We start from the raw sequence: 55,844 nt of genomic DNA, 5'->3' as shown, positions 1-55,844 counted from the left end.
TTTCGATGGAGAGGGACGCCCCCATTTCGATCAGCGTTGTGAACAGCCCTGTCCGCAGCGGGTTGAGACCCACACCCTCGATCCAGATATCAGACCCCGGCACCAGCAGGGCGGCGACGATCGGGAAAGCCGCCGAAGACGGATCTCCCGGAACCGTCACATCCCGCGCGGTCATGACGACCGGCCCCGTCAGGGCGATTCGGCGTCCACCCGCATCAAGACGCGAGACATCCACTTCAACCCCGAAATGCCGGAGCATGTTTTCCGTATGATCGCGCGTGGCGACAGGCTCTTCCACGACCGTGGTGCCATGCGCATTCAGACCTGCCAGAAGAATGGCAGACTTGACCTGCGCGGACGCAACCGGAAGGCGGTATTCGATCGGTTTCGCCTCTCCCGTCCCGCGAACGGCCATCGGCAGACGACCGCCCTCACGCGTCAGGAACTCGGCGCCATTGGCCGCCAGAGGCACAGTCACGCGGCGCATGGGACGAGACCGCAGCGAGGCATCGCCGGTCATGACGCTGTTGAACGCATGGGAAGACAGAATACCCGACAGCAGGCGGGCCGCCGTGCCGGAATTGCCCATATCCAGCACGTCCGCAGGCTCGGTCAGAGCGCCCACGCCACGGCCTTCAATGGTCCATTCCGTACCCTCCCGCGTGATGGTCGCGCCAAGTGCGCGCATGGCGTCAGCCGTCCGCAGCACGTCCTCGCCTTCGAGCAGGCCGGTGACATAGGTGCGGCCGGAGGCGAGGGCAGCGAGCATCAGCGAACGGTGGCTGATGGATTTGTCACCCGGAACACGAGTGCGGCCGGAAAGTCCCTTAAGGGACGCGGAGACGGTTAGGGGGCGCGAGACTTGCATGAAGATGTTTTTGCTGGGGTGCCCCATACCTGTCAATCGCATCTTGAAGGTGCAGTCATGCGCCCAAAAACTGGCAGGAATCATGCGATGGGATTTGACAGGACGCGCACAAGCTGGCATGGCCGCGTTCCTTATTCGAGGCATCAGCAGGTTCCCGCACAATGGCAAAACCCGAACTCGGTCTGAAACGGACATGCGTTGAATGCAACGCCCGCTTCTATGACCTGAACCGCGTCCCGGCGGTGTGCCCGAAATGCGGCACGACCCAGCCGGACGATTCCCGTCTCAAGCGCAGCGAAGTTCCGCTACCGGAAGAAAAAGATCCGAAGCCTCAGGCCAACGAGCATGAGGACGACGTGGATCTGGAAGTCGCCGATGACGAGGACGATGACGATGTGATCGCCCCGGACGACGATCTGGACGATGACGACGATCTCAGCAACGACATCGAAGTTCCGAACGACAAGGACGACCGCGACGACAACTAAAGTTGTTGAAAAGCTCCTTTGTGCCGCTCTTCTGGCGGCACTGATGAACGGCTGCTCTGATCCGGAAGGCGTTTTCGCCCCGGACAGCGCAGCCGTTCGCGCATTCAGGGCCCGGCTCGACAGCCGCCCCAGCGCAACGGCGGTTCTTCAGTCCCGCTGCCCGTCTCCGATCCGCGTCCTGCGCCTGAGCGTGGACCGCCCCGTAACTGAAGACATCCTGAGCCTATTGCAGGTGACGGAAACGCATCAGGTCAACACGCGGCATGTCCGGCTGCTCTGCGGCGAGACTGTGCTCTCGGATGCCTGGAACTGGTATGTACCGGAACGGCTGTCCCCGGCCATGAACACACTGCTGGAACAGACCGACACACCGTTCGGACGCGTCGTGCAGCAGACTGCTTTCAGACGGGAAAGACTGGAAACACGTTTTCCGGGGGAAGCCTCCGGAATCGTTCTGGAGAACAGGGCGCTTCTGCGCCGGGGCACGGATGACGCGCCAATTTCCCTCGTGGTGGAAGATTATCTTCCCGCAGCCCTGCGCCCCTGAGCTTCAGGAGGCCGGAGACCAGTTCAGATGCTGCCCGCCATCCAGCGCCAGCATCTGCCCTGTCACTGAAGGCAGTGCAAACAGCGCCAGTGCGGCCTGAGCGATCTCTTCGGGGGATGAGCCATGCTGCAGCGGTGTGCGGGCGCACATGCTGTCAAAATGCTCCTGCGTCTGTCGTACGGCGGGAAGAACCGGACCGGGCCCGATGGCGTTCACCCGGACCCGGGGGGCAAGTGCCAGCGCCATGGTCTGCGTCAGAGTCCAGAGCCCCGTACGAGACAAAGTATAGCTGACGAAATGCGGCGTCAGGTTCCACACACGCTGATCCAGCATGTTCAGGATCAGGCCCTCGGCTCCTTCAGGAAGGACCTGCGCCATAGCCTGCGAGAGGACGAACGGCGCGCGAAGATTGGTTTCGAGATGCAGATCCCAGCTTTCGCGGGTAACGCTGCCCATCTCGTCACGAATAAAAGCGGACGCGTTGTTGATGAGGACGCCAACGGGACCCAAAACGGCTTCTACACTGGGCAGAAGTGCCTCGACTTCCTCTTCACGGTACAGATCGGCCTTTAGAACACAGCCTTTGCCGCCGATCCGCTCCAGTAGTTCTTCGGCCTCACGGGTACTGTCGCGACAGTGGATAGCGACCGCAAACCCCTGCCCGGCCAGCATTTCCACCAGCGCCGCTCCAATGCGCCGGGCGCTGCCCGTCACAAGAGCCACACGGGGAACACGTGGAGAAATCTGAAACGACGCCATACTCACAAAGACCGCCGGGCCGTCAGCGCCGCAGCGAGCGTGCCGTCATCCAGCACGTCCAGCGCGCCGCCCATAGGCACACCGTGGCCCACACGCGTCACACTCATGCCTGTGGGGAGCAGACGCTCCTGAAGCCAGTGTGCGGTGGTCGCCCCCTCAACGGTGGCGCTCAGGGCGAGAATGACTTCCCTCACCCCGCCTTCCTCGATCCGCTCGAACAGCGGGCGAACGTTCAGATCATCCGGCCCCAGCCCGGCCAGTGCAGACAGGGTACCGCCCAGAACCTGATAGACCCCGCGATGAACGCCCGCACGTTCCAGCGCCCAGAGATCGCCCACCGTCTCGACCACGCAGATCAGCCCCTGATCCCGCGCGGTGTCCGTACAGATATGGCACGGATCGACCGTATCCAGATTGCCGCATTGCTTGCAGGTCTTCACGCTTGTGGCCGCGCGCTCCATCAGATGGGCGAGCGGTAGCATCCGGCTTTCCGGCTGACGCAGAAGCGCCAGCGCGGCCCGACGGGCCGAGCGTGGCCCCAGCCCCGGCAGACGCGCGAGCATCGTAATCAGTTGGTCTATATCGCCGTGGCCTAACATGGGCGTAAAATCCCCGCCAGCCGGATCAGAACGGCAGTTTCAGGCCTGCCGGAAGATCAAGACCACCCGTCACGTCGCGCATGGCTTCGGAGCTTGCAGCCTCGGCCTTGGCTTTCGCGTCCGTATAGGCCGCCACGATCAGGTCCTGAAGCGTTTCAATATCCGTCGGATCGGCCAGTTGCGGATCAATTTTCAGGTCGCGCATTTCGCCCTTCCCTGTCAGCTTGACCGTTACCAGTCCGGCGCCAGCGGAACCATCGACCACGAGAGACGCCAGATTGCTCTGGGCGGCTTCCATCTTGGCCTGCATCTGGCTGGCCTGCTTCATCAGTCCGGCAAGGTTTTTCATGGGTATGTCCTTCAGTTCAGGTTCAGATCGTCTTCATCAAGGAAATCGGCATCCAACGGCGCGAATTCCAGATCGGGTGGAGCATCATCGGTCAGCGGCACCGTGATTTCCGGCGGCAGGCCGTATTCATCAAGGGAGTGGTCTTGAACTTCCCCGATTTTCGCACCGGGAAAAGCTTTCAGGATGGCCTGCACCAGCGGATGTTCCTCCACCGAGGCCTGATTGATGGCCACAACCTCTGCGCCCTGCTCGTCGAGTGTCGGCTCACCCGAAGCGGTCGAGGCGCTGATCCGCCACTGACCGGGATAGACACGGTCGAGCAGTTTCTGAAGCTGGCGTTCGATACGGGCTTGCGGCTCTTCGGCGCGGATCTGAACGTCAGGCGGCGAAAAGCGCACGAGGTGGACGGCGTTGCGGAGCAGTCCGTGCAGAACGGGCTCGCGTTCCCGCGCCACCATCGCCACCATCTCGCGCCATGTCCGGGGCGGCGGCGGAAGTTCGGGTTCAGGCTCCGGAGCCGCTTCGGCATAACCGATGCCGGGCTCGAGAATCGTTCCACCATTCGCAACCAGCCGGACATGCGCCCGAGGTGCGGGACCACCTGAGCCTTCGCTGAAATTGGTCGAAGCGATACCGCTCACCGCACCCGATTGCGGAGCCGAAGGCGCCCCACCCGTTGGCGTATGAGGCGATACCGGAAGGGACAGGTCCTGCCCCCCTTCCGTCAACTGACGAATCAGCCGGTCCGGCGTCGGCAGAAGGCTGGCATGGCACAGACGGATCAGCACCATCTCAGCCGCCTGACGACGATCCGGGGCCGTCTCGATTTCCTGCACACCTTTAAGCAGGATCTGCCATGCGCGCCCCAGAACGGCGTTAGACAGACGATCTGCCAGAGCCCCGCCACGTGTGCGCTCGGCCTCCGGCAGATCCCGGCCTTCCCTCAGGGACGGAATGGCCTTGAGACGTGAAATCAGATGCAGCAGATCCAGCAGATCCGCCAGCAGCACACCCAGATCAGCACCGCGGGCATAGGCCTGATCGGTCAGGTCCAGCGCATCAGCAGGCTTGCCCGCCATGAGCGCGTCCAGCAGATCGAAAATCAGACCACGATCCGCCAGACCCAGCATGTCGGCCACGGCATCCGCATCACTGGCCCCCTGCGCGATGGCCTGATCGAGCAGCGAAAGCCCGTCACGCACGGAGCCATCCGCCGCACGGGCGATCAGGGCAAGCGCGTCTTCCGAAAGGGTCGCCCCTTCCTTCAGCGCGATATTGTGGAAATGTCCGGCCAGCAGAGATTGCGGAACACGGCGCAGATCGAAACGCTGACAACGGGACAGAACCGTGACCGGAACCTTGCGCAGTTCGGTCGTGGCGAAAATAAACGTGACCTGCGGCGGCGGCTCTTCAAGCGTTTTGAGCAACGCATTGAAGGCATTGCGAGACAGCATGTGGACTTCATCGATGATGAAGACCTTCATGCGCGCCTGCATCGGGCGAAAACGCGTGGCTTCAATGATTTCGCGCACATCATCCACGCCCGTGCGGGAGGCGGCATCCATTTCCAGCACGTCGGGATGACGATCCGCCAGAATAGCAGTGCAGTTGGCACAGACACCGCAGGGATCGGCGGTCGGGCCACCGTTGCCGTCCGGGCCAATGCAGTTCAGAGCGCGGGCAATGATGCGGGCAGTCGTCGTCTTGCCCACACCGCGCACACCCGTCAGCATGAAGGCATGGGCCACACGCTTGAGCTCGAACGCGCGGCGCAGGATGCGGACGAGCGAGTCCTGCCCGATCAGATCATCAAAAGTCTGCGGCCGGTATTTGCGGGCCAGAACGCGATAAGGCGCGGCCTCGGCAGCCGGGGGCGCAGGAATGTCCTGTGCTGGTGCGTCTCCGAAAAAACCGCCACCAGTGTCGGGCGGCAGGGGGAGATCGTCGTTTTCGTCTGTCATGGAAATGTCGAACCCTCAGCACGGAGGATGGGACCGTCAGGAAACGGTCGGGACGCTGCATAAAAAAGAGCGTCCGGTAACTGTGTGAGGTAGGAGGCCGGACATTCAACCCGGATAAAACTCACTGCGGCTGCTTCCTTCCGGACCTGACCGGGTTGGCAAGGTATCCGTCCAAAGCCGACCTCCCGGCGCTCTCCTAACACGGAGAGAGGGGTGTCTGACAACCCCCAATCATCAGAGTACGCCCTCATTCCCGCGTCTTATTCGCCGACAGCCGCACCGCCCATGTGCCGCGGGTCGGCCGCACCATAGATCAGACCGGTCTTCGGGGCCTTCAGGCTGGGGCGATCGGCAAGGATGCCTTCAGCCACACCCCACGGACGATGTGGCGACAAGGCGTACCCTTCGGCCTGGAGAGTCTGCATGGCTGCGTCAGACAGCGCGCCCTGCTCAAGCTCAACAGCCGAAGGCTCCCACTGTTCATGGATTCGCGGCAGGTCGATGGCCTGACGGATATCCAGCCCGTAATCGATCACCCCGAGAATGGCGGAGAGCGTAATCGTCGGAATGCGCGAACCGCCGGGGCTACCGATCACCATAACGACCTTGCCATCACGCGAGACGATGGACGGCGACATCGAAGACAGCGGCGTCTTGCCCGGCGCAATCGCATTGGCTTCCGAACCGACAATGCCGAACATGTTGGGCGCACCCGGCTTGGACGAGAAATCATCCATCTCGTCGTTCATCCAGATGCCAGTATGGCCACCCATCACGCCCGCGCCGAACCAGCCATTGAGCGTATAGGTTGCCGAAACAGCCGTTCCCTCATGATCGAGCACGGAAAACTGTGTCGTCTCATGCTTTTCCTGCGTGTCCGGGGCCGCCTGCGCGACAGGTGCGGGAAGCGCTTCCCCTGCCCTGAGGGTGCTGGACGCGAGAGCATGATCGGTCGGAATGCCCTGGCGGATCTGATAGGCGTAAGCGGGGTCGATCAGGTGTTCGACAGGATTATGGACGAAATCCGGATCGCCCAGATCGCGCCGGTCGGAATAGGCATGACGCATGGCCTCGACCTCGCGCTGTACGGCTGGCGCCGTGTGCAGGCCGAGCGCATGCATGTCATAGCCGGAGAGAATGTTCAGGATTTCGCAGAGCGCAACGCCACCACCGCTCGGCGGGGGAGCCGTGTCAATCGTATAGCCCCGATACGTGCAGCGGATCGGGTCAAGGTGGCGGATATGATAGTTCTGGAAATCGGAAAGCTGAAGAATCCCGCCGCCTTCGGTGCTGGCGCGCACGATCTCTTTCGCGATCGGACCGTCATAGAACGCCTTCGGACCCTCTTTCGCGATCAGTTCCAGCGAGTCCGCCAGATCCTTCTGGACCAGACGGTCGCCCACCTGAAGCGGCGTGCCATCGGGGCGCAGATAGAAGGCGCGGGCATAGGGGTCATGCTGGAAATAGCGCGTCGAGGTGTGCAGAAGGTCCGCATCGCCTTGGTTCAGAACGAAGCCGTCCCGGGCCAGTGCAATCGCCGGTGCCATCACCTTGGCGCGCGGCAGATGTCCCCATTTCTGCAGAATAGAATCCAGTCCGGCGACCGTTCCCGGAACCGCAACGGCTTTCCAGCCTTCAGTGGACAGACCCGGAATGACTTTACCCGAAGCATCCTGATACATCGTAGCTGTGGCAGCGGCAGGCGCATGTTCACGGAAATCGATGAAGATCGTCTGGCCGGTTTTCAGACGCAGGGTCATGAACCCGCCGCCCCCGATATTCCCGGCTGCGGGATAAACCACGGCCAGAGCATAACCGACGGCCACGGCCGCATCGACCGCATTGCCGCCCTGCGCAAGGATTTTCGCACCGGCATCGGACGCGAGATGCTGCGCCGAGACCACCATGCCATGACGGCCTGACGTCAGCACACCGGCGCTAACATTATCCGGGCCGAAAGCCAGCGGATCATGCGCCGAACTCAGCGCCTGCGGAGCCGCATTGGCAAGCGTCGTGCCACTGATCAGGGCCGTGGCGAGAAGAAGCGAAAACGCTCTCATGCGGTCTCTCCATAAGGGGGCTTGGTGTAGCCTTTGGGGGACAGGGTGAAAATTTCGCAACCATCAGCCGTCACGCCGACCTGATGCTCGAACTGGGCAGACAGGGTGCGGTCACGGGTTACAGCTGTCCAGCCATCATCAAGAATTTTCACGTCCGGACGGCCGATATTCAGCATGGGCTCGATCGTGAACACCATACCCTCCACGAGCTTCACGCCCTCACCCGGACGGCCATAGTGCAGGACATTCGGTTCGGCATGGAAATCCCGGCCAATGCCATGGCCACAAAAATCCCGCACGATGGAAAAACGGTTGGCTTCCGCATATTCCTGAATGGCATGTCCGATATCGCCAAGCGTCTTGCCGGGGCGCACCTGCGCAATCCCGCGCATCAGGGCCTCATACGTCACGTCGACCAGTTTTTCTGCCTTCTTCGGCGCCTTGCCCACGACATACATGCGCGAGCTGTCACCGTACCAGCCATCCAGAATGGAAGTGACGTCAATATTCACGATGTCACCGTTGGACAACTTCTTCGGGCCGGGAATCCCGTGACACACGACATGGTTGATCGAAATACAGCAGGATTTCGGATAGCCGCGATAGTTCAGCGGAGCAGGCGTGGCACCATGGGCGATCGTGAAGTCGTGGATCAGCTGGTTCAGCTCTTCCGTGGTCACGCCGGGCTGCACATGGGGCGTGATCATGTCCAGCGCCTCTGCCGTCAGACGGCCAACACGATGCAGATGTTTGAAATCGTCCTGATCGTAGAGAACGATACCCCGTGCATGATCCATACCTGCTGCCCGATCCTTCAATCTTCAAAAAGCCCGGACAAAATGCGTCTGTCCGGACTGGATCGCAAGGCGGCAGGTCAGATTTTCAGGATCAACTGTGCCGGGAGTGCTTTTTGTGAGCGACGACATGGCGCACGCTGACCATGCGTACCGCTGCCCCATGGTGCGAAATCCGGCCATAACGGCGCGGCGCCGTTGGCGCATCGGCGACTTCCATAGGACGTGAAGACGCCAGCAGGAAGCCACGATGGAAACGGCCGCGACGACGGGCAGACGCCATCAGGATACCGGATGGTGCAGCCGGATGAAGCAGCGGTTGAGGCGCGACACCTTCATCCGCAAACCCCTTATCGAGCAGAGCCACCATTTCCATGGAACGACGTGCATTGCTGGAAGACCCCATGACCACGCCGATCAGGCGCACATTGCCGCGCTGGGCAGAGGTAATGAGGTTGTGGCCAGCCAGATCGGTATAGCCCGTCTTGAGACCATCAGCGCCCGCATAGATTTTCAGCATCGGATCATGGTTCGGAACCATACGGCGATGGAAATAAAAGGAGGGGACGTTGAAATAGTGATAATATTGCGGGAAATCCGCAATCAGATGCTGCGACAGCAGGGCCAGATCATGTGCTGTCGTAACTTGATCCGGATCGGGCAGACCGGACGCATTGCGAAAGGTCGTATTGACCATCCCCAGAGCCCGGGCCTGCTGCGTCATGAGCTGGGCGAAACGCACTTCGTCCCCGCCACCGAGAAACTCACCAAGAGCGCAGGCAGCGTCATTGGCAGATTTCGTGACGAGTCCCAGAATGCCCTGCTCTACCGTCAGCTTCGTTCCCGGCACAAGACCCAGTTTGGAGGGAGCCTGAATGGAAGCGTGGATGGACACCGGAACCTGCTCGTCCAGCGTAATCTGATGCGCCTCAAGGGCGCGGAACGTGAGATAGAGCGTCATGAGCTTCGTCAGAGACGCAGGATAGCGTTGCAGTTCAGCGTCCGTCGCCGAGAGGACAGCGCCTGTCTTGGCATCCATCACATAGCTTGAAACATGTCCGGCATATTGCGCCTTCGCCGATCCCAGCCCCATGGCCGTCATGGCGCACAACAGAAAAGCTTTCTGGAACGGGAAACGCATTTACTGACAGCCTCTGAACGGAACGTCGTCTCGGGAAGGATTTCTGGCTCTGGAGCCACCTGTATCACAGGCAGTCTAGGCGCATTGAAAACTTCCCGTCCACCAGCTTTGAAGGACTTTCCTTAATTTTTCGTAAGCAGGGCGGAAAGGAGGCAGCATCGTGGCACCCGACGCATAAAAACCTTATTTCAGGGGCTTGCAGCCCTTCTCAAGACCGAAATTCGCACCATATCATACCCGTCATGTCTTCTTACGATCTTCTCCCCTGTCCAAACGGCCTTTCCGGTGTCGCGTCTTTACGGAGTCCAGCCCGTATGGGGCCGGAGTCTCCCGACTCCATTCCGCCTCATGGGCCGGACAGGAGAGACGGGGATCAGGACCTTGAAGTCAGCGTGGTGGTGCGCCCCAGAACCCGGACGCGCAAACCTTCCATGTACAAGGTTCTGATGCTCAACGACGACTACACGCCCATGGAGTTCGTGGTGCATGTGTTGGAGCGCTTCTTTGCCAAGACCCGGGACGAGGCAACGTCCGTGATGCTTCAGGTTCACCAGCGCGGCGTCGGAGTCTGCGGGGTGTTCACCTATGAAGTGGCTGAAAGCAAGGTGACACAGGTGATGGATCTGGCCCGCCAGAACCAGCACCCCCTTCAGTGCACGATCGAAAAAGACTGATCCGTCTGACAGGCAGAAAAGCTCGGGCGCAGGATAATTTCTTGTTTCCATCTGCGTTTCTGACTGGCGTTACACGTTACTCCGCGACAAGATACCTTTCCCACGAGAGGTCGAGAGGAGCGCCATCACATGCTGTCCCGTACGCTCGAACAGACACTCCACCGCGCCCTGACATTCGCAGGTGACCGGCGTCATGAATATGCAACCCTCGAACATCTTCTGCTCGCGCTGACAGAAGACGACGATGCTCTGACGGTCTTCCGGGCCTGCGGCATCGATCTCGACAAGCTGCGCTCCGATCTGACGGATTTCCTGGACAAGGATCTGGCCGGACTAGCGGCGGAACGTCCGACGGAACCCAAACCGACCGCTGCTTTCCAGCGCGTGATCCAGCGCGCGGCCATCCATGTGCAGAGCACGGGGCGCGACGAGGTTACGGGCGCAAACGTGCTTGTGGCTCTGTTTGCCGAACGTGAAAGTCACGCCGTCTATTTCCTGCAGCTGCAGGACATGACACGACTCGATGCAGTCAATTTCATCTCGCACGGTATCGCCAAGGCTCCGGATCGGGGTGCAGGACGGCGCGCGGCTGCGGCCTCCAAGGACACATCCGAGCGCGAGGAGCGCAAGGAAACACCCAAGGAAGGCGCACTCGCGACCTATTGCGTCGATCTGAACGAACGTGCGCGTGAAGGACGGATCGATCCGCTCATCGGGCGCGATCAGGAAATCGAACGCACCATCCAGATCCTGTGCCGCCGCACGAAGAACAATCCGCTTTATGTTGGCGATCCCGGCGTCGGCAAGACGGCGATTGCCGAAGGTCTGGCCAAACGGATCGTGGAAGGCGACGTGCCGGAAGTTCTGCTGAATAGCACGATCTACTCGCTCGACATGGGCTCGCTTCTGGCCGGCACGCGCTATCGTGGCGATTTCGAAGAGCGGCTGAAGGCCGTGGTGACGGAAATGGACCAGACCCCTGGCGCCATCCTGTTCATCGACGAAATCCACACCGTCATTGGCGCAGGTGCGACTTCGGGTGGGGCAATGGATGCGTCCAACCTGCTCAAGCCTGCCCTGGCTGCGGGGACGCTGCGTTGCATCGGCTCGACAACCTATAAAGAGTTCCGTCAGCATTTCGAGAAGGACCGGGCGCTTGTCCGCCGCTTCCAGAAAATCGATGTGCCGGAGCCCTCGGTTGAAGACGCAATCAAAATTCTCCGCGGCTTGAAGGGCACATACGAAAAGCATCACAAGGTCCGCTACACGGAAGAAGCGCTCCGTGGTGCAGTCGAACTTGCGGCCAAGTATGTCCATGACCGCAAGCTGCCAGACAAGGCGATCGACGTGATCGACGAAGTTGGTGCAGCACGGATGCTTATCCCCGAGAACAAGCGCCGCAAGACCGTGACGCTGAAGGACGTGGAAGAGGCTATCGCCAAGATCGCCCGCATCCCGCCCAAAAGCGTCTCGGCCGATGACCGCGAGACCCTGCGCCATCTGGAGCGGGACCTGCGGAACATGGTCTTCGGGCAGGACAAGGCGATCGACGCGCTGGCTGCGGCGATCAAGCTGTCCCGCGCCGGACTGCGCGATGCGGAAAAGCCGATCGGCAACTATCTGTTCTCCGGCCCCACAGGCGTCGGCAAGACGGAAGTCGCCAAGCAGCTTTCCAACTCGCTCGGGATTGAGCTGATCCGCTTCGACATGTCCGAATACATGGAGCGTCATTCGATCTCGCGTCTGATCGGTGCGCCTCCGGGCTATGTCGGATTCGATCAAGGCGGCCTGCTGACGGATGCGATCGACCAACATCCGCACGCAGTCCTGCTGCTGGACGAAATCGAAAAGGCCCATCCGGACCTGTTCAATGTCCTGCTTCAGGTTATGGATCATGGTCGTCTGACGGATCACAACGGCAAGGTCGTTGATTTCCGCAACGTGATCCTAATCATGACCACCAATGCGGGCGCAGCGGACCTGTCCAAGGAAGCAATCGGGTTTGGACGGACGGCGCGGAGTGGCGAGGACGAAGAGGCGGTCAAACGCCTGTTCACCCCGGAATTCCGCAATCGTCTGGACGCGATCATTCCCTTCGCCAACCTCACGCCTGAGACCGTGGGCCGCGTGGTCGAAAAGTTCGTGCTTCAGCTCGAAGCCCAGCTTGCCGACCGCCATGTGACGATCGAGATTTCCTCGAGCGCAAAGGAATGGCTTGCGGAGCGTGGATATGACCGGCTGTATGGCGCGCGCCCGCTGGGACGCGTCATTCAGGAATACATCAAAAAGCCTCTGGCCGAAGAATTGCTCTTCGGACGGCTGGCTCAGGGGGGTGCCGTTCGGATTGGCATGAAGAACGGTGCGCTCGACTTCGATATTCTCGAAGGCGAGGATAACGCCAAGGGCGAGGACGGCGCTTCGAAGAAAGACGAAGCGACAAGCTGAAGCTTTGCATCTCAGAAAAAGGCCCGTGAGACAGTGTCTCACGGGCCTTTTTTGTTACTGGTAGCGGTTACCGTTCACCACGACATAGCCAGGCCAGGGCCATTTGCGGCCTGTGCCATGATGCGTCCAGTCCACACCCTGACGACGCAGGCTGTCGTAATAGTAGCGGCCTTGGACCTCAACCTGATCGCCCTTGCTGACCCAGGGCCATTGCGGTGCATTCATCTGGTCCAGATCGGAAACGATCCGAATGGAGACCCCCTGCCCGACCAACAGATAGAAATAGCCGTGCCAGCCGCTGCGGGTGCGTTTTGCTCTGGGGGAGACCGCCAGAACCTGTCCACACAGATGCTCGGGCAGGTCGATGCCGGTCGGGCCGCTCTGTTCCAACCCCTGCTGATCGGCGAGGAAACGCGCATTGTCACACTGTGCTGGCATGTCATGCGTGCTGTGGGGTACAGTATTCTGACCGAAAAAGCCCTGAGCGGATGCGGCTAATGGCGCGCATAGCAGTGCCACAGCCAACGTGGAGAGCAGACGGGATGTCATGAAGGGGATTTCTCCTGTCGGGGCGGCCCTGTCTGTTGCTCTGCCGCCGGAAGGTCCGGACCGGACACAAAAAAGCCCGCCCCGGTGAGGGAACGGGCCTTTCTGCTGGTCCGCGATAACGAATCAGGGGGCTTCGCTGGCGCCTTCACCGGCGGCAGGCTCAGCCTTGGCAGCTTCGCTCACAGCCGGACGTGCCGGTGCGCCATCCGTGATCATTTCGAGCTGGCCCGTGATCTGACCACCATCTTCAACCTGAAGGCGGCGGCACTTCACCTTGCCAATAAGGCGACCGGTCGCACGGATCGTGAGGCTGCCATTGACGGTCAGGGTGCCGTCGATCGTGCCAGCCAGTTCCGCGTCTTCAACCTCAACGCCCCCCCGGAATACGCCGCCATGCGTGACCTGAAGCTCGGCAGCATGGATCATGCTGGACTCGACCGTGCCTTCAACAACGAGGCGCTCGGCGTCCTGCACAGAGCCCTGAACGCTGATGCCACGGCCGACAACAAGCGTACGACGCTCCGGGCCGGTCTGGCGCGGTGCGCCCGGAACGGCGGCCACACCGGGGCGCGGTGCCCCTGCCGGCGTTACGCCCGTCGGAGAATTGGAAGACGGCGGTGCCGGGAAAGGGGTACGACCCATGGGCGCGGGGTCCTTCTGCTGGTTGGGCTGCTGGGCAGGTGTGGGACTGGAGGGCGATCCGGATCCTGACGCGGGAGCCGTCTGGCTGGGAGCGTCCGGCCGGTTGGGGAAAATGGGCTGACCTGCAAGTTTGCCGTTCTCGACAGGCTTGGAGTCATCTTCCGGTTTGCGTCTTCTGAACAAGGAAACCCCGCTGCGGATCTGGAAAAGAACACTCTATTCTGTCTCGGACGTCTCCCGAACGATCCGTTGCGAGAACTGGACGCTCGCAGACAGACCATTCGGGAGCCGGTCTTTCGACAAGGCTACACGCTCACGACCCGGCGGGACAAGACGCGCATTTCCATAAATGTGACGAAATCTCACGGATGAAAACGGCGTCGGGGTAACCGGGAGTTGGCGTGAACCCAGAGGGCACCTATGATCGTGTTGATTTAATGGCGCAGCCTGCCCGTTAAATGTTTTTTTCTGAAGTTTTCAGCGACCTGACCGGAGTTCCAATGTCTGCACCCCAGCATGACCTTCTGTGTATCGGCAATGCCATCGTCGACGTTCTCGCCCCTGTGGGCCAGGACCTGATCGACGGGCTTGGCGCTGCTGCCGGGAGCATGACCCTGATCGACGCTGCCACGGCGCACGCCATCGAAAGCCGCGTGGATATCGAAAACGTGACAGGCGGCGGCTCTGGCGCCAACACGGCCGTCGTGGCGGCCCGTATGGGTGCAAAAGTGGCCTATCTCGGCAAGGTCACAGCTGATGAAGCCGGCGACCATTTCACGCGCGACATCCGCGAACAGGGCATCACCTTCCCGTCCGAGCCGCTTCCGGCTGCCGATGGCACGCCAACCGCGCGCTGCATCGTTCTGGTGACGCCCGAAGGCCAGCGCACGATGTTCACCTATCTCGGCGCCTGCACGGAGTTCACGCCCGAGGACGTGCATGAGTCCGTCGTGGCGGATGCGGCCATCACCTACCTGGAAGGCTATCTCTACGACAAGCCGCAGGCTCAGGAAGCATTCGAACACGCAGCCCGTCTGGCCCGCAAGGCTGGCCGCCAGGTCGCCCTGACGCTATCCGACACGTTCTGTGTGGAACGCCACCGCGCGGCCTTCCACGAGCTTGTGGCGGGCCATGTGGACATCCTGTTCGCCAACGAGGCCGAACTTCTGGCCCTGTACGAAGTTACGGATTTCGAAGAAGCCGTCACGCAGGTTGCCGCTGAAACCAAGCTGGCCGTCATCACGCGCAGCGAAAAAGGTGCGGTCGTGATCGGTGAAGGCGAGCGCCATGACGTTCCGACGACCGAAGTGAAGGTCGTGGACACCACGGGCGCTGGCGATGCGTTCGCAGCAGGCTTCCTCGCCGGGCTGAGCAAGAAGCACGACCTCATCACCTGCGCGAAGCTGGGCAATCAGGCGGCCGGTGAGATCATCACCCGTTACGGTGCCCGCCCGACCGAAACGTTCACGCTTAAAGCTTGAGGCGTGTCGCTGGGCCGGTCTTACAGATCGGCCCAGCCAATGCGGGTGACCCCAGACCGGTCGAATGCCTCCCGCACCGCCGGGTCCAGAAGCGCGGCCAGTTCGCCCTCCTGCTCATAACCCGGCATGAAGCGCTTCATCATGACGTCCTGAGACGTGGCGGGGTGAAAATAGATTTCGCTCGTGCCCACTGGCAGACGTGGAATGAGGCCGCGGATATGGTCCGGCGTCATATGGCCTGACCAGCGCAGCCCGAAACACCAGTCATTGGTTTTTAGCCCCGCTTTGCGGATCTGGTGACGCAGTACGCCGATCCAGTGACGCAGGGCGCGGTCTCCCAACGTGTCGTTGGCTTCGACAGGCTCCGGCGGCTCAAATGGCGAGCGCACCGCCCGCACTCCATACGCCAGACCGGACTCGATCAGAAAGCGCCCGACCGTCGGATGCAGATGCATGTGTTTGTGGGCATTGGCATGATCGAGCGTCAGTCCGCTCGCGGCAAAGGCGCGAAACTGGGCCGCGATTTCCCGACGCAGGGCGCTCCGGACCTGCGGACTGAAGAAATACTCCACACCCAGACGAAGCTGGTTCTGCCCGAACCATCCCTGTTCGTCCGTAATGGCAGGCAGATCGAGCACGGACTTGCCCTCAATCGCCACGACATGCAGCCCGACTTTCAGATCCGGCATCGTCTTCGCTCGCCGGATGGCATCCTCGGCGGCATCTCCGGCAACCATCAGACTGGCTGTAGACAGGATGCCGCTGCGATGAGCCTGTTCGATAGCCTCGTTGACTTCGAGGCTCATGCCGAAATCATCGGCAGAGACGATGGCGCGGCGCAGGGAACTGGATGTCATGGCGGACCTCACAAAAAAGGGGCCATGACATGCGCCATGACCCCTGAAAAATAATACGTCAGGCGCGCCGCTCAGGCGGCGTGACGGTCCTTGAGGAACTGGAAGAACTCCACACCTTCGCGCAGACGACGCTTCATCATCTGCGGGCTGCGGATCATCTCGTTGACGATGGAGGCGATCTTGGAGCCGCGGAAGTAGAACTTGCGGTAGAACTCCTCGACGCTCTCGAAGATTTCCGTATGCGACAGATGCGGATAATGCAGCGGTGCAATCTGCACGCCACTCTCATCAATCAGTTCGGCTTCCGCCTCGTTCAGCCAGCCATTTTCCGTCGCCTGCTTGTGCAGGAACGTGCCGGGATATGGCGCGGCCAGGGACACCTGCAGCGTATGCGGGTTAATCTCTTTAGCGAACTGGATCGTCTCCTGAATGGTCTCCTTCGTCTCGCCCGGCAGGCCGACGATGAAGGTTCCGTGGATCTTGATGCCCAGCTTGTGGCAGTTGCGCGTGAATTCCTTGGCCGTTTCGACCAGCATGCCCTTCTTGATGTTGTGAAGGATCTGCTGGTTGCCGCTCTCATACCCGACGAGCAGCAGACGCAGGCCGTTTTCCTTGAGAATCTTCAGGGTGTCGTAAGGAACATTCGCCTTGGCGTTGCAGGACCATGTGACACCGAGCTTACCCATTTCGCGGGCAATGGCTTCGGCGCGCGGCAGATCGTCCGTGAAGGTGTCATCATCGAACATGAATTCCTGCACTTCGGGGAAGTACTGCTTGGCCAGCCGCACTTCGGCAGCCACATGCTCGGGGCTGCGGGTCCGGTAACGATGGCCGCCCACCGTCTGCGGCCACAGGCAGAACGTGCAGCGCGACTTGCAGCCACGGCCCGTATAGATCGAGATGTAGGGGTGCTTCAGATAGCCGATGAAGTAGTCGTTGATGTTGAGGTCACGCTTGTAAACCTCGGTCACGAACGGCAGGCTGTCCATGTCTTCGATCATCGCGCGATCCTTGTTCGCGACGATCTCACCCTTCTCGTTGCGCCAGGTGATGCCATCCACTTCCGCAAGTGGCTTGCCTTCGGCGATTTCCTTGATGGTGAAATCGAACTCGTTGCGCGCCACGAAGTCGATCGGGCTGCCTTTCTCCATGCTCTCGGTCGGCTGGACGGCCACCTTCGCGCCGACCATGCCGATCATGATCTTCGGATTGGCATCCTTGATCATCTGCGCCACGCGGACGTCAGAAGCGAAGGACGGCGTGGACGTATGGATGACGACGAGGTCGCGGTTCTTTACGTCTTCGAGGATGGGGTCCATGCCCATCTTGGCGGGAGGAGCATCAATCAGACGCGATCCGGGAACAAGAGCGGCGGGCTGGGCCAGCCATGTCGGAAACCAGAAGGACTTGATTTCGCGCTTTGCCTGGTAGCGGGAGCCCGCGCCACCGTCAAAGCCGTCGAAGGAAGGAGGCTGGAGAAAAAGGGTTCTCATCATGATCGGACACTCCTTTGGGTGGCGCCGGCCTGGAGCGAGGGGGCGCAGGACACGGAATTACGTTTTCTTCGGGCGATATGGACCGTTCTGCCCCGCCATGCAACGCGCGATCCGCGCGCACTGCCCACCATGATGGCAGCAGACAGCCAGTCACGGATGACCAGAAGCGGGATGACGCTGGGGAGCGGACAGTCCGTGGCACGGTCCATGATGCGGCTTCCGATGGCACGGAGCAGCCATGTCAGAAGCAGCAGGAGCCATGTCCACCAGGCATTCGGACGGAACAGCACGGCCGTCACAGCCCAGAATAAGGGAAGCTGAATGGATGACAGACCATAGCCGACCGGCGCGACATTTTTGACGGTCCGCCCCCAGCGCAGCTCATGCGCCAGCAGCTCGCCGAGCGAATGTTCGCCCACAGTCGTGTGGGTCAGGGTCGGGGCGATGGCGATATTGTCGCCCCGACCCCGGATGAGTTGACCCAACTCGGCATCATCCGCCACATGATCAACCAGCGCCTCAAGACCACCGATCTCTTCAAGGGTCTGACGCCGCAGGGCCATGGTCGCGCCCAGACAGTCCTGACGCCCCAGAAAACGGGACATCATGACGCCGGGCAGGAAATTATGATTAATCTGACACGCACCGAGTTGCTGTACGAGCGTCCCGGCAGCAGGACGGCCAGAATACAGGGTCGTCACCAGACCGGTTCCCTGCTCTTCCAGACTCGTCACAACATGACGTAGATAATTGGGACTGGCGTGAATATCCGAGTCGGAGATCACGATAATGTCATGGCGGGCCTCCCCGTACATGTTCATCAGATTCCCGACCTTGCGGTTCGGACCATATTCGCGCGGATCAATCACTACACTGACCGGAACCTGCGGATAGCGTAATCGAAGGCGTTCAATAACGGCCAGAGCAGTGTCCTGCGCGTCCTGTACGCCAAAGACGATCTGAAAGTCGGAATAGTCCTGTGTGAAGACGCTTTCCAGCGCATCCTCCAGCAGCGGCTCGTTGCCGTGCAGAGGCTTCATGACCGTGACGGCGGGCCATGTCCGCTCGAACAGGCGCAGCGCGTCATCCGCGCGGCGCTCCGTGCGACGGAACCGGGCGAGCAGGAGGGCGCCCGTCAGCGCCTGTAGGTTTCCAGCGGCAGAAACAAGGGCACAGACGCTGGCTGCAATGGTAAGAGGTAAGGGCACGACGGTGTTCTAGCCTTCCCAAACGCTTTTGGGAAAGACTGCCATCGCGAAACCGGGCTCAGTCATGCAGGAAATGGGCTGTCTTGTCGTCCAGATGATCGGCCAGACCATTGGCACCGCCCTGGCTCAGGGCACCCCCGAAATCGGAACGCTGCGCGGCGACCTGACTGATATGCGCGTTCAGAAGAACGTCCGTAATCCGCCAGCCCGACGCTCCATTCGTCATGATGTAGTCGATGGGCACGGCTTCTGCGCCATCTGTCCCGCCGATCGTCGTATCAACAATCACACCTCCGGTCGGATTGGGGCGCGTCTGTGGAGAGACGGTAAATGCGGCCTGCGCCTGAGGCTTAAACGATGCGGCATAGTGCGCGATCGTGAACTGACGGAACGATCCCAGAAGGCGCGTGCGATCCGAAGGGCTCAGACTGTTATAACGTACACCGACTGAGCGACGAAGAATCGCTTCAAGATCAAACGCATGATCCACGGCAGGAGCAATCATCGTTGCGCGCTGCTGGGCGGTTTTTCCGGTTTTCTGGGCAACCTTCAGCGCGTCATAGAGAGCTGTGACAGGCGCCACGGCAGCAGCGGAATCCGCCGGCATAACCACCTCTGCCGCATCGGCCAGCGCTGCCGGAGAGAGCGACGTCAACGCAACAGGCCCTGTCAGAAGGCAGGCAGACAGAAGAGACAGAGTCACTTTCGGGGAAAAACGGCAAATCATGGTCGTACTTTCGTCCTGGTAGACAATTCCGGGCATAGAGATCAGGTTCATGACACAATGTATCAAGTTCCCTGTATCAAGTTCTGGCATCCATAAAGCCATCTGTGCTCGATTAGCCACAGGGGCGGTACGAAATATGCCGTCTGACATTGAGGCGAACACGACAATGGGTCTATAGGCAGTCAATCTAACGCCCGATGGTCCTTCACGTTTTCCGGTTTTCAAAACCGGGGCAGAAAAGGGGGCCACGGGCCATCCACGATGTGCAAGGCCCCGGGCGCCCTGATGGACGCACCTTCCGGAGGCTAGAACCAGAGGATTATAATGGCCGTTCCTTTGATGCAGGCTGTCCGAGTCGGACGGTACGTTGTCAAGCAGCACCTCACGGGCCGCAAGCGATATCCGCTGGTCCTGATGCTCGAACCGCTGTTCCGTTGCAATCTGGCCTGCGCCGGTTGCGGCAAGATCGACTATCCGGCGCAGATCCTGAACCAGCGTCTCAGCCTTCAGGAATGTCTGGATGCCGACACGGAAGCCGGTGCTCCTGTCATTGCAATCGCCGGTGGTGAACCCCTCCTGCACAAGGAAATGCCCCAGATCGTCAAAGGTTTGATCGGGCGCAAAAAATACGTCTACCTGTGCACGAACGGGCTGCTGCTTGAAAAGAAGCTCGACGATTACGAACCCTCCCCGTTCTTCTCCTGGGACGTGCATCTTGACGGCGATCAGGTGATGCATGACGCCTCGGTGTGTCAGGACGGCGTGTATGACCGTGCCGTAGCGGCCATCCGCCTTGCAAAATCCCGTGGCTTCCGCGTCTCGATCAACTGCACCGTCTTCGATGGAGTCGTCCCCGAACGTCTCGCAGCCTTCTTCGATGAAGTCATGGCCCTGGGCGTTGACGGCATCATGACGGCTCCGGGCTATGCCTACGAGCGCGCACCGGATCAGGAGCACTTCCTGAACCGCCAGAAGACAAAGCAGCTTTTCCGCGACGTATTCCGCCTTGGAAAAGGCAAGAAATGGCGCTTCACGCAGTCCCCGCTGTTCCTGAACTTCCTGGCAGGCAATGAAAACTATCACTGCACGCCTTGGGGCAAGCCGCTGCGTACGGTCTTTGGTTGGCAGCGTCCGTGCTATCTGCTCGGCGAAGGTTATGCCAAGACCTTCAAGGAGCTGATGGAAGATACGGCCTGGGAGCAGTACGGCACAGGCGCATATGAGAAATGCGCCGACTGCATGGTGCATTCCGGTTACGAATCCACAGCCGTCATGGACGCTGTCGCACGCCCCTGGCACATCGCGAAGGTCGCCCTGTTCGGCCCCGAGACCGAAAAGCCGATGGTTCCGGAAATCTCGCTCGCCAACCAGCGTCCTGCCGAATACGGCTATGAAGCGCAGGTCCAGCAGCAGATGGAACGCATTTCCACAGGCGCCAAGCCCGCTCGTGGCCCGCGTGTCCGTGTCAACGGCCGCCCGGCTGCCAATACAGTTTCAGAAGCTGCCGACGCAGCAGACTGAAAACGGATTTGTTTAATCCGCACGAAAAAACCGGCTCCCTGTGAGCCGGTTTTTTTATGGACAAGCCTGGCGTCTACACTCACCAAATGAATGGCATGGCATCCGTCAGTCGTCCTGTTATGATTGGCCATTCATTATTCCGGCCGGACCATGCTGACCCCTATTCTTGTTATCTGCCTGCTCATTTTCCTCAATGCCGTGTTTGCCATGGGAGAAATGGCTCTCATTTCGGCGAAACGGCCACGGCTTGAGGTTCTGGCCAAGCAGGGAGTCCGGGGCGCAACAACTGCAATCCGTCTGGCGGAAGATCCGCACAGTTTCCTGCCGACCGTTCAGGTCGGCATGACGCTGGTGTCCATTCTTGAAGGTACGTTTGGCGGCAGCCAGATGGAGAGTACCGTCACGCCCTGGATTGCGGATATTCCCTCACTGCGCCCGATTGCCAGCGAAATCTCGATGGTTCTCGTTGTCGCAATCATCACCTTTGCCATGCTGGTTTTCGGTGAACTGATTCCCAAACAGATTGCCCTGCAACAACCGGAAGCCATTGCTTCACGTCTGGCCTGGCTTCTGGTTGGCGTCGCGCGGATAGCACAACCGATCGTCTGGCTGCTGAGCGGCACATCCTCTTTGGTGCTCCGGGCGCTCCGGATCGGACCTCTGACGCGCGCTGCCGTGACGGAAGAGGAACTGAAGGCTGTCCTCGCCGAAGGTGCACGGGCGGGCGTACTAGAAACCGACGAACAGGCCATGATCGAGCGCCTTCTGCGTCTGGCAGACCGACCGGTGAGAGCCATCATGACGCCGCGCAATGAACTCTTCTGGATTGACAGACATGCGGATCAGGAAACACTGGTTCGCAAACTACGCCAGACTTCCTACGCCCGGATTGTGGTCTGTGAAGGCGATGTCGATCATCCGGTCGGCGTCATTCTTGCCAAGGACATCATGGACCGGCTGCTGCTGAAACTTCCGGTTTCCATTGATGCGGTCCTGCGTGAGCCTCCCGTTATTCCGGATAGCCTCAGCGCCCAGGACATGATCGAGCGTATGCGCGGGGTCAATCTCGGAATTACGTTCGTTCTGGACGAATACGGTTCGTTCGAAGGCATCGTCACACCGTCGGACGTTCTGGAGGCAATCGTTGGCGAAGAAAAAACGGAGTCCTCTTCGTCTGAACTGCAGGCCGCCGAAGGCGAAGACGATTATATTTTTGAAGGTTTTATGCCTGCGGATGAACTACGCTCGCGGCTCAACCTGCCGGAACTCCCCGGCGCCGGAGGGTACCATACCCTTGGCGGTGTCATGCTGGCGCTTCTCAGGCGTGTTCCTGCACGTGGAGACAAGGTCGCGTTTGGCGGATGGCTATTCGAGGTTCTGGAAATGGACCGCCGGCGCGTCGGAAAGGTCAAGGTCAGTAGACAGATTCTTGCCGAGGACTGACCAGACGGTTTCAGGCCCTGCTTGTGAAAAAGGCCTGCCTTTCACTGATCGGGGCGTAAGCTCCCTGATTGCCGTAGTTCTGGGGCAAACTTGTCGCTGGAGTTGAGGTCAAAAGTTCAATCACACGCTTCTGTGCCGTAATTGCCCTTTGCAGAAGTTCACCATTGCGATTGCCCAGTTCTGTCATCTGTTCCAGTAAATCTCGATAAGGCAACGCCGACGACTCCAGTCGCTCTTCACTGTCTTCATCATCCGGACAGCAGGGACAAAAATCCTTTTTTCGATCATTGGCTACCGCGACTTCTTGCTCTAGCGTTCTGGCGGCATTCTGCTTGTCGGGCAGGAGCGCCAACGCATCCGGGATACGCGCTTCTTCCAAGGCAGAATTTTCCTCTTCCAGAATGGCGATCAGCCGCTGCATGGCGGGAATAATGGAGGCGCTCATTTCTGCTCCTGCATGGCCAGCATCTGGCGATCAATCGCATCCGTCATGCCGATACCACCATTGTTTTCCATCTGTTTGGCAATCTGCTCCACCAGCATGGGCCGGAACTGCTTTTCTCCGGCTCCGCCGCTGAACATATTGTCACTGTCGTCTTCCGTAGCGAACATGGGCTGAAGCATTTGGTTAATAGCCATGGATTCGAAATCCTGGGCAGACTTGAGGGTTTTAGCCGGGTCTGCCTTCTGCCCATGTAACGGAAATCCGGATGATATTGTGCTGCTGGTCGAGGATATGGTCATCAACGCATCTCCAGTTCTGCCTGCAGGGCACCATCTGCCTTGATGGCCTGCAAAATGCTGATCATGTCTCTTGGCCCCACACCCAGGGCATTCAGGCCCGCAACAAGCTCCCTGAGCGTTGTTCCGCCAGGCACAACAGCCAGATGTTGGTTCTTGCCCGTATCCACCTTGACGTTTGTGCGAGGTACAATGGCTGTCTGGCCATTGGAAAAGGGGCCGGGTTGAGAGACCTGAGGAGTTTCGGTCACTTGTACGGTCAGATTTCCCTGTGCCACGGCAACCGTGCTGATCCGGACATCCGCTCCCATTATGATGGTTCCGCTGGCTTCATCGACCACCACCTTGGCAGGCGTATCGGGCGTCACCAGCAGATCACCGATTCGCGAAAGCGTAGGAACAGGATCATGGCTGCTCAGATCCAGCAGGACCGTACGCGGATCCTGAACATTCGCAATTGGCCCAAAGGTCCGGTTAATGATCGCCACGATCCGACTCGCGGTCGTGAAATCAGGATTGCGCAGGCTCAGATGCAGATTGGCGCGATGACTGAGGTCGAAAGGAACCTCCCGTTCGACAATACCGCCATTCGCAATATGTCCGCTCGTTGGCACATTACGGGTGATGGATGCAGCCGCACCGCGCGCTGAAAAAGCGTTTGTCGCTAACGATCCCTGAGCCACGGCATAAACCTCACCATCAGCCGCCATCAGGGGCGTGACCAGCAGCGTACCTCCTGTAAGAGAAGATGCATCGCCCGCAGCAGACACCGTTACGTCAATTCGGTTTCCACCATGCGCAAAAGCCGGGAGATCTGCTGTCACCATGACTGCGGCAACGTCATGTGTCTGAAGCTGGGTTTCCTGATCCCGAATGTTGACGCCTAGCCGATTCAGCATCGAAATCAGCGTTTCGCGCGTAAAAATCGTATTGGTGAGTCGGTCGCCGGTACCATTCAGTCCCACGACAAGACCGTAACCGATCAACTGGTTGCTCCGCACGCCTTCCATATCCGTGATGTCCTTGATGCGGACACTGGCTGCCAGAGCGAAACCTGGCAGGAGAAGCAATCCAACATAGACGAACGCGGTAAGCCGCTGCATCAGGAGGCGGAAAGATGACGGAGATCGCAGAATAAAACGCATGGGTGACAGGGGGTATCCTGATGCCTGCTAGACAGGTCTGGGGGTCTCAGGTGTTGAGGATGGCCTTACAGGGTAAAGAAACCCCTAACGGAGACGCAGATTTCCGCGCTTTCCGAGAGACAGGCAAAGCATCTTCGGGGTTGGCGGATGCGCCTTGGGTAGTTATAAGCCGCGCGTTATCGCCTGCGCCTGTTAGAAGCGGACGTCGGCGGATCAGCCAGGGATTGGATGCGCATGATTACGCTGCCGCCGGATTATAGGCCTTCCGACAACGAAGAGTTCATGAACCCGCTTCAGGTCGAGTACTTCAGGCAGAAACTTCTGCGCTGGCGTGTCGATCTTCTGAAAGAAGCCGATGGAACACTTGCGAGTCTCTCGGAAGGGGGAATACATGAATCCGACATTACCGACCGCGCCAGCGTCGAGACGGATCGGGCGTTCGAACTTCGGACCCGTGACCGGGCACGCAAACTGATCACCAAGATCAATATGGCGCTCGAACGTATCGAGGATGGAAGCTACGGGTTCTGCGAAGAGACCGGAGAACCGATCGGCCTGAAACGGCTCGAAGCCCGCCCGATCGCCACAATGTCCATCGACGCTCAGGAGCGTCATGAGCGGATGGAAAAAGTCCACCGCGACGATTAAGGCTTGCGCTTGGCGCGCTGACCCGTTACGAAGCGCGCCAAGGCAACGGTATGCTGCTGTAGCTCAGTGGTAGAGCACTCCCTTGGTAAGGGAGAGGTCGACAGTTCAATCCTGTCCAGCAGCACCAGCAAAACGGCCAAAAAATCAGCATAACTGAATTATTTTTCTGGACCAGACGGACCAGAAAACCCATCAAGACCAGCCAGCGCATTGGCGGCTTGACGAAGCCAGTCAGGACTGTGATGGCCATAAACACGTTCGATCATTTCGACACTGTTCCCTAAAAACTTGGCGACCATCTCGAACGGAACGCCGTTCATTACCATCCATGTGGCGCATGTATGCCGAAGCGTGTGCGGAGTAACATCTGCCAATCCTGCACTTTCCGTTGCGTCCCGGAAAGCATGTCGGACTGACTTCACCGGCTTGCCATAGAACTCGATAACCCAATCCGAGGTTCTGATTTGTGCGGCCGCGCTCAATGCGTCTCGCAGCTGCGGCACCATCGGCACGATCGAGCGACGCTTGTTCCCCTCCCCCGCCCCAAAATGAATAATACCTGTCGCGAGATCGACGCGGCTCCATTCCAGTTCGAGAATCGCTCCTGTTCTAGCGCCCGTATAAAGGCCGATCAGAACAAACAGGTGGACGTGTGGCGCTTTAATATGTGCGAGCAGACGTTTGGCTTCATCGCGGGTCAACCATCTTTCGCGTGATGCAGGAGCTGGGGGAGCCTCTATCTGTGGGGCTTCCGAGATCCATTTTTCAGACACGGCCCACTTCAAGGCCGCGCGCAACGTGACGATCTCTCGGATGATCGTACCATTCGATAGCGGCTTCCGGGTCTTCCAGCTTGGACTTCGGGCGCCCTGTGCACGGCGCTGCTCGGCATACTTTCGGCAGACCTGCCTAGTTAAGTGTTCTGGCTTCAAATCCCCCAGATGCACATTCAAAGCGGCGCAGGCATATTCAATGCTCGCGATGCTTTTGACGCGAGGCCTGCGGTCTTTAATGTAACCAGCCAGAACATCTCTCACCAACGGCTGCGCAGGTGGCAAGGGTGAATCCACCCCTGCCAGAAACTGCCTTAATGCACGCTTGGCTTCTTCGCGGTCTGCCGTCCCGAGAGAAACGCGCTTCTTCTGTTTCCCGTCCCACCATTGGACATAGAAGCGGCCGTTCCGTTCGGCGAGACTGTAGGATGGGCTGTCTGATCTTGGGCGTGCCAATGCATTTTCTCGTATTTTGCGACTTCGTCAGGATGAATGCGTTTGGAGGCGCCGATGCTGATAGCAGCCAACTTCCCCAACCGAATCAGATTATGAACAGACTGTTTCGAGACGTCCCATCGCTCCGCGACAGTGGTTACGCGAAGTAGTTTTACTGGCAAAAGCGCCTCGCACGTCCCATTCCACGCCTTTGGTGGAATCATTCCACCTCGATCGGGCTCGCGCACAGTTCTGGTCAAACCAGTCCAAGCGCTCCGTATCCGTCCGCTTGCTCATGCTTCACCTGCACAATCACGAGAATTAAAACTGCGGGTTGCGGCGCCCCAATCTTCCATAAGGCGTTTCCCCGCTTCACGAGAGATTATCTCGATGTATCGACATGCCTGCTCAGGTGATTGGCAGTGAGCAAATCCTTCGATGGCCAGCAGGCGCGCTATTGTTTCAGCCCGGTCTTCGAATGACATCATGCCGATTGCAGCGGCCATGGCTTTGATGGCTTTGTCTGTTTGCTCGCTCATGCTGGCTCTCCTGCGGGTTCAGCGGTCTGGCTCATCGGTAGTGCCCCATATCATCGCGGTCGGGATTGAAGTCGTCATGATCGTTCGTGAGCCAGCGCCACAGGTCACGAATTGAGCGCGCCGCGAACAGGATCGGACGGAATAGATTGGTCATCACCATGTGTTCCTCTGGGCTACATCTTCGAGGGTTTCGTCGCGGGTGGCGTATGGCTTGGTGAAGAAGCGCCAGAGCTTCTTGAGGCAGTTCTTCATTCCTCGGACATCCTCTTACGGATGATTCCTTGGAAGTTCTTTGCGGCAGTTAAAGCCATGGTGTCATTGACAGCCTCTGGAATGCCTGGAACTAGCAGCTGACCGGCATCATAAGAATGACGAGCCACTGCGCTTACTGCCGCCCGAAGTTTTCTGCCGGGGCCTTTCGCGATCGGAAGTGCGCCTCTTGGCGTAGATCTGCCGAACTCAATTAGTCCGGTCCTCCAGCAATAAGACTGCATTACGATAAGTCCTCCGTGAATGAGCTGAAGGACGTGGGGTGCCACTCGGCGTTCGCCTCCACGATCCTGGCGCGCAGATCTTCAAGTTTTGCGCGTCTGACATGCTTCTCTGGTCCAACATCTGCGGGCGTGAGTTCCAGAAGCGTGTGCCTGGGAACGTGTGCCAGGACGTCCTCAGTCGCCATGTTCGGCAGATAGGTGTCGGCATTGACGATCGCGCCGATCAGTTCACCGACCTGATAGGACTCAGCCGGTCGGCCAGCGCTTGTGCGCTTGTATGGAGGAATGATCTGCGTGAGGCGCTGGATCGTCTCGATCGCGATGTCCTCGACGTCGACCTGCTCCATGCGACGAAACCCGCCGTCACCATCCCGGCCCGTGATGCGATCCAGTATGACCTTGTAGTCATATTTTCCGCCGATCAGCAGGACCACCAGAGAGATCATGATCTCTTCAGTCGTCCGAGGCCCCTCCAGCAATGCTGTATCAAGGGCGTGCTTCATCTTCCGGGCCAGAACGTCCTGACCGGCCTTTGTGATCAGGATCTTGCTCATGATGCGGCCTTTCGGGCTGCGTTCTGCCTGACGCGCTCCAGAAGAGCGCTGCCGAACACGGTCATGTCGACCAGGATTTCGCCTGCCATGTTCGGACTGCCGACAGATGCGACCAGCCGACCGGAAAAGAAGATGTCCTGCGGACAGAGCGTGTCCCGCGATCGTGTCCTGGCGACCTTTTCAGCATCTGAATAGGCCGTGCAATCCACGCGGTCTTTGCTGCTCGGATGCGTCCCGGTGACACAGACGGTGAAGAAAGGATAAGGCCTTCCGCCGCGATTAGGTGCGAGTTTTCTGGTGTTATTCATTATGCGCGCCCCTGAGCGGGAGGGACAACAGCTCGCAGAACGTCGACCATTTTCCAGCACCAGTCATGCAGGCGGGCGCGATCGATTTCTTCGATTGTCGATGTCGTCACTGGACGGCAGTCGAGCGTCTTTTCAGGGATATCCGGCACGGGATCGCGGATCAGATTGGACGCAAGAAGTTCGTCCAACTGCTCGCCAATGCGGAAAGCATTTTCAGACCAGATCCGGGCATCGTCGTAGTCGCGATAACCGTCACAGATGCCAGCCTGATTATGGCAGCCCTGCATGTTGACGAAGAGTTCGCGTGCCTTGGCGTGAACACGCGGATTGATCTCAGTGAGGAGCTGTTCAAAGCCACTCCGTGTCTGCGGGGCGGGTCTGTCAAACAGTGCTGGGCGCGTACCAGGACGGCCTGTGTGGGCTTGAATGTGCGACACGGAAACTCTCCATCGCGGGTGGCGGTGGAGAGTTTAATCCAACAAAACGTTGGATATGTAAACAACAAAATGTTGGCTTGATTTTTTTTCTGTTTGATCTAACGCCTAAAGGGACCGCCATTCCTCTCTAGAGGTGAGGTCTCGGGAATTCAGGATGTCATCCTTTTCTTGTGTGCTTAAAGTGCTTCCAGGAACGTAATTGGCAAAATGGTAAGCGGGGATATTTAAGAATTCGGAGTGAACAGTTTCTGGATTTATTTTGTGGAAACAGCATAGTTGGCCGAAAATAGCCCACATAAAACAGATAGACGCTTCTTCTGTAAGTTCAGATGTGATGTTATCATATCCGTTGAATTGAATACTTTTTGGAAATTTACTTTCGGGCAATTCTTTAACAGCGTCCCATAACCCGACGCGGAGAATGTTCAAATCTGGATTAAATACCGCGCCATAATCATAAGTATTTTTCATAATTTTATGCCTTATCAATATCGCCAGCGATTAATCCATTAAGATTAACTCCTGTAACCGTATGGATCTCCACCAAGACACTAAGTGGCGGTTCGCGAGTACCTCGCTCATAAGTGGAATAGCGCTCAGCCTCGAGGCCAAGAAGCTCCGCAAATTCTTTACGAGTGATATTAGGTCGTCCGACGCTTCTTCCATACGCTTCGCGAAGCATCGTCAATCGTGCCGAAAAGGCCGATCGCACACTAGAGGCGGACAATTTTGACGATGTGCTCATTTCGCGATCTTGGCGCGAAATGCAGATAAGGGCACGCAACATTATGTCCTTGTCATATCCAACGTTTTGTTGGATCATAATCTCATGAACGCAATCAATTCATGGCTGGCCTTGGATACAGCTCACCCAGCGCGGTTAGCGGAAGGAATGGATGTATCTCGAGAGGCCGTAAGGCTTTGGGGGGCGGGAAAGCGCAACGTTGCTTTGCGCAATGTGTCGCGTATGTGCTGCATCACAGGCTTGTCTCCGTATGAGATCCGCCCTGATGTATTCGGCATTAACAGTAATAGCGACGATACATCGAAAAATGCTCCAAAATTAGCGGCGGCATATATTTGTGCCTCCAGTAAATAGGAGAACGCGACATGAAAAATATTCATTTATTCACTCGTAAACCAGTATTATTATCTTGTCATCCGGATATTGTCCGGGAGTGTAAAGTATGAATACTGTCGCTTCAATCAAAACAGCCACGCAGGCCGCAATCAATCGCATTGGCAGTATTGATGCTGCCGCTTCGGTGGTTCGCGTCGGCCGTTCGCAGCTCTCGGAATATCAGAGCCGGAACTATCCAGCTGTCGTGCCGGTGGATGTCGCGATCGTCCTAGACGAATTTGCCCAGGAGCCATTGATCCTGTCTGCGATGGCTCATGCGGAAGGCTATTCGATCACGACGCTGCACTTGGGGCATGGCGATGTCGCAGAAATCATGGAGGGCGTGTCGCTCAAGGCTGGACTGACAATGGCCACGACGATCCGCGTTCTGGCGGATGGTATCGTGACGCCCGAAGAAGCGGCCGAACTGTCCCGTGATCTGGCGAACCTGCAACGGGTTGTGACGCACGCGCTGCATATCGTCCGGGCCAAAGAAACCGGGGGAACACGCTGATGGCGCGCCCATCCCTCGACTATGACCGGATTGTGCCTGCTGTTCGGCGACTTCATGCCGCTGGATCGTCTGTTCGGGCGATCGCAGTGAAGGTCGGCATTTCGCCCCGTAGTGTTTCGTCTTTAATCAACCGACTGGATCTGCCGCGCCGTCGTGCCGTAAGCGCTCCGCGCAGCAGCAAGCGGCGCCCTCTTCCGGCTGGTGCTTGTCTGGAGATCGGGAATGCCTGAGATGCTCGATCCTTTCCAGTTTTTGTCAGAATTGAATAAAGATATAGCGGCGGCGGGTGGTCAGAGCCGCTTTGCAGAGCAGCGTGGCGTCTCGCATACGACCGTCTCGCACGTTCGCCATTCGCGCCGCGATCCCTCGAAAGAGTTTCTGGCAGCGATCGGGTTTGATCGTTTTCCGCGATATCGTCCGCTTCGTGGTGGCATTCACGCGCCGCTGCTCACAAGCATGCAGTTTTTTACGGAAGTGAATAATCAGATCCGCCAGGCAGGTGGTCTGACGTCCTTCTGCACCCGCCATCGCCTGCCGATTGGCAGCGTCTCCAATTACCTGAACGACAATCGTCGCGCCTCGGATGCCCTGCTCCAGGCGGTGGGATATGCGCGTCTGACGCGCTTCCGGCGACGTGTTGTCGGGAGTGTTTCCGCGTGAGTATTCATAAACCCGTTGATCCCGGCCTGTTCGGTGGCGCTTTGCGCTCGGTACCGCAGAACCTTGGGTGTGAGCATGGTTTGCTGGGTTCGGTTCTGGTCGACTCAAAGAAAACACTGGAAGCCGTGGAAGAGATCCTGCGGCCTGAACATTTCTCGGATCCGGTGAACGCCCAGATCTATGAGAAGGCTCTCCTCATGTACAATGAGGCGCGCAAGGTCGATATCCTGACGATCATCCGGCATTTCGAGCATCCGGATGAACTGGTCTGGGGCAAACTGAACCCCCGGGAATATCTCGCCAAGCTGATGAATGCCTATGTCAGCCCGCTGGTCGCACTGGATTATGCCCGTGAGATCCGCGACGCTGCGATGCGTCGTGAGTTAATGACGCTGTGTCAGCAGACATCAGATCTGTGCAGTCGGCCGGAAGATCAGCGCGCGGAAGATATTGTCGAAGGGCATGAATCAGCACTGCTGCACATTGCCATGGGCATGTCTGATAGTCAGCCGAACGTCACGTTCCATGAGGCTCTGTGCAATGCCCTGATCTCGGCCCGTGAAGCCGTGGAACGCGGCTCGGCGCTGGCCGGTCTGTCCTGGGGATATCGCTCGCTCGATCGGCTAACCAATGGTCTGGTCGGCGGCAATATGTATGTGATCGGGGCACGTCCAGCGATGGGCAAGACGTCGATCGGCCTCGGGATCGCATTGCGCGTCGCATCAGCTGGTCTGCGCTGCCTGTTCTGGTCAGGTGAAATGACGGCCGAACAGGTCGGCGCGCGTGGTGGCGCTGCCAAATCCAGCCTGAACCTACGTTCTGTTTTTTCGGGTCGCCGTTGGGACGTGCCGGAAGAAGCCGCAACCGGTCAGCAGCCAGAGCTGGAAGGCTGGCAATGGAATGCGCTTCAGGGTGCCTGTGACGAAGCGCAGAAGCTGCCACTGGAAATCGATACCCGTGGTGGACTGACGGTCGCGCAGCTCCGGTCCCGCGCGCGTCGCATGAAGCGCTCCAGGCGCGGTTTGAACGCGATCGTTCTGGATTACGTCCAGCTGATGCGTGGCTCGCCCCGCGTCCGTGGCCGCATGCGCTATGAGGAAATGACGGAAATCAGCAATGAGCTGAAGATCCTCGCCAAGGAACTGGATGTTCCCGTCATCGTCCTGGCCCAGCTGAACCGTGAATCGGAAAAGCGGGAGAACAAGCGCCCCGCCATGTCCGATCTGCGCGATACAGGCGCGCTGGAGCAGGACGCGGACGTCATCGCCCTGATCCATCGCGAGCATTACTACATCCAGAAAGAGGCATCGTCAGGCAGTCTCGTTAAACGGGACAAGGAAACCCACGACGCCTTCAATGTGCGCTGTCAGGAGTTTCAGGAACGCCTCGATGCCGCGCGCGGCAAAGGAGACGTGTTCGTCGTGAAAAACCGGCACGGACCTGAAGGCCGCTGCCGTATGCTGTTCGACAATGAGACGACGTGGTTCCGCGATGCGGGCGAAGACATGCGCAGCCCGGCATGGGGTGCGGGTCTGGAGTTCGCCTGATGTCGCGCCGCGAGCGTCCGGGAAAGCACGCGCGGGCCGTCATGTCCGATCGACGCTGGCAGCCCCTGTCGCTTGCGGCGCGTGCCATCTGGCTGGGCCTGACGGATGTCGGTGACGTTGTGCCGAGCATCCGCGCGCCTGGGCGTGCAGGTGCCACGTCGGACGACATCGCCCGCTATCTGGCGGCGGATGCCGGAGCGGTTCGCGATGCTCTGCCCTCACTCGTCCAGTGTGGCGTGCTTGAGCCGGTCGGATCCGGATACCGGCTCGCATCCTATTAGGTTTTCTAGGTTTTCAATCCCGCCGTGCTGGCGGGTGCAGGAGTTTCTGACGTGAAGGTCAGTGCAACACATCGCGACCAGCTGTCCCGGATCGCCCTGATGCAGGTCGAAAATCTGGCGCTCAATGCCCTTGAGGCCGTTCAGGTGCTGTCCTGGGTGCGTCTGGTCACATATCTGATCCTCAACACGGCAGACGGCGTGCTGGACGTGTCGTTTCCGGGCGCGCTGGCAGCGTTGGCGCGGACGAAGGTTTTCTGTGACGTAAACCTGATCGAAACCTACCTCGAAACCTACGCCAAAACCCAGCTGATAACCTGGGATCGCGATGCGCAGACCGTTGGCCTCCCGGCTGGCCTTGGCATGACAGCACGCCAGAAAGCGTCCCGCGCGAATGGCGCAAAGGGCGGAAGACCGCGAAAAACACCGAAAACAGGCGTCGTGGCAGATCAGCGCCAGGGCAACATCGTTCTACCCATTTCCGGAGGCAAAGACGTGGCACGCGAAAACCCAGCCGAAACCCACCTCACGGGTGCGCGCGATAAGCTTAGCTTAGCTTCTAAATCTTCTTCAGAAGATAAGCTTAGGCTGGACGCGATGTTCAAACGCATTGGACCCAAGGCGTTCACTGCGGCTGGCTTCGATGACGCGAAGGATATGCCGAACTGGGGCATCACGCGAACCTGGTGCGCTGCGGCCGTCGCGAAAGGCCTGACAGAGGATCAGACTGAACTGCTGGTGACATCCGTCGTGGCGGCGGTGGCCGAGAGGCAGCGTGAACGCGGCGCTCAGGTCTCGCATCTGGGCTACTTCACGAAGGCGGTCGAGCAGGCGATTGCTCAAGGCGATATCCCTGAAGCGCCAAAAACTGCGGAACAGCGCAAGGCGGAGCGTGCATGGGAGCAGGCCATGCAGGACTATTCCAGTGCCATCGCGAGCGGTGAAACCGGTCTGCCTCGTCCGGAGCTGGCTGACTTCCTTGTTCAGGCAGCAGCATGAAGCGCAGGCATCGGATTAATCTGTCACATGACGTCCCCAAACAGGTCGCGGAATGGCTGGATGAAGCCGCACTGACCTTGGCTGCATTGCCGGCGCATGGGCTTCGGCCATCAGGTGCGAAAGGCTTCTGGCCGGACATGGTGCCGGACGAAGAAGATCTGCAATGGGATCGGGAGAGCGACATCCGTCCGCCTCGGCCGACGCCTGACGACGTGTCGCGGATGGATCTTGTATTCGAGTGGCTGGCGTTCCTCGGCACTGGCAGCGAAAACCGGGAATTGCGTCTCGTGGTTCAGCTCCGCCTGCGCGTGCATCCGATCTCTGGAAAGCATGTGCTCTCATGGGAAAAAATCGGCGAAAAACTGCGCATATCGCGTAACACGGCAAAGAGCAGGTATCTGGCGGCCTGCTGCATCATCGCAGAAAAATTGCGAACCGGACAATTTCCGCTTGACCGTTTTGACCAAATTGCGCAATTTCCACAGCCATGATTGCGAGACGTGCACCCCAACGGGTTCACGTCTTTTTTTATGCCCGATTGAGGAGGTCTGAATGGCACGTCTGAAGTGCATCGGAAGCTCGCTTCGGACCGTCGATACCCGGATCGCCAAGCCTCCGCCCAAGCGTGCCGACTCGTTCTACCTTTCGGCGCCCTGGCGGACATTGATGGCCTCCCTGCTGAAGTCGCGAGGGCGCATCTGTCAGGAGTGCGGCCGAACCGGATGCCGGATCTTCGGCGATCACCGCCATGAACTAAAGGACGGTGGCGCTCCTCTCGATCCAGACAACATCGTCCTGCTTTGCGGTTCATGTCACAGTCGGAAAACAGCGCAGGTTCGCGCGGCTCGAATGCGCGAAAATCTCTGAAAAATGGCTGTTTTCTGCCGTTTTTTTTCGTTTGAAAATACCCTCGGATATCAATCCGACCCCCTCAGGGGTGGGGGCGGGTCGAAAGTCTGGACCTTCCGGGCACCGGAACCGCGCCAGGCTCACGCGCAGATTTTTTGCCCATATTTGAAAACAATCAAAGAAATCAAAGGGGAAACGACTATGGCACGCGGTGGAGCACGCCCCGGTGCTGGCCGGAAAAAGAAGACGCAGACCACTGAGGAATGGGCTGGGCCCCGGATTACTGACGACAGCACTTTGAAACCCCTGGATTTCTGGCTGGCTATCCTGCGCGATCCTGACGCGCCGTATGAAATGCGCGCCATGGCTGCCGACAAGGCTGGCCCGTACATCCACGCAAAGCCCGCGCCGCGCCGTGATGATCAGGGCGATTTCGGGGACATGACATCGGCCGGAGATGACTGGTCAGGGGTCGTGCCAAGCGCGCCCATGAGGAATTGAAGCTCAAATGCTGAACCTGAGCAGGCCAGACTGGGAGCAGCGGATCCGCGCTGGCCAGTCGCTGCTCCCCGATGTTCAGCCTGTGAATCCTGAGCTGGCGGCTAAAGCCGTTAAGATCTTCGACAAGCTGAGGATCCCTGACGTCATCGGTCAGCCCACTTTCGGTGAGGCAGCCGGCGACTGGTTTCGCGCCATCGTCTCGGTTCTGCTGGGATCTCTGGACCCGGTCACGAAAGAGCGACTCATCCGTGAGCTGTTTCTTCTGGTTCCCAAAAAGAACTCGAAGACCACGAACGGCGCGGGTCTAATGATGACGGCGGTCATGCTGAATGAGCGCCCGAATGCCGAGTTCCTGATTGTCGCTCCGACAAAGGACATTGCCGATCTCGCCTTCAAGCAGGCATCCGGCATGGTCCGCGCCGATCGCGGCCTCCAGCGTCGGTTTCATATTCAGGACCATATCAAGTGCCTGACCTTCCGACCGACTGGAGCGACACTCCGGGTCAAGGCCTTCAGCCCGGACGTCATGACGGGGGTGAAGCCTGCCGGGGTTCTGGTCGATGAAGAACATATCATTGCCCTGAAGTCCGATGCCGAGAGCGTCATGGGGCAGATCCGGGGTGGTATGATCAGCCAGCCGGAAGCGTTCCTGGCGATCATCACCACGCAAAGCGATAAGCCGCCGCGTGGCGTCTTTCGCGAAGATCTGCTTCAGGCGCGTGCGATCCGAGACGGAAAGTCCCATCGTGAGGCTGATGATGGTGCGCTGATCCCCGTTGGTAACGGGATCCTGCCGGTGCTTTATGAGTTCCCGGGTAAGATCCAGCAGCCTGCCAAACTTCCGGGCGAGCAGGCCCCATGGGAGGATGTCCGGCTCTGGTCCATGGTTCTGCCGAACGCGGGACGCTCCATTACCGTCAAGCGACTGGAAGAAGAATACGAGAACGCGCGGGCCAAGGGCATTCAGGAACTGGCGCGATGGGCGTCGCAGCACCTGAATGTGGAAATTGGTCTGGCGTTGCGCAGCGATCGCTGGGTCGGCGCTGATTTCTGGCTGTCGGCAAGCGATCCTGACCTAACGCTAGAAGCCCTGATCGACAGGTCAGATGTGATCGTGGCCGGCATCGATGGCGGTGGGTTGGACGATTTGCTCTCTCTTGCGGTGCTTGGGCGCGATCGCATCACGCAGGAATGGATGCACTGGGGGAAGAACTGGGTCTTCGAGGGCATTCTGGAACTGCGGAAGCGTGAAGCGTCCCAGCTGAAGGACTTCGAGACACAAGGCGATCTGATCATCGTCTCAACCCCCGGAGATGACATCGAGCAGCTGGCCGACGTCCTCGAAACCGTCGACATGTCCGGCAAGCTTGCCTTGGTCGGTCTCGATCCAATGGGCGTTGGTGCCGTGGTGGATGCTCTGGCTGTGCGCAGCATCTCTTCGCCGCGTGTCGTCGGCGTCTCCCAGGGCTGGACGCTCTCGGGAGCGATCAAGACGGCAGAGAGAAAGCTTGCGGATGGAACGCTGGTCCATGGCGCACGGCCCATCATGGGATGGGCGATCAGCAAAGCCAAAGTCGAACCCCGCGGTAATGCCATCATCATTACGAAACAGGCCGCCGGTTATCTGAAAATCGATCCTCTCATGGCGCTTCTGAACGCTGTGACACTCATGTCCAAAAACCCCAGTCCGCCAGAGGGCGGGCGTATCGATGACTTCCTGAAAGGCGGAATGCTCAGCGCATGAAAATGCCAAAAGCCCTCACCGGACTGCTGACCAAGGCAGCCAACGCGATGGCCCTGTCCATCACGGGGGTCAGTCTGACGGATCTGCGTCTCGGGGCGTTCATGGCGGGCGGCCCGACGCATTCCGGACAGATGGTCACAGTCGACACGGCGATCCAGCTGGACACGGTCTGGGCGTGCATCCGGCTTCTGTCGGAGACCATCGCCTCGCTGCCGTTGAAACTCTATCTGCGAGAGACCGAGACCACGTCCAGCGTGGCGCGATCTCATCCCCTGTTCTCGATCCTGTATGACCGTCCGAACGCGGACATGACAGGCGTTGAGTTCTGGGGTTGTATGGTGGCCTGCCTGCTCGCCTGGGGGAATGCTTTTGCCCAGGTAGTGAGGCGTGGCGACGGAACGATCATCGCGCTCAATCCGCTTCGGCCGGATCGCATGACGGTGCGGCGCGATCCGAACACGGGCGCGCTGATTTACACCTACGCCTGGCAGCAGCAGATCCTGACGCTGTCCGAAACAGAGATTTTCCATATCAAGGGGATTTCGTTTGACGGTCTGATGGGACTGTCTCCGATCACGGTCGGTCGGCAAAGCCTCGGCACGGCCATGGCGGCAGAAGAAACGGCCGGGAAAACCTTCCGGAACGGTCTTCAGACCCAGAATTACATCAAGGCTCCTGCCTACCTGACAGACGAACAGCGCAAGCTGGCGAAAGCCTCCCTTCAGGACTATGCGGGTGCGATCAATGCCGGAAAAACGCCTCTTCTGGAGGGCGGATGGTCCGTCGAAAGCATCGGCCTGAATCCTGAAGCGGCGCAGCTGCTCCAGAGCCGGACTTTCAACGTGCAGACCATCTGCCGGTGGTTCGGTGTTCAGCCCGTCATGATCGGCAGCATGGAGAAATCCACGGCCTGGGGCACTGGTCTGGAACAGATGAACCTCTGGTTCCTGCAATATGCCCTGATGCCCTGGCTGGTACGGATCGAGCAGGCCATTTCGCGCTGCCTGCTCAGTCCTGCAGATCGTCTTTCTTACTTCGCTAAGCACAATGTCGATGCGCTCTTGCGTGGCGATACGACTGCAAGGTCCGCTTTTTATAACACAATGATACGCAACGGGCTCATGACGCCGAATGAAGGGCGAGCCCGTGAAAATATGGAGCCGCTTCCTGGAGGAGACGTCTTGATGGTCCAGTCACAGATGATTCCTGTGCAGGATATTGGAAAGATCGCAGTGCAGCCCACGCTGAAGCCAGTTCCGGGCGGTCAGCCTTCACCAGATCCGGCATCGTCCGGCACAACAGGAGATCCAGATGTTTGACGGTGATTTCCTCGCCGCGCCTTTTGAGGTGAAATTCGCCGATAACGGAGCGCCGGGAACCTTCGAGGGGTACGGCAGCGTGTTCGGGAACGTGGACGCCCATGGCGATATCGTCATGCCGGGAGCGTTTGCGGGCTCACTGGCCGAGCGGAAAGCGCAGGGTCGGAACATCGCCATGCACGTCATGCACGGCTTTTACGGCGGGGACGGTCTTCCTGCCGGTGTGTGGACCGATGCTTCGGAAGACAGCAAGGGCCTGCACCTGAAGGGGCGTCTCTCGGGCATGGATACCGACTATGGCAAGCGCCTGTATGGCTTGGTCAAGGACGGTGCGCTCGGTGGCCTTTCGATCGGCTTCAATGTCCCGCCAGGCGGGGCCGTGAAAGCGGCCCAGGGCAGCGGGGCGCAGCGGCAGATCAACCGGGTCAACCTTCATGAGGTCAGCCTCGTGGATGACCCGTCCAATGCAGCGTCCCGTGTGACCGAGCTGAAGCGCCGCATGGGGGCTTTCGGGCTGAAAACAGCTCTGACGCCGGAAAAGGCCACAGATGCGGTGGCTTCTGCCATCGCCCTGCATCAGGCGGCGCTGAAAGGCGGCCATCCTCCGACCCAGGACGAATGCGACACCATGCTTGAGCATCTTCAGGCCGCCCATTCTGCCCTGACAGGCGCTCCGCTGGCACTGACGAAGAAAGCCCCGTTCTCGGATGACTTCCGGCGGGTGCTGGACACGCTTTCCGGACTGGAGACGTCGTCTCCGTCCCTGGCTGGCTTCACACTTCCGGATCTGACCGGAGCTGCCGGCCTCTGAGCCGGCTCGACTGCTCACACAGCAATGCAAGGCACCCTCGGGTGCTTTTTTTTTAGGAAATACGGATGCCCACCGAAAACGAATACAAGCAGGCCGTTGCGGATCTCACGAAGGCGACGGAACAGGTCAAAACTTTTGCCGAAACGGCCCGGACAGAGCTGAAGAACCTTGGCGACGTCTCGCGCGAGACCAAGGCCAGTGCTGACAAGGCCCTGACCGAAATGAACGCTCTGGCAGCGCGTGTGACAGAGATGGAGCAGAAAGGCGCGCGCGGTAATGCTCCGGAAGACCAGAATGCAGGCCTGTCTCTGGGACAGCGCTTCATCCGTTCGGACGTGGTGAAGGCCGCCATGGCTGAAGGGAGCGCATGGCGCGGCAGCGTGAAGCTGGACGTGAAGTCCATCACCTCTGCCAGCTCGACGGGCGTGTCGGCCACGACGGGTCTGGTCGTTGCTGACCGTCAGCCCGGCATTGTTCAGGTCGTTCCAAACCGCTCTCTGGTTATCCGTGATCTTCTGATGCCTGGAAATACGGCATCGAGCGCAATCGACTTCGTTCGTGAAACCGGCTTTACGAACAACGCAGCGATCGCGCCTGAAACGACCCAGAAGCCTGAATCTGATCTTCAGTTCGATCTCCAGAACCTGCCGGTTCGGACGATCGCACACTGGGTCCAGGCTTCGACCCAGATCCTTGCCGATGCGCCGATGCTCCAGAGCTATATCGATGGCCGTCTGCGTTACGGTCTGGCGTTCGTCGAGGACAACCAGCTGCTGAACGGCGATGGCACGGGCACGAACCTCAAGGGCCTGCTGGTTCAGTCCACGGCCTATGCCAAGCCTGCCGGGGTGACGGTCAAGGGTGAGACGATGATCGATCGTCTCCGTCTGGCTATGCTTCAGGCGGTCCTGGCGCAGTATCCGGCCACGGGTCACATCCTCAATCCGACGGACTGGGCCTCGATTGAGCTGACGAAAGACGCGCAGAGCCGCTACGTCTTCGCCAACCCGATGGGACTGACCGGCCCTGCCTTGTGGGGTCTGCCTGTCGCTGAAACGCTTGCCATCGCGGCAGGCAAGTTCATGACGGGTGCGTTCCGCTATGCCGCGCAGATTTTTGACCGTGAAGATGCAACGGTCATGATCTCCACCGAGGACCGCGACAACTTCATCAAGAACATGGTGACGATCCGTGCGGAAGAGCGGGCTGCACTGGCCGTCTACCGTCCGGAAGCCCTGATCAACGGCAGCTTTGCCGACCTGACGGCCGCACCGACTGGCGGCTGAACCTGAACGTCGCTCTGGAGGCAGGCATGGCGAGCCAGACTGACGGGACACAGGCGGATCTTCCGCTTGTGTCGCTGCAAAGCCTGATGGACTCCTTGTCCATCACAGACGGAAATGCCGGGGGCGCGCTGGCCGATATCCTGCTGCGGGCGTCTCAGGCCGTCACCAGCTATATCGGACGGCCGCTGCTGATTGCTGATCGTGAAGAAACAATCAGGATCCGCCCTGGTGATATTCAGCTCTCACTGAAAATGGCGATATGGCCCGTGACGGGCATTACTGCTGTCCTGAGGGATGGCAGGCCTTTGCCCGCCCCGACAGATGGCTGGGATTATGACGTGACGTGTGGGATTCTCTACCCGTCAGATGGGCCGTTCTGGGTAGCAGGACGTTATGTTTTGCAATATCGCGCTGGCTGGGTTGCGTCTGATCAGGTGGACGACAGTGGAAGCGCAATCCCGTCGACTGTTCCGGCAGATGTAAGGTCAGCCGTGCTGATTGCGGCACGGGCTCTTTATTATGCCGGAGATCGCGACCCGCTTCTCAAGTCAGAGAGTGAGCAGGGGGTCGGATCAACGTCTTGGGCAACGCCCGACGCTAGTAGCGGCGGCCTTCCGTCCGATGCGGCAGCGCTTCTGAACCGATACTTGCCGGGAGGTTTTTCCTGATGGGCTATCAGACAGAGAGGCGGCGGCGGCAGATCCGGCACAAGGGGCGGATGATGACCTTGTCCCGCGTCAACGGAAATCCTGTTTCCCTGATCGCCTACTCGGCTCCGCCAGCTACGGCAGCGCTGGAGGCTGGCGTCTCAGTCATGCCCTTTGTGGCAGAGGCCCTGAATGACGAACTGGCGGCAGCCTCATACGGCCTCCCTCGCAACGGCGATGTCCTGACCGATGGAGGCCGCGAATACACGCTGACAGATGCCACAGCCGTTTATGACGGCAGTGAAATCTGCGGCTGGAAACTCTTTGCAGCAGGTGGAACATGACCTCTCCCGTCGTCTGGCAGGATGCCTTTGATCGTGCCACGGCGGCCGCCACGCCGCTGGGGCTGGTGGTCAAAGATGCGCTCGCGCAGGATCCTGATACGAACACCAGTCCATGGATCTATTTCGAGACAGCCAGTGCCTCTGCCGGCCGCCTGGGCATGGGTGAGATCGTCGACGAAGAGACCGGCCAGATCTGGCTGCACCTGATGGTGCGGCGCGGGACAGGTGCGATCGACGCCATCACGAAACGCAAGGCCCTGTCCGTCGCGTTTCGGGCGCCGGTCGCGCCGCTGCCTGCCGGTCTGTTCTATGACGATCAGGGCTTCGATCCGCCCGATGACGACCAGACCGGCAACTGGGTCCGCTTCTCCCTGATGGTTGATTATCGCTACCAGGACATCGTCCTGCCGGCATCCTGAAATTCCTGACACAGCCACCTCCGGGTGGCTTTTTTTATGAGGTGAGACATGCCCTTCACCGGTACCACGGCAGGCTATCAGGCCGCCGCGCAGGCGAATGATACCGCCATTTCCTATGCCATGGAGCCGAACTACGGCGTCCCGGCCACAGGAAACTACCAGCGCACCCGCTTTACGGGTGAAAACTTCAAGCCGACTGACACGACCCAGCGTCCGGACGAGATCAATGCCGACATTGAGGCTGCGCAGGCCGTCCTAACGCAAAGGTCTGCGGCCGGTACGCTGTCGGGGGCGCTGTCTTACGGCACCTATGACGACATGTTGGCGGCCGTGCTTGGCGCGGACTGGAACAACAACGTCGTGCAAAACGGCGCTGGTGTGAAGACCTGGACCATCATCGAGAAGATGAATGCCAAATGGCTCGTGCGTCCGGGCAGTTACTGCACGCAGGCGCAGCTGACCTTTGCCCAGGGCAGCTTTGCATCGACGTCTTTCGACTTCTCCTGCAAACAGGAGACACTTGCGGATGCCGATCCGGCCACGACCTACACGGACGCGCCCACGGGTCGTGTCTTCAACACGGTCGACAACTTTGTCGGCATGACCTTGAACGGCGTGGCGCCGTATGGCTGCGTCAAGCAGGTCCAGATCACGCTTGATCGTGATGGCTCGGGTTCGGATTACGGCATGGGCCATGCCGATGCCTGCGGCATCCGCCCCGGCCAGATCCTCGCCTCCGGATCGACGCAGATCTTTTTCAAGACCTGGGATCTGTATCAGGTCTGGGCCAATGGCACGCAGGGACCGATCGCCGTTACGGTCAAGGATGCGGACGGCAACAGCTATGTCCTGACCTTCCTGAATGCGGTGCTGCGCAATCCGGTGATCAATGCCGGCAGCAAGAACACCTCGATCATCGCGACCTTCGACATCGAGGGCAATCCGCAGGCCGGTGGTGGCACCTTCAAGATCCAGCGCATCCCGGCCGCACCGCCCTCTGGCGGCTGATCCCAGGATTTCTGCGCTTTTCTCCCTCATTTCAGACTGGAAAAATTAACATGGCCAAGCTCTCTGCTTTTTCGCGCGATCTCAGCAAGGTTTCCGAAGGCGAGGAAATCGAAGTCGGTCCGGAAGGCAATACCTTCTTCATCACGACGCGCGGCTTCACGTCGGCTTACCGCGACACGCTCTACGCACTGCGTCTGGAAGCAGCCCGTGAGCTGAACCGTTCCCAGCGTGCTGGTGCCGGCTTCTACGCTCCGGACGCCCTGCCTCCCACCACGGATGACGTCTGCCAGGGTAAGGCGATTGCGCGTGAATGCGTCCAGGGAGTGCGTGGTCTGGATGGCGCCGATGATCAGCCGCTCTCTGTCGATGACTTCCGCGGCATGCTGGAAAGCGGCAACTACCCGGCTCTGACCACGCTCGCCATCATGGCAGCCGGTCGTGTCGGCAGCGATCGCGCCGATCAGGCCAAGGCCGCAGCGGGAAACTGATCGCGGCGCTCCAGTGGGAACTGGAATGGGGAGCCTTTATCGGGGAGAATGAACTCCCCGAAATCCGGGAAACGGCTCTGCAATACCGGGTCCTTCCCGATCCCTGGAACGAAGTCCCCTGGCGGGCGTGGCATGAACTCCAGCATGACCGCGCCTGGACCACTGACGGGATCGGGGCTTCCATGGGAGTGATCCGCATCGTTTCGCGGCCGGGGCCGATCTCCTGGCTGGCTATCGATCGCTGGTGTGAGGCCAACCGCGTGACGGATGAGGAGCGGGTTTATGTCCATGACCTGATCCGGGCGCTTGATGCTGTCTTCCTGAAGCATCGCAACAACGCGATCAGCCAGGACATTCAGACCCTCATGAGGAAATGACATGGCGTCTCCGCGCAGTGTGGCCCGCAATATCCGCCTGTTCCGGGATCAGGCGCTGTCTCCGGCCGCGCAGTCCGCAAGGCTTGCAGCTGTCGCCATCAAGGCGCGGGATCAGGCGGTCAGCAGCGGAGACGCGCCGCCGCACTGGGTGACGATCGTGGATGGTCGGCAGGGGGCGCCAGAAACCTCCGTCAAGCCGGACGGCTTCATCCTCTACAAGTTCAACGTCATGGGATTGGCGGCCAAAGCTGCGCTTCAGCTGTGCAAAGACCGCTCGCCGGTGCAGTCGGGACGCTACCGCGACAGCTGGATGGTCGTCGTCGACGGCAGGCCCTGGACACAGGACGTGGCGGACATTCCGGAGGGCGTGACGGTCACGATCGTCAACCCGCAGCCCTATGCGCGCAAGATCGACACGGGCGCGATGAAGAACATGTCTGTGCCTCCGGGCATCGTCGATGCCGTACGCGAGCTGGTGCAGCGCAAATTCCCGACCGTGAACGCGGCCCGCGCCTTTGTGAGCATTCCATCCGGCCTGATGGAAAATGCGCCCTACATCCTGCGGCACAGCAAGGGCCGCAGCAAGAGTCGAGCCGCCGGAACGGCCATGACCTATCCGGCAATGATCCTGACAAAACGCCTCTGAAGGAACGCGACCATGGCAACGGTTGAAGAAATCGAAGTTTCCTACCGTAGCCAGATCGCATCGCCAGCTCAGGCAGATGCCGCTGCGCTCGATGCTGTCGCAGATGGCCTCGACAAGGTCGCCGACAGCGTTGAAGTCACAGACGCCAAGATCCAGCGCAGCACCAAGAGCGCTGCCGGATGGGTCAACAGCCTCGACGCCGTGACGAAGTCGGCGAATGCCCTGCAGAACGCGCAAAACAAGCTGGCTGAGGTTACGCAGACCGTTTCTGACGGCGTGCGCCGTGGTGAGATCACGCAGGCAGAGGCTGCTCGCACGATTGATGCGCAGGCTGCCAAAGTCCAGAAGCTCACGCAGACCCACACAGATGCCGTGCAGGCCACCAAAAAGGCAGGCGATGCCCTGGAGGAGACAGGCCAGAAAGCCGGCCTCTCCAGCCAGAAGATGGGTATTCTGGCGGATGAAGCGCACAAGTTCTTTGACCAGGTGATGGCGGGCGGATCCGCTTTTCAGGCGGCGTTCTATCAGCTGCCGAACATGATCCAGATCATGGGCGGTTTTGGGGGTGCTCTTGAAATCGTCGCGGGCTGGATGATCGGCCCAGCCGGTCTGGCTGTCGCGGGTGCGGCAGCGGCCGCGTCCATCTACAAAATCGGATCTGCTGCCGAAGCGGAACAGGAGCAGCTGGCGACGCTGTCGCAGCATCTGCGGGCCACGCGGGACGATTATACCGCCATGGCTGGCGCCGCCGATCGCGCGGCGCGTCAGCTCTCGACCAGCAGCGGCCTGTCGCTCGATGACAGTCGCAGCGTCACCACGACCTTTGCAGCCGTGCCTACAGTCGACAGTTCCAGCCTGACGTCCCTGACGCAGGAAGCACGGGATCTGGCGGAAGTCATGGGCGAGACCGTACCGGAAGCTGCCAAGGAAATGGCCAGTGCTTATGCCGACCCGGCCAAGGCCGCGCAGGACTTTGCCGACAAGGGGCTGCTGGGCGTTCATCAGGGGCTGGTCACGCAGGTCAAGGATCTTCAGGACAGCGGCAACCGGATGCAGGCCTGGCAGCTGCTCATGGGCCAGCTTGAGTCGGCCACGCGCGGCGCTGTCGATCAGGGACTGACGCCCTTTCAGCAGTCGGTCCGCAATCTCAAGGATGCCTGGGCCGGTCCGATGGAAGGCGTCGAGAATTTTGGCAACAAGGTCGGGGACTTCCTGGTCGCGCAGACCGCGAAAACGATCGATGGCCTGACGAACCTGATCAACAAGGTCAAAGAACTCAAGGGCTGGATGGATAGTTTCCAGCCTGCCCATGTCGCCTATGAGGCGCAGCAGCAGCAGATCCAGCAGGGCACCAGCTCGGGCATGTCGGGGCTGATCGACACGGTCGGCCAGCAGATCGGCGCGAACTCGGACGTCATCTCTCTGGCCCACCGGATCCAGCCGGTCGAAAGCTCGACAGGGCAGTATGATCGCAATGGCGCGGTCGTAACGTCCTCGGCCGGTGCGATTGGCGGCATGCAGGTCATGCCGGCAAATGCTGCCGGCAATGACCTGACGGATCCGACCGGAAACGTCACGGCGGCGGAGCGTCTGCTGGTGCGGCTGTACTCCAAATATAGCGGCAACGAACAGCTGGTCGCCATGGCCTATAACTGGGGCGAAGGAAACGTCGACAAATACCTTCAGGGACAAGGCGCTGTGCCGCAGTCCGTGCAAGACTATGCCCAGAAGGTCACGGGCGGCCAGATGTATGGCGCAACAACGCTCGCCACCATGCAGGGCAAGGTCGACGACGCTCTGAAAACTCCGGATGGTTCGACGAACTCGCAAAGGACGGATCAGGTCAATGCTATCAAGCAGATGACTGATGCGCAGGCAGAACTGGACAAGCAGCGTCAGGCAGGCGTCATCACCGACGCTGACTATGATGCAAAAACGCAGGCTTTGACCGATCGCCTGATGACGCATAAGGCCGCGCTGAATGGTCTGCGGGATCCGATGCAGGAGCTGGCGCACCAGCAGCAGCAGGCCACCGATGCCGCCTGGGCCGGTACGGCCGCGCAGAAGGCCATGGTCCAGATTGACCAACAGACCGAAGAAGCAGCCCGCAAGCTGGGTTACGCCCACGCCACGGCAACCCAGCTCCTGAAGGCAGAGTCGAACGAACAGCAGGCTCTGACAGGCGAGTTCAACAGTTCGATCGATGCGATGGACCGTAAGACATCGGCCCAGAACACGCTGCTATCCTCTTATGATGCCAGCAAGGGCAGCCTGGACGACTATCTGCGCTCCGTCGAAGCCTCGGACACGGTCCAGGCAACCTCGATCGCCGGCACGCAGGAGCAGGCCCGCCAGACGGACGTTCTCACGGACGCGCTCAAGCGGCAGGCCGAATCGCAAGCGGACATCACGACCGCTCGCAAGGCTTACAGCCAGAGCCTCGATCTCAGCTACATCAAGGCAGAGACCGATGCGATCGGACAGGATTCCGATGCTGTCTCGGTCCAGATGGCCGTTCTGAAAGAACGCAACACGCTTCTGGAGAACGGTGCAGATCTGACGTCCAAGGCCTCGCAGACCGATCTGGATAACGTCGCGGCGATCCAGACGGCAACGAACGCCTACCAGAAGCAGCAGGACACGCTGAACGAACTGACCAGCGATATCTCCTCGGCGGCAGACACGCTGTCGAGCAGCTTCACGCAGGCCCTGGTCAACGCCTCCAATGGTGGGGTGACATTCAAGTCCGCCATGCAGGGTGTGGAAAGCCAGCTGATCTCCGTGATCGCCAAGCTGGCCCTAATCAATCCGCTCCTGACCGCGATCGATGGCAAGAGCCGGACGACACTGGGGGATGTCTCTTCCATTCTGTCGGGCAGCTCTTCGTCTTCGGTCAGTTCTGGCGCGGCTGCGATCAGTACGGACACGGGTGGCTGGGGATGGAATCCCCTGACCGCAACGGGCAGCGCTGGCGGTTCCACGTCCTGGCTGTCCTCCGGTCTCAAGACCAACCTGTTCGGCACCGCCACGGTGGGCAACCTCCTGGGCGGGATCGGCGGGGGCTTCGGGATCGGGTCTGCGCTTTCCGGCATTGGCGGCGGGACAAAGACCAACGGCCTGATCGGCAGCGGCGTTGGAGCGGCAGCAGGCGCTGCGGCCGGCTCGTTCATCCCGGTGGTCGGCACCATGCTGGGCGGTCTGATCGGCGGCGGTCTGGGCGGGCTTCTGGGGGGCCTCTTCGGGCACAAGAAAAACCCGTATACGATCGATCAGGTCATGACGACGGGAGGATCGCTGTCGCTTGGCAAGACATGGGATCAGGCCCAGACCGACCAGATCACGGATCAGCTCAAATCCGATATCGCGTCGTTCAACAAGGTCCTGTCCTCTGCCGGCGTGACAATCGGCGGCGGCGATGGCGGGCTACTGGGGACGGTCCGCGATGACAAGAACAACAAGGACAAGTCCCTTCAGTCTGTCTCGCTCACGGATCTGCTGAAACAGGCGACCTACAGCACGTCGGACGCCACATTCCAGCAGGCTCTGCAACAGGGGCTGCCGAGCGATGCAACATCCGTCTCGGATTATGCAACGGCGATCGCCAACCTGAAGACCATGGCCGACACGGTCGACCAGCTGGGCGTTGCCGTCTCGAAGTTCAATTCGGACGGCACGGTCACGGTCGGCAGCTTCACCAAGGCCACGGGCGATCTGAAAACAGCTCTGGATACGGCGCTCGATGGTAAATCGCTGTCGACCTCGGATCTCCAGACCCAGATCTCCACCATCACGACCTTCGTCGACACGACGATGCCGGGGCTGCTCAAGGCCACGGTCTCGGGGCAGCAGTCCTGGGTGGATCAGATGGCCGCGCTGAAACAGACCTATGAGGCAGCCGCCTCGCAGGCCAATCAGTACGGACTGGATGGCACCCAGCTGAATGCGAAGTACCAGTCGCTTTACGATCAGGGCTTCGCCTCCCAGCTGGACACGCTGCGGCAGAGCGATCTGTCGGTTCAGGCGCGGTACCAGACGGCTACGGGGAATGATGAAGGGGCCGCGCTGACGAACTTCGATATCAGCGCGGATCAGCAGCGCCAGCAGCTGGCGGACAACTGGAAGAATTTCCTCGGGGACGCCTACACGTCCCAGAAGGAATATATCAGCCAGTCGGCCGACCTCGAAAAGACCCTCTCGGCCGAGCGCCTGAAAATCCAGCAGCAGTACAATGATCAGGCGCTGCAAAGTGCTGAAAGCGTCATGTCCAGCCTGGAGACCTACGGCGCGGGTCTGGCCACGTCGGATGCCTCTCCGCTGTCGGCCGCCGATCAGTACAAGGTCGCGAATGACAACTTCACGACCGATCTGACGGCTGCCCAGGGCGGCAGCTTCACGGCGCTTCAGGCGATGCAGGGCGACATGCAGACCCTGCTGGCTCAGAGCAAGACCTTCAACGGGTCGGGCACGGCCTATGCCCAGGACTATGCCCGCGTCATGCAGGCGCTTCAGAGCCTGGGCAGCATCGGCACGGACGATCTGACGGCCTCCGTCCTGAAAGAGGCGCTGAAGTCGACCACCGACACCATCAGTGAAGGGCAGCAGCAGATGGTCGCACTCATGACCAAGTTGTTGGCGGAATTCCGCATGCAGAGCATGAAATCCACCACCGGAAAGGCAGCATGACATGACAGTGATCCGGGCAGTCGAGATCGACCTGGTCGATACCCTGGCTGTCCAGGTCGATGATCTTCCGGCCCATGGCAGCCGGCCTCGCGGAACGCTGCGGCGGAACGCAGGGTCGCTGGAGACGGTCGAGACCCTGCGCTTTTCCGACATGGGGTATGTTGATGAAAACCATGTCCCCTATGTCCCAATCGTCACCCAGGCGTTTGATCTGGACCGCGGCATTTCCCTGACCTCGGACGCCCTCGGGGGCACGTCGTCATTCGGATCGGTCACGCTGATCAATGACGGCTCTCTTGATGCGCTCGTCGCCAGCCGCACGAACGACCATCTGCCAGTGAGGATCCTGAGCGGGCGCAAGACGCTCGATCGGGACCGGGGGATCTGGCGGGATCCCAAGCGTGCGGATCTTCAGCCGGTCTTTGCCGGTCTGGGCACGCTCTGGCAGGCCGGTCGGCGGACCCTGACCATTCCGCTGCTCGGGGTTCTCTCCTGGCTCGATGTCACCATGACGGGCCGGATTTATGGTGGCACGGGTCGTCTGGACGGGGATGCCAACGTTTCCGGCCGCGTCATGCCGACCCTGCGGGGAACAGCCTGCAACATCACACCCGTCCTGATCGATGCGGTCAATTATGTCTATCAGGTCAGTGATGCATCAGCCGAAATCTCCGCGCTCTATGAAGGCGGGTTCGCCGGTGGCATCGCCTTTAGCGGACTGGTCGCGGATCTCTATGCCCAGTCTCCTGATCCTGGCACCTACCAGATCCAGAGAGGGGGAACCGGAACATGGATCCGGCTGGGAACACGCCCCGTCTACGGTATCACCGTGGATGCGGTCGGATCATTTCCCTCGGGGGCCGCGCCGCAGAACGTTCTGGACATCCTGCGCACGATGCTCCTGGAGGACTTCATTCTTCCGGAAGCCTATATCGACGTCCAGTGGCCAGCGCAGAGCCCGCTTGCTCCCTGGCGGGCGGGATGGTTCTGGGATGGAACAGAAACGGTTACGGGACAGGATGTGGTCCGGACGCTGCTCTCGGGCCTGGCGCTCTCGATCGTGCCAACGCGCTCGGGCACGCTGCGTCCTGTTCTTCTGGCAGCAACCGATGATCTCACCTCCGCGACCCTGACGCTTGATACGAGTGTCATCACTGACATCCAGTCCGTTTCTCTGGATGCCTCGCTCAGCCCGCCGACATGGCGCTGGCGCATGGGCTGGCAGCATAATTTCACGGTCCAGACGGCAGGCTCGGGTCTGCACCCGCAGGCTCCGGCCGACCGGAAGGCCCTGATCGCGATAGCAGACCGCAATGCTGTCTGGTCCGACGCGAGCCTGCGGATGCGCTGGCGGGTTCCAAACGATCCGACGCCGATCGTCACCGCGCTGGCGGCGTCGCAGGATGCCCAGACTGTCGCGGATCTCCATGGCAGCCTGTGGGGTGCGCACCGCACACTCTGGGCCGTCACCATCCCTCTGGAACTGAGCTGTCAGGTCGACCTTGGCGACACGGTGACCATGCGAGCCCCTGTCCCAGGGCTGGCCAATTCCTGCCTGGGGGTTGTCGTCGCAGAACATGTCCGGGCCGGTGATGCGACGGCGACACTTCAGATTCTGACCCTGTGGAACATCCCGGACGGCATCCCTTTCGGAGATTTCGGACCCAACCTCTTGTGAGACTTCATGGAAAACTGTGGACTTGGCTATCAGAACGCCGTGCTTTCCGCCGCCCTGTCGGCCGATAGCGCCGCAGACGCGCTGCCTGTCAGCAACCTGACCTCCCCACAGGGAAATCCGGCCTATGCCTGGCGGACGGCTGCCACGACCGCCACGCTGACGGTGGCGCTGGCGCAGCGCGGGAGCGTCCGGGTCATCTCCGTGCATCGCACGAACCTGACAGCACAGGCCAGCTGGCGGATCGTCGTCAGCAGCGCCGGCAACGTCCTGCATGATACGACCCAGCCCATGACGGTCGTGGCGGGTCAGGCGGTCTGTGTTCTGCCGGCAGAACTGTCCTGCGATGTTGTGGCGATTACGATCGCGGATCCGGGCAATCCGGACGGGTATCTCTCGGTGCCTCTGGCCTATGTCGGGCCGCTCTGGCAGCCGGTGCGCAACTTCTCCACCGACAGCAGCTCGGGGTTCAATCTCGGGGTCGATGAGGTGACGGCGCTGTCTGGCGCAGAGTTTCCGCAGATGCGCTGGATCCAGAGAAAGGCCTCGATCGCGCATCAGTCCTATGGCGCGGCGGAGACCGCGATCCTGCGGGAGATCCAGCGGGTCGCGGCATCTGGGGAGAATATTCTCTTCCTCCCGGATCCGGGGGCCACGTCTCAGGAAGAAGCCCTCTTCGGTCGCCTGAGCGGCGGCGACATTGGCAATCCTTACGGCCCTGCCGATCGGCGGAGCTGGACCTTCACCCTGACGGAGCGACTGTGATGACCATGCTGGCCAATTTTGTCCTGGAGACCGCCAGCGGTCCGGGTGTCGGGGACTTCGTACTGAACGGCGCGGCTGCCGACCGCAGAGCGTTCTCCCAGGCGTTCCCGAATGGTGGCCGGGTCTTCTACTTTGCGGATGACGGAACGCAGGCCGAATGGGGCGTGGGAACGCTCACGATCGCCAATCCCTGTACGCTGGTCCGCAGCCGGGTGATCGGCAACACCCAGAACGGCACGGACCTGATGCGCTTCTCCGGAGGGGTGCAGGTCTATAACGAGATCCCGGCCGAGTTCCTGGTCCAGCTGGATGAAGACGGGGCCGTGAGCCTCAAATCGCTGTCGGTGCTTTCCGAACTGCTGGTCCCGGATGTCGCGGACTGGGGCAGCAATCAGGCTGTCGGGGCATCGGATGCCAGGAACAAGTTCGTCAAACAGAGCTGGGGCTTCAGCAACTTCGGCGCAAACCAGATCTATGTCGGCTGGCGCACGGATGGTTCAGGCCTTGGCATTGCCGTGGATCAGACGGATCTCGGGAATGCGGCGTTTCAGTCCTGGGTTAGCCAGAACTATGCGACCACGGTTCAGGTCAACACGGCGCTGTCCTCCGCCAACTCGGCCCAGGGGACGGCAAATTCTGCTCTGGCGGCCGCGAACAATGCGAACGGCAACAAGCTGGACATCATCGATGGAACGGCCACCCGCATGACGGTCAATTATGGCGCCATGCGGGCTCAGTTCCAGGGCGACGGGAATTTCGTTCTCTACTCCGGGACGACGCCGGTGCTCAGTGTCAGCAGCAGTTCCATCAGCTGGAACGGCCACGACTTCGCGTTCATCGACAACCTGCCGACGGATCCCGGAGAGAAAATCGTCATGGACGTTGCAACAGGCATCGCATCTGGTGGTCGCGTGACCTTCGCGGTGCCGTTCTCAGATACGCCGAAGGTCATGGCCCAGAACTTCGGGAATGGTGACGTGAACTGCCACGCCTATGCGCCGGACAAGACCGGCTTCTCGCTGCACATCAACAACGGCGGGACGACGGACATCACCTACATCGCCAAGGGTCCGAAATAAGCGGCCTCCTGCCCTTCTGCATTCTTCTGTCCGCCGCCTTCAGGGTGGCTTTTTTTATGGAAAAACGATGCCTGACTCCCAGACGGCCACCATGGTCGCAAGCCTGCCTGCTGCTCTGTCTGCCGAAGAGCGGATCCGCGTTCTCGAAGATCGATGCCTGACGTTAGAGACCCAGCTCTCCAGCGTTGGCAACAGCCAGTCCGATCTGCGGGCAGAGATGCGTCAAGAAATCGCGTCGCTGCGCAGTGAGATTGAGGCTCTGGCGAAATCAATGGAGAGCAGCAACCGCCAGATCAACGGCAAGCTCGACCGTCTGTTTGGCGCACGGGCCGTGGTCACGGCCGCCATCACCCTGCTGACTTCGATCCTTGGATCCGGGGTCGTGCATCTTGTCGTCTCGATCGGGAAATGAGATCATAAGTGGGGGGAAAGCGGCGCGTCCAGTATCGATCGAAAAAACTATAAATTCACTAAACATCATCATAGTTTACTAGAGCGGATCCCGATCCGACTAATCTTCCGGCAATGCATTTAAAGTGTCGATTCTTCCTGCAAGGATCGAGGCACGGAGATCTCGTACAATACACTCTGCTGCGGAGAGCGCCGTCAAGGCGGTAGCACGATCGCAAGTCTGATTCTTCCTGTAGGAACGGCCAGGATGAATTAGATGTCGAAACTTCTTGGCTTCTTCAAAAATTCTATGGGTCCCGCTAGTAATCAAATTAAGCGAAGTTGCAACTTTACCATATTCCTCAGCGCTCCAATGAGCAGGTTGTTGAGGTGGCTTTTCAGATAAATTGGCCAGACCGTCCGCATGTAAGATAGCCCAGAGGAGTAACGCCTCGCACACTGATCCTGCGAGCACGGTCGACGCTTTCCATTCTGCGTTATGAAGAGCTGATGCAGCACTCGAAAGATCCAACCTGATGCTAGACGCGAGCAGTTCGTCGTCCATGAATGTTAATTCTGTTGTCGACGGAACAGGTACTGCGTCCGGGCATTTTTTAAGAATTTGTAGAATAATAACTACACAATTTTTACCGTCAATTGCTGGAAATTCAAGACCAATAAATGATCCATTATTAAATCTCTCAATATAATTTTTAATAGCAGCATCAGACAAGATAAGGTTACAGTAGTCTATTTGACTAATACAAATAAGTTCTGATGGAATCTGCGATATAAGCGAAGATATAGTACTTAATTCAGCGGCTTCTTTTGGTTCTTTATGATATGCATCATATTTAATATTGATCTTCTTGGCAGACGTATTCTCGATAAATTCTACAATCTGCGATGGCACAACGCGAGGCATTCTATAACCTTTCTGACATCAATCTCTTTACACTCGGCACATCATGCCAAATTGATGACATACTTTAATTCAGAGGTTGAGGGTAGTTCTGGGACTAGCGTAGTGGAATGCCACTTTGCATATTCCTATCAAAAGTCATCATTCTCCGTCGACCTATGAAGGACAGCTTCGTCTCAAGCTCGATCTTTCGCTGCTTGTCGAAGAATGTCGTATTTCGGGAGACCACCATAACCGCTCGAACTTCTGAGAGGAGGCGTGAGCCGACCTCCGACTCAAACTCCCCTCCCAAAGCCGCCTAACCGGGCGGCTTTTTTTATGGACAATCCCCATGAATGAAACCGCCATTGTTCTGGCCACGGCGCTGCTGCGGCGACCGGGGTTCGAGGGCTTTTGCGCCACGCCCTATGTCTGTCCGGCCGGATACTGGACGATCGGGTATGGCAGTCGCTGGCTGGCCAACGGACAGCCAGTCACGGCCCGGACCCCTCCCATTGATCGGGCAACTGCTGACAGTCTTCTGCTCCGGACGGTGACAGGTCTCGATGCAGCGCTGTCCCGCCTGGTTCAGGTGTCGCTGTCGGACGTTCAGCGCGCCGCCCTGCTGTCCTGGCAATACAATGTCGGAACCGCTGCCGTCGAAAGCTCGACCCTCCTGCGCAAGCTGAATGCTGGAGATTATGCCGGCGCGGCAGACGAGCTGCTGCGCTGGGACAAAGCAACCGTGCAGGGTCATCTGGTCGAACTGGATGGACTGAAAACCCGTCGCAGCCTGGAGCGCGCTGTCTTCCTTGGCCTGAGAACACCCATGAAACTGAAAGGCGCGGACGTCTGATGACCTTGAATTTTACATCAGCCTTACGGATCGGGATGACCGTAGCCGCGAAAACACGACTGTTTCCGCTGCTTCTGGCCGGGGCGATGCTGGCCCCTTGCTCAACCTTTGCCCAGAGCATGCCGTTATGGAAATCCTACACCCAGACAGGAAATATCAGGGATATCGTGCTTTCCGCTGGGAATGATAACTCGGTTGCGTTCTGGCTGGGGAAGAAGGCAGACACCCAGAATGGCCGACTGCAAAACCCGGTTATCAATCAGCGCGTCCTGACGACCGGACCGTTACAGATGTCCGATATCGACACGAATTATGTGTTGGGGACCAGGCTTTGCAGCCCGTCACCTGTGGCCGGGCTGATGACCACCACGACCAATATTCAGGGCCTTCTCAAAATCTCGAATTTTCCCAAACTCGCCGATACACGCAGCGTGGCCTACTGGCTCAACTCAGGGGCCGCGACCATGCTGTCGCTTGGCTGGAAAGATGGCGCTGGGGATATTGCCTCCACGACACCTGAAGCAGANGATGTCCAGGCGTTTATTGCCCAGTCGGCAGCCGCAGGGCCTGAAGCCATTGAGATCGGGATGAGTCCCTACATCACACCGAATGTGCCCACCACGGATTACACGCCCACACCAGAAGGCCAGCTGATCAGCGATGCCATTTTTTACAAGCCCAACTCCGACACTGTCACACTCCCGGGCGGAAAACAGGTGAAGACGCTCTGGGCGCTTGGTTACAGGCCGCAGATTGCGTTCATGGATATCGGTTTCAATGCGACCATAGAGGCTGCGACGGCGACGGATAACCACTCGACGACCTACACGGCTCTGGCTGAAACGGCCGTCGCAGATGTTCAGAAGTCGCTGCCCTCCGTCAAACAGGTGGTCCCGTTCATGATGGTCGGTTACAACCCCGGCCGTCACGCTTCATCTTATGATCCGCTGGTTGAGTTCGCTCAGGATCCCTATTACGCCAATGACCGGGTGTTCTATAAATCCGTAGGGGCGCTCTCCATAGATGACCCGCCGTCCATGCTCATGGGAGACATTAACGGCGGCCAGAATGTCGGGGCATTCCGTGCGCCATATCTCCCCGACGAGTATCTGCGTTTTTCGGCAGGTCAGGTCATCTGGGCCAAGCAGAACAACATCACGGTGTACTGGTTTTCTTCCCCATTCCAGCAGAATGGCAGTTCTCCGCAATACGGTTACGATACGATCATGCGTCAAAACACCATGGCGCTGGCGCA

Annotated in this window: 60 protein-coding genes, 1 tRNA gene, 1 other RNA gene and 1 pseudogene (1 of these 63 running past the window's edge); 34 read left to right on the top strand and 29 right to left on the bottom strand. The window is 59.5% G+C overall.

Annotation, left to right across the window (positions count from 1 at the left end; translation table 11 throughout):
• Positions 1-868: the 5' portion of a 3-phosphoshikimate 1-carboxyvinyltransferase gene (aroA, locus tag JK176_RS12060; protein ID WP_211588061.1), read on the bottom strand. It extends 461 nt beyond the left edge of the window; the window shows 868 of its 1,329 coding nt (coding positions 1-868); it begins with the start codon at positions 866-868; its stop codon lies off the left edge, out of view.
• A 161-nt stretch (positions 869-1,029) separates the two neighbouring features.
• Between aroA and JK176_RS12055 the strand changes: the two genes are divergently transcribed.
• Both JK176_RS12055 and JK176_RS12050 read left to right on the top strand, forming a co-directional pair.
• Positions 1,030-1,356: a TIGR02300 family protein gene (locus JK176_RS12055; protein WP_062031788.1), complete on the top strand. Its 327-nt coding sequence runs from the start codon at positions 1,030-1,032 to the stop codon at positions 1,354-1,356.
• A 43-nt stretch (positions 1,357-1,399) separates the two neighbouring features.
• On the top strand, positions 1,400-1,903 hold the full coding sequence (locus tag JK176_RS12050; RefSeq protein WP_211576122.1) for a hypothetical protein: 504 nt from the start codon (positions 1,400-1,402) through the stop codon (positions 1,901-1,903).
• 3 nt (positions 1,904-1,906) lie between these two features.
• Here the strand turns inward: JK176_RS12050 and JK176_RS12045 are convergent, their stop codons facing one another.
• The 8 genes from JK176_RS12045 to JK176_RS12010 form a co-directional block, all read right to left on the bottom strand.
• Positions 1,907-2,662, bottom strand: a complete 756-nt coding sequence (locus tag JK176_RS12045; RefSeq protein ID WP_211588060.1) for an SDR family oxidoreductase — start codon at positions 2,660-2,662, stop codon at positions 1,907-1,909.
• Positions 2,663-2,664: 2 nt separating this feature from the next.
• The gene (recR, locus tag JK176_RS12040; protein WP_211588059.1) at positions 2,665-3,261 is read right to left on the bottom strand and encodes a recombination mediator RecR; all 597 of its coding nucleotides are present in this window, start codon (positions 3,259-3,261) and stop codon (positions 2,665-2,667) included.
• A gap of 25 nt (positions 3,262-3,286) precedes the next feature.
• Positions 3,287-3,610 (bottom strand): YbaB/EbfC family nucleoid-associated protein, encoded by a 324-nt coding sequence (locus tag JK176_RS12035; RefSeq protein ID WP_062031793.1) that lies wholly within the window; start codon positions 3,608-3,610, stop codon positions 3,287-3,289.
• An 11-nt stretch (positions 3,611-3,621) separates the two neighbouring features.
• On the bottom strand, positions 3,622-5,571 hold the full coding sequence (locus tag JK176_RS12030; RefSeq protein ID WP_211588058.1) for a DNA polymerase III subunit gamma/tau: 1,950 nt from the start codon (positions 5,569-5,571) through the stop codon (positions 3,622-3,624).
• Positions 5,572-5,660: 89 nt separating this feature from the next.
• Positions 5,661-5,757: signal recognition particle sRNA small type (gene ffs, locus JK176_RS12025), an RNA gene on the bottom strand.
• 74 nt (positions 5,758-5,831) lie between these two features.
• A complete protein-coding gene (ggt, locus tag JK176_RS12020) occupies positions 5,832-7,631 on the bottom strand; it encodes a gamma-glutamyltransferase (protein ID WP_211588057.1) in 1,800 nt (599 codons plus the stop codon).
• Entirely contained in the window at positions 7,628-8,428 is an 801-nt protein-coding gene (gene map / locus JK176_RS12015; RefSeq protein WP_211588056.1) for a type I methionyl aminopeptidase, read from the bottom strand. The genes ggt and map overlap by 4 nt, the downstream gene beginning before the upstream one ends.
• 91 nt (positions 8,429-8,519) lie before the next feature.
• On the bottom strand, positions 8,520-9,566 hold the full coding sequence (locus JK176_RS12010) for a D-alanyl-D-alanine carboxypeptidase family protein (protein WP_211588055.1): 1,047 nt from the start codon (positions 9,564-9,566) through the stop codon (positions 8,520-8,522).
• Positions 9,567-9,808: 242 nt separating this feature from the next.
• Here JK176_RS12010 and clpS point away from each other — a divergent pair, with 242 nt between their 5' ends.
• On the top strand, positions 9,809-10,240 hold the full coding sequence (clpS, locus tag JK176_RS12005; protein WP_249194483.1) for an ATP-dependent Clp protease adapter ClpS: 432 nt from the start codon (positions 9,809-9,811) through the stop codon (positions 10,238-10,240).
• A gap of 129 nt (positions 10,241-10,369) precedes the next feature.
• Complete coding sequence (gene clpA, locus JK176_RS12000) at positions 10,370-12,685, top strand: ATP-dependent Clp protease ATP-binding subunit ClpA (RefSeq protein WP_211588054.1); 2,316 nt, start codon at positions 10,370-10,372, stop codon at positions 12,683-12,685.
• Positions 12,686-12,739: 54 nt separating this feature from the next.
• On the opposite strand, the gene JK176_RS11995 is transcribed toward clpA, so the two are convergent.
• Positions 12,740-13,234: a DUF3465 domain-containing protein gene (locus JK176_RS11995; RefSeq protein ID WP_211588053.1), complete on the bottom strand. Its 495-nt coding sequence runs from the start codon at positions 13,232-13,234 to the stop codon at positions 12,740-12,742.
• Between the two features lie 123 nt (positions 13,235-13,357).
• Positions 13,358-14,059, bottom strand: coding sequence for a polymer-forming cytoskeletal protein (locus tag JK176_RS11990; RefSeq protein ID WP_249194482.1), 702 nt, complete (start codon positions 14,057-14,059; stop codon positions 13,358-13,360).
• A 317-nt stretch (positions 14,060-14,376) separates the two neighbouring features.
• Between JK176_RS11990 and JK176_RS11985 the strand changes: the two genes are divergently transcribed.
• A complete protein-coding gene (locus JK176_RS11985; protein WP_211588052.1) occupies positions 14,377-15,357 on the top strand; it encodes an adenosine kinase in 981 nt (326 codons plus the stop codon).
• A 20-nt stretch (positions 15,358-15,377) separates the two neighbouring features.
• Here the strand turns inward: JK176_RS11985 and hpnK are convergent, their stop codons facing one another.
• The 4 genes from hpnK to JK176_RS11965 all read right to left on the bottom strand — a co-directional run bounded on the left by hpnK (position 15,378) and on the right by JK176_RS11965 (position 19,696).
• Positions 15,378-16,214 carry a hopanoid biosynthesis-associated protein HpnK gene (gene hpnK, locus JK176_RS11980; RefSeq protein ID WP_211588051.1) on the bottom strand — a complete coding sequence of 279 codons (837 nt, stop codon included), beginning with the start codon at positions 16,212-16,214 and terminating at the stop codon, positions 15,378-15,380.
• Positions 16,215-16,285: 71 nt separating this feature from the next.
• Positions 16,286-17,710 (bottom strand): hopanoid biosynthesis associated radical SAM protein HpnJ, encoded by a 1,425-nt coding sequence (hpnJ, locus tag JK176_RS11975; RefSeq protein WP_194267594.1) that lies wholly within the window; start codon positions 17,708-17,710, stop codon positions 16,286-16,288.
• On the bottom strand, positions 17,707-18,918 hold the full coding sequence (hpnI, locus tag JK176_RS11970; protein WP_211588050.1) for a bacteriohopanetetrol glucosamine biosynthesis glycosyltransferase HpnI: 1,212 nt from the start codon (positions 18,916-18,918) through the stop codon (positions 17,707-17,709). The genes hpnJ and hpnI overlap by 4 nt, the downstream gene beginning before the upstream one ends.
• Positions 18,919-18,976: 58 nt before the next feature.
• Complete coding sequence (locus JK176_RS11965) at positions 18,977-19,696, bottom strand: ABC transporter substrate-binding protein (RefSeq protein ID WP_249194481.1); 720 nt, start codon at positions 19,694-19,696, stop codon at positions 18,977-18,979.
• A 273-nt stretch (positions 19,697-19,969) separates the two neighbouring features.
• Between JK176_RS11965 and hpnH the strand changes: the two genes are divergently transcribed.
• Together hpnH and JK176_RS11955 are read left to right on the top strand one after the other, a co-directional pair.
• A complete protein-coding gene (gene hpnH / locus JK176_RS11960) occupies positions 19,970-21,166 on the top strand; it encodes an adenosyl-hopene transferase HpnH (protein ID WP_099286250.1) in 1,197 nt (398 codons plus the stop codon).
• 150 nt (positions 21,167-21,316) lie between these two features.
• Positions 21,317-22,609, top strand: a complete 1,293-nt coding sequence (locus tag JK176_RS11955) for a hemolysin family protein (protein WP_211588049.1) — start codon at positions 21,317-21,319, stop codon at positions 22,607-22,609.
• A 10-nt stretch (positions 22,610-22,619) separates the two neighbouring features.
• Here JK176_RS11955 and JK176_RS11950 read toward each other — a convergent pair whose 3' ends face one another.
• From JK176_RS11950 to JK176_RS11940, 3 genes are all read right to left on the bottom strand, one after another.
• A complete protein-coding gene (locus JK176_RS11950; RefSeq protein WP_211588048.1) occupies positions 22,620-23,054 on the bottom strand; it encodes a flagellar protein FlgN in 435 nt (144 codons plus the stop codon).
• Positions 23,051-23,248: a rod-binding protein gene (locus JK176_RS11945; protein ID WP_228125379.1), complete on the bottom strand. Its 198-nt coding sequence runs from the start codon at positions 23,246-23,248 to the stop codon at positions 23,051-23,053. Before JK176_RS11945 ends, JK176_RS11950 begins: the two co-directional genes overlap by 4 nt.
• 104 nt (positions 23,249-23,352) lie before the next feature.
• Complete coding sequence (locus JK176_RS11940) at positions 23,353-24,453, bottom strand: flagellar basal body P-ring protein FlgI (protein WP_211588107.1); 1,101 nt, start codon at positions 24,451-24,453, stop codon at positions 23,353-23,355.
• A 276-nt stretch (positions 24,454-24,729) separates the two neighbouring features.
• Here JK176_RS11940 and dksA point away from each other — a divergent pair, with 276 nt between their 5' ends.
• Both dksA and JK176_RS11930 read left to right on the top strand, forming a co-directional pair.
• Positions 24,730-25,143 carry an RNA polymerase-binding protein DksA gene (dksA, locus tag JK176_RS11935; protein WP_099286346.1) on the top strand — a complete coding sequence of 138 codons (414 nt, stop codon included), beginning with the start codon at positions 24,730-24,732 and terminating at the stop codon, positions 25,141-25,143.
• A 52-nt stretch (positions 25,144-25,195) separates the two neighbouring features.
• Positions 25,196-25,270: transfer RNA gene (locus tag JK176_RS11930), tRNA-Thr, on the top strand.
• A 31-nt stretch (positions 25,271-25,301) separates the two neighbouring features.
• On the opposite strand, the gene JK176_RS11925 is transcribed toward JK176_RS11930, so the two are convergent.
• The 9 genes and pseudogenes from JK176_RS11925 to JK176_RS15220 form a co-directional block, all read right to left on the bottom strand.
• Positions 25,302-26,372 carry a site-specific integrase gene (locus JK176_RS11925; protein WP_211588047.1) on the bottom strand — a complete coding sequence of 357 codons (1,071 nt, stop codon included), beginning with the start codon at positions 26,370-26,372 and terminating at the stop codon, positions 25,302-25,304.
• 23 nt (positions 26,373-26,395) lie between these two features.
• Positions 26,396-26,575, bottom strand: a pseudogene (locus JK176_RS15225) (helix-turn-helix domain-containing protein); the annotation flags it as partial.
• 69 nt (positions 26,576-26,644) lie between these two features.
• Positions 26,645-26,890 carry a hypothetical protein gene (locus JK176_RS11920; RefSeq protein ID WP_211588046.1) on the bottom strand — a complete coding sequence of 82 codons (246 nt, stop codon included), beginning with the start codon at positions 26,888-26,890 and terminating at the stop codon, positions 26,645-26,647.
• A gap of 31 nt (positions 26,891-26,921) precedes the next feature.
• Positions 26,922-27,044: a hypothetical protein gene (locus JK176_RS15135; protein WP_283091981.1), complete on the bottom strand. Its 123-nt coding sequence runs from the start codon at positions 27,042-27,044 to the stop codon at positions 26,922-26,924.
• Positions 27,045-27,383: 339 nt separating this feature from the next.
• Positions 27,384-27,938 (bottom strand): hypothetical protein, encoded by a 555-nt coding sequence (locus JK176_RS11915; protein ID WP_211588045.1) that lies wholly within the window; start codon positions 27,936-27,938, stop codon positions 27,384-27,386.
• Positions 27,935-28,246: a hypothetical protein gene (locus JK176_RS11910; protein WP_228125688.1), complete on the bottom strand. Its 312-nt coding sequence runs from the start codon at positions 28,244-28,246 to the stop codon at positions 27,935-27,937. The genes JK176_RS11915 and JK176_RS11910 overlap by 4 nt, the downstream gene beginning before the upstream one ends.
• Positions 28,246-28,683 (bottom strand): hypothetical protein, encoded by a 438-nt coding sequence (locus tag JK176_RS11905; RefSeq protein WP_211588044.1) that lies wholly within the window; start codon positions 28,681-28,683, stop codon positions 28,246-28,248. Before JK176_RS11905 ends, JK176_RS11910 begins: the two co-directional genes overlap by 1 nt.
• A gap of 105 nt (positions 28,684-28,788) precedes the next feature.
• A complete protein-coding gene (locus JK176_RS11900) occupies positions 28,789-29,154 on the bottom strand; it encodes a hypothetical protein (protein WP_211588043.1) in 366 nt (121 codons plus the stop codon).
• Positions 29,155-29,158: 4 nt separating this feature from the next.
• Positions 29,159-29,428: a helix-turn-helix domain-containing protein gene (locus JK176_RS15220; RefSeq protein WP_408874192.1), complete on the bottom strand. Its 270-nt coding sequence runs from the start codon at positions 29,426-29,428 to the stop codon at positions 29,159-29,161.
• Between the two features lie 442 nt (positions 29,429-29,870).
• Here JK176_RS15220 and JK176_RS11890 point away from each other — a divergent pair, with 442 nt between their 5' ends.
• From JK176_RS11890 to JK176_RS11805, 18 genes are all read left to right on the top strand, one after another.
• Positions 29,871-30,317: a hypothetical protein gene (locus JK176_RS11890; protein WP_211588041.1), complete on the top strand. Its 447-nt coding sequence runs from the start codon at positions 29,871-29,873 to the stop codon at positions 30,315-30,317.
• Positions 30,317-30,547: a hypothetical protein gene (locus JK176_RS11885; RefSeq protein WP_211588040.1), complete on the top strand. Its 231-nt coding sequence runs from the start codon at positions 30,317-30,319 to the stop codon at positions 30,545-30,547. Before JK176_RS11890 ends, JK176_RS11885 begins: the two co-directional genes overlap by 1 nt.
• Positions 30,540-30,977, top strand: coding sequence for a hypothetical protein (locus JK176_RS11880; protein WP_211588039.1), 438 nt, complete (start codon positions 30,540-30,542; stop codon positions 30,975-30,977). The genes JK176_RS11885 and JK176_RS11880 overlap by 8 nt, the downstream gene beginning before the upstream one ends.
• Positions 30,974-32,524 (top strand): DnaB-like helicase C-terminal domain-containing protein, encoded by a 1,551-nt coding sequence (locus JK176_RS11875; RefSeq protein WP_211588038.1) that lies wholly within the window; start codon positions 30,974-30,976, stop codon positions 32,522-32,524. The genes JK176_RS11880 and JK176_RS11875 overlap by 4 nt, the downstream gene beginning before the upstream one ends.
• Positions 32,524-32,805 carry a hypothetical protein gene (locus tag JK176_RS11870; RefSeq protein ID WP_249194480.1) on the top strand — a complete coding sequence of 94 codons (282 nt, stop codon included), beginning with the start codon at positions 32,524-32,526 and terminating at the stop codon, positions 32,803-32,805. Before JK176_RS11875 ends, JK176_RS11870 begins: the two co-directional genes overlap by 1 nt.
• Positions 32,806-32,856: 51 nt before the next feature.
• Positions 32,857-33,801 carry a hypothetical protein gene (locus JK176_RS11865; protein WP_211588037.1) on the top strand — a complete coding sequence of 315 codons (945 nt, stop codon included), beginning with the start codon at positions 32,857-32,859 and terminating at the stop codon, positions 33,799-33,801.
• The gene (locus tag JK176_RS11860) at positions 33,798-34,292 is read left to right on the top strand and encodes a DUF6362 family protein (RefSeq protein WP_211588036.1); all 495 of its coding nucleotides are present in this window, start codon (positions 33,798-33,800) and stop codon (positions 34,290-34,292) included. Before JK176_RS11865 ends, JK176_RS11860 begins: the two co-directional genes overlap by 4 nt.
• Before the next feature lie 61 nt (positions 34,293-34,353).
• Positions 34,354-34,668 (top strand): HNH endonuclease signature motif containing protein, encoded by a 315-nt coding sequence (locus tag JK176_RS11855; RefSeq protein ID WP_211588035.1) that lies wholly within the window; start codon positions 34,354-34,356, stop codon positions 34,666-34,668.
• A 183-nt stretch (positions 34,669-34,851) separates the two neighbouring features.
• Complete coding sequence (locus JK176_RS11850) at positions 34,852-35,151, top strand: hypothetical protein (protein ID WP_194263376.1); 300 nt, start codon at positions 34,852-34,854, stop codon at positions 35,149-35,151.
• Positions 35,152-35,158: 7 nt separating this feature from the next.
• Complete coding sequence (locus JK176_RS11845; RefSeq protein WP_211588034.1) at positions 35,159-36,895, top strand: terminase large subunit; 1,737 nt, start codon at positions 35,159-35,161, stop codon at positions 36,893-36,895.
• Positions 36,892-38,214 carry a phage portal protein gene (locus JK176_RS11840; RefSeq protein WP_211588033.1) on the top strand — a complete coding sequence of 441 codons (1,323 nt, stop codon included), beginning with the start codon at positions 36,892-36,894 and terminating at the stop codon, positions 38,212-38,214. Before JK176_RS11845 ends, JK176_RS11840 begins: the two co-directional genes overlap by 4 nt.
• Complete coding sequence (locus tag JK176_RS11835; RefSeq protein ID WP_211588032.1) at positions 38,207-39,025, top strand: HK97 family phage prohead protease; 819 nt, start codon at positions 38,207-38,209, stop codon at positions 39,023-39,025. The genes JK176_RS11840 and JK176_RS11835 overlap by 8 nt, the downstream gene beginning before the upstream one ends.
• Before the next feature lie 65 nt (positions 39,026-39,090).
• The gene (locus JK176_RS11830; protein ID WP_211588031.1) at positions 39,091-40,311 is read left to right on the top strand and encodes a phage major capsid protein; all 1,221 of its coding nucleotides are present in this window, start codon (positions 39,091-39,093) and stop codon (positions 40,309-40,311) included.
• A gap of 26 nt (positions 40,312-40,337) precedes the next feature.
• A complete protein-coding gene (locus JK176_RS11825) occupies positions 40,338-40,979 on the top strand; it encodes a hypothetical protein (RefSeq protein WP_211588030.1) in 642 nt (213 codons plus the stop codon).
• Positions 40,979-41,302, top strand: a complete 324-nt coding sequence (locus JK176_RS11820) for a hypothetical protein (RefSeq protein ID WP_211588029.1) — start codon at positions 40,979-40,981, stop codon at positions 41,300-41,302. The genes JK176_RS11825 and JK176_RS11820 overlap by 1 nt, the downstream gene beginning before the upstream one ends.
• A complete protein-coding gene (locus tag JK176_RS11815; RefSeq protein WP_211588028.1) occupies positions 41,299-41,721 on the top strand; it encodes a hypothetical protein in 423 nt (140 codons plus the stop codon). Before JK176_RS11820 ends, JK176_RS11815 begins: the two co-directional genes overlap by 4 nt.
• Positions 41,722-41,769: 48 nt before the next feature.
• Positions 41,770-42,729, top strand: a complete 960-nt coding sequence (locus JK176_RS11810; protein WP_249194479.1) for a phage tail tube protein — start codon at positions 41,770-41,772, stop codon at positions 42,727-42,729.
• 50 nt (positions 42,730-42,779) lie between these two features.
• Positions 42,780-43,217, top strand: coding sequence for a hypothetical protein (locus JK176_RS11805; protein ID WP_211588027.1), 438 nt, complete (start codon positions 42,780-42,782; stop codon positions 43,215-43,217).
• Here the strand turns inward: JK176_RS11805 and JK176_RS11800 are convergent.
• Positions 43,190-43,597 (bottom strand): hypothetical protein, encoded by a 408-nt coding sequence (locus JK176_RS11800; protein WP_211588026.1) that lies wholly within the window; start codon positions 43,595-43,597, stop codon positions 43,190-43,192. The two genes, JK176_RS11805 and JK176_RS11800, sit on opposite strands and share 28 nt — an antisense overlap.
• On the opposite strand from JK176_RS11800, the gene JK176_RS11795 reads away from it, so the two are divergent.
• The 6 genes from JK176_RS11795 (at position 43,596) to JK176_RS11770 (ending at position 52,854) form a co-directional block, all read left to right on the top strand.
• Positions 43,596-44,240: a hypothetical protein gene (locus tag JK176_RS11795; protein ID WP_211588025.1), complete on the top strand. Its 645-nt coding sequence runs from the start codon at positions 43,596-43,598 to the stop codon at positions 44,238-44,240. The two genes, JK176_RS11800 and JK176_RS11795, sit on opposite strands and share 2 nt — an antisense overlap.
• Positions 44,241-44,252: 12 nt before the next feature.
• Positions 44,253-48,923, top strand: coding sequence for a phage tail length tape measure family protein (locus JK176_RS11790; protein ID WP_211588024.1), 4,671 nt, complete (start codon positions 44,253-44,255; stop codon positions 48,921-48,923).
• Between the two features lies 1 nt (position 48,924).
• Positions 48,925-50,601 carry a hypothetical protein gene (locus tag JK176_RS11785; RefSeq protein WP_211588023.1) on the top strand — a complete coding sequence of 559 codons (1,677 nt, stop codon included), beginning with the start codon at positions 48,925-48,927 and terminating at the stop codon, positions 50,599-50,601.
• Between the two features lie 6 nt (positions 50,602-50,607).
• Entirely contained in the window at positions 50,608-51,363 is a 756-nt protein-coding gene (locus JK176_RS11780) for a hypothetical protein (RefSeq protein ID WP_211588022.1), read from the top strand.
• Complete coding sequence (locus JK176_RS11775) at positions 51,363-52,442, top strand: hypothetical protein (protein WP_211588021.1); 1,080 nt, start codon at positions 51,363-51,365, stop codon at positions 52,440-52,442. The genes JK176_RS11780 and JK176_RS11775 overlap by 1 nt, the downstream gene beginning before the upstream one ends.
• Positions 52,443-52,509: 67 nt before the next feature.
• The gene (locus tag JK176_RS11770; RefSeq protein WP_077802887.1) at positions 52,510-52,854 is read left to right on the top strand and encodes a hypothetical protein; all 345 of its coding nucleotides are present in this window, start codon (positions 52,510-52,512) and stop codon (positions 52,852-52,854) included.
• Positions 52,855-52,953: 99 nt separating this feature from the next.
• Here the strand turns inward: JK176_RS11770 and JK176_RS11765 are convergent, their stop codons facing one another.
• Positions 52,954-53,745, bottom strand: a complete 792-nt coding sequence (locus JK176_RS11765; protein ID WP_211588020.1) for a hypothetical protein — start codon at positions 53,743-53,745, stop codon at positions 52,954-52,956.
• 340 nt (positions 53,746-54,085) lie between these two features.
• On the opposite strand from JK176_RS11765, the gene JK176_RS11760 reads away from it, so the two are divergent.
• Positions 54,086-54,589 (top strand): lysozyme, encoded by a 504-nt coding sequence (locus JK176_RS11760; RefSeq protein ID WP_211588019.1) that lies wholly within the window; start codon positions 54,086-54,088, stop codon positions 54,587-54,589.
• Positions 54,590-55,844 lie beyond the last annotated feature (1,255 nt).

Origin of the sequence: Gluconobacter sp. Dm-73, assembly GCF_018256215.1 — a bacterium.
GTDB lineage: Bacteria > Pseudomonadota > Alphaproteobacteria > Acetobacterales > Acetobacteraceae > Gluconobacter > Gluconobacter cadivus.
The sequence above is the reverse complement of the archived record's forward strand: the minus strand, read 5'-3'. Positions and strand labels throughout refer to the sequence as shown.

Coding starts and splice junctions, on each gene's coding strand:
- JK176_RS12055 (WP_062031788.1), top strand. CDS start 1,030: ATGGCAAAACCCGAACTCGGTCTGAAACGGACATGCGTTGAATGCAAC.
- JK176_RS12050 (WP_211576122.1), top strand. CDS start 1,400: ATGAACGGCTGCTCTGATCCGGAAGGCGTTTTCGCCCCGGACAGCGCA.
- JK176_RS12045 (WP_211588060.1), bottom strand. CDS start 2,662: ATGGCGTCGTTTCAGATTTCTCCACGTGTTCCCCGTGTGGCTCTTGTG.
- recR (WP_211588059.1), bottom strand. CDS start 3,261: ATGTTAGGCCACGGCGATATAGACCAACTGATTACGATGCTCGCGCGT.
- JK176_RS12035 (WP_062031793.1), bottom strand. CDS start 3,610: ATGAAAAACCTTGCCGGACTGATGAAGCAGGCCAGCCAGATGCAGGCC.
- JK176_RS12030 (WP_211588058.1), bottom strand. CDS start 5,571: ATGACAGACGAAAACGACGATCTCCCCCTGCCGCCCGACACTGGTGGC.
- ggt (WP_211588057.1), bottom strand. CDS start 7,631: ATGAGAGCGTTTTCGCTTCTTCTCGCCACGGCCCTGATCAGTGGCACG.
- map (WP_211588056.1), bottom strand. CDS start 8,428: ATGGATCATGCACGGGGTATCGTTCTCTACGATCAGGACGATTTCAAA.
- JK176_RS12010 (WP_211588055.1), bottom strand. CDS start 9,566: ATGCGTTTCCCGTTCCAGAAAGCTTTTCTGTTGTGCGCCATGACGGCC.
- clpS (WP_249194483.1), top strand. CDS start 9,809: ATGTCTTCTTACGATCTTCTCCCCTGTCCAAACGGCCTTTCCGGTGTC.
- clpA (WP_211588054.1), top strand. CDS start 10,370: ATGCTGTCCCGTACGCTCGAACAGACACTCCACCGCGCCCTGACATTC.
- JK176_RS11995 (WP_211588053.1), bottom strand. CDS start 13,234: ATGACATCCCGTCTGCTCTCCACGTTGGCTGTGGCACTGCTATGCGCG.
- JK176_RS11985 (WP_211588052.1), top strand. CDS start 14,377: ATGTCTGCACCCCAGCATGACCTTCTGTGTATCGGCAATGCCATCGTC.
- hpnK (WP_211588051.1), bottom strand. CDS start 16,214: ATGACATCCAGTTCCCTGCGCCGCGCCATCGTCTCTGCCGATGATTTC.
- hpnJ (WP_194267594.1), bottom strand. CDS start 17,710: ATGATGAGAACCCTTTTTCTCCAGCCTCCTTCCTTCGACGGCTTTGAC.
- JK176_RS11965 (WP_249194481.1), bottom strand. CDS start 19,696: ATGAACCTGATCTCTATGCCCGGAATTGTCTACCAGGACGAAAGTACG.
- hpnH (WP_099286250.1), top strand. CDS start 19,970: ATGGCCGTTCCTTTGATGCAGGCTGTCCGAGTCGGACGGTACGTTGTC.
- JK176_RS11955 (WP_211588049.1), top strand. CDS start 21,317: ATGCTGACCCCTATTCTTGTTATCTGCCTGCTCATTTTCCTCAATGCC.
- JK176_RS11950 (WP_211588048.1), bottom strand. CDS start 23,054: ATGAGCGCCTCCATTATTCCCGCCATGCAGCGGCTGATCGCCATTCTG.
- JK176_RS11945 (WP_228125379.1), bottom strand. CDS start 23,248: ATGGCTATTAACCAAATGCTTCAGCCCATGTTCGCTACGGAAGACGAC.
- JK176_RS11940 (WP_211588107.1), bottom strand. CDS start 24,453: ATGCAGCGGCTTACCGCGTTCGTCTATGTTGGATTGCTTCTCCTGCCA.
- dksA (WP_099286346.1), top strand. CDS start 24,730: ATGATTACGCTGCCGCCGGATTATAGGCCTTCCGACAACGAAGAGTTC.
- JK176_RS11920 (WP_211588046.1), bottom strand. CDS start 26,890: ATGAGCGAGCAAACAGACAAAGCCATCAAAGCCATGGCCGCTGCAATC.
- JK176_RS15135 (WP_283091981.1), bottom strand. CDS start 27,044: ATGACCAATCTATTCCGTCCGATCCTGTTCGCGGCGCGCTCAATTCGT.
- JK176_RS11915 (WP_211588045.1), bottom strand. CDS start 27,938: ATGAGCAAGATCCTGATCACAAAGGCCGGTCAGGACGTTCTGGCCCGG.
- JK176_RS11910 (WP_228125688.1), bottom strand. CDS start 28,246: ATGAATAACACCAGAAAACTCGCACCTAATCGCGGCGGAAGGCCTTAT.
- JK176_RS11900 (WP_211588043.1), bottom strand. CDS start 29,154: ATGAAAAATACTTATGATTATGGCGCGGTATTTAATCCAGATTTGAAC.
- JK176_RS15220 (WP_408874192.1), bottom strand. CDS start 29,428: ATGAGCACATCGTCAAAATTGTCCGCCTCTAGTGTGCGATCGGCCTTT.
- JK176_RS11890 (WP_211588041.1), top strand. CDS start 29,871: ATGAATACTGTCGCTTCAATCAAAACAGCCACGCAGGCCGCAATCAAT.
- JK176_RS11885 (WP_211588040.1), top strand. CDS start 30,317: ATGGCGCGCCCATCCCTCGACTATGACCGGATTGTGCCTGCTGTTCGG.
- JK176_RS11880 (WP_211588039.1), top strand. CDS start 30,540: ATGCCTGAGATGCTCGATCCTTTCCAGTTTTTGTCAGAATTGAATAAA.
- JK176_RS11870 (WP_249194480.1), top strand. CDS start 32,524: ATGTCGCGCCGCGAGCGTCCGGGAAAGCACGCGCGGGCCGTCATGTCC.
- JK176_RS11860 (WP_211588036.1), top strand. CDS start 33,798: ATGAAGCGCAGGCATCGGATTAATCTGTCACATGACGTCCCCAAACAG.
- JK176_RS11855 (WP_211588035.1), top strand. CDS start 34,354: ATGGCACGTCTGAAGTGCATCGGAAGCTCGCTTCGGACCGTCGATACC.
- JK176_RS11850 (WP_194263376.1), top strand. CDS start 34,852: ATGGCACGCGGTGGAGCACGCCCCGGTGCTGGCCGGAAAAAGAAGACG.
- JK176_RS11845 (WP_211588034.1), top strand. CDS start 35,159: ATGCTGAACCTGAGCAGGCCAGACTGGGAGCAGCGGATCCGCGCTGGC.
- JK176_RS11840 (WP_211588033.1), top strand. CDS start 36,892: ATGAAAATGCCAAAAGCCCTCACCGGACTGCTGACCAAGGCAGCCAAC.
- JK176_RS11835 (WP_211588032.1), top strand. CDS start 38,207: ATGTTTGACGGTGATTTCCTCGCCGCGCCTTTTGAGGTGAAATTCGCC.
- JK176_RS11830 (WP_211588031.1), top strand. CDS start 39,091: ATGCCCACCGAAAACGAATACAAGCAGGCCGTTGCGGATCTCACGAAG.
- JK176_RS11825 (WP_211588030.1), top strand. CDS start 40,338: ATGGCGAGCCAGACTGACGGGACACAGGCGGATCTTCCGCTTGTGTCG.
- JK176_RS11820 (WP_211588029.1), top strand. CDS start 40,979: ATGGGCTATCAGACAGAGAGGCGGCGGCGGCAGATCCGGCACAAGGGG.
- JK176_RS11815 (WP_211588028.1), top strand. CDS start 41,299: ATGACCTCTCCCGTCGTCTGGCAGGATGCCTTTGATCGTGCCACGGCG.
- JK176_RS11810 (WP_249194479.1), top strand. CDS start 41,770: ATGCCCTTCACCGGTACCACGGCAGGCTATCAGGCCGCCGCGCAGGCG.
- JK176_RS11805 (WP_211588027.1), top strand. CDS start 42,780: ATGGCCAAGCTCTCTGCTTTTTCGCGCGATCTCAGCAAGGTTTCCGAA.
- JK176_RS11795 (WP_211588025.1), top strand. CDS start 43,596: ATGGCGTCTCCGCGCAGTGTGGCCCGCAATATCCGCCTGTTCCGGGAT.
- JK176_RS11800 (WP_211588026.1), bottom strand. CDS start 43,597: ATGTCATTTCCTCATGAGGGTCTGAATGTCCTGGCTGATCGCGTTGTT.
- JK176_RS11790 (WP_211588024.1), top strand. CDS start 44,253: ATGGCAACGGTTGAAGAAATCGAAGTTTCCTACCGTAGCCAGATCGCA.
- JK176_RS11785 (WP_211588023.1), top strand. CDS start 48,925: ATGACAGTGATCCGGGCAGTCGAGATCGACCTGGTCGATACCCTGGCT.
- JK176_RS11780 (WP_211588022.1), top strand. CDS start 50,608: ATGGAAAACTGTGGACTTGGCTATCAGAACGCCGTGCTTTCCGCCGCC.
- JK176_RS11775 (WP_211588021.1), top strand. CDS start 51,363: ATGACCATGCTGGCCAATTTTGTCCTGGAGACCGCCAGCGGTCCGGGT.
- JK176_RS11770 (WP_077802887.1), top strand. CDS start 52,510: ATGCCTGACTCCCAGACGGCCACCATGGTCGCAAGCCTGCCTGCTGCT.
- JK176_RS11760 (WP_211588019.1), top strand. CDS start 54,086: ATGAATGAAACCGCCATTGTTCTGGCCACGGCGCTGCTGCGGCGACCG.